Source organism: Peribacillus sp. NPDC060253 (assembly GCF_042727425.1).
GTDB lineage: Bacteria > Bacillota > Bacilli > Bacillales > DSM-1321 > Peribacillus.
Genome location: NZ_JBHXAS010000017.1, coordinates 1 through 57,671, shown reverse-complemented (window position 1 = coordinate 57,671; position 57,671 = coordinate 1). Strand labels below are relative to the sequence as shown.

At 39.5% G+C, this 57,671-nt stretch carries 54 protein-coding genes, 1 other RNA gene and 2 pseudogenes (1 of these 57 running past the window's edge); 44 read left to right on the top strand and 13 right to left on the bottom strand.

Annotated features, from left to right (window positions below; genetic code table 11):
* The 5 genes in view from ACFWE9_RS06990 to ACFWE9_RS06970 are tightly spaced (at most 41 nt apart) and all read left to right on the top strand, a layout consistent with a single transcriptional unit that may run on beyond the window.
* Positions 1-85 carry the 3' portion of an aspartate dehydrogenase gene (locus tag ACFWE9_RS06990; protein ID WP_377356178.1) on the top strand. The gene continues 701 nt to the left of window position 1, outside the view, so the window shows 85 of its 786 coding nt (coding positions 702-786); the start codon falls outside the window, past its left edge; its stop codon occupies positions 83-85.
* A 39-nt stretch (positions 86-124) separates the two neighbouring features.
* The gene (locus ACFWE9_RS06985) at positions 125-1,426 is read left to right on the top strand and encodes an aromatic ring-hydroxylating oxygenase subunit alpha (protein WP_377356176.1); all 1,302 of its coding nucleotides are present in this window, start codon (positions 125-127) and stop codon (positions 1,424-1,426) included.
* 21 nt (positions 1,427-1,447) lie between these two features.
* Entirely contained in the window at positions 1,448-1,957 is a 510-nt protein-coding gene (locus tag ACFWE9_RS06980) for an aromatic-ring-hydroxylating dioxygenase subunit beta (RefSeq protein WP_230156267.1), read from the top strand.
* A gap of 41 nt (positions 1,958-1,998) precedes the next feature.
* Entirely contained in the window at positions 1,999-2,787 is a 789-nt protein-coding gene (locus ACFWE9_RS06975) for an SDR family NAD(P)-dependent oxidoreductase (protein WP_230156265.1), read from the top strand.
* Positions 2,788-2,826: 39 nt separating this feature from the next.
* Positions 2,827-3,786 (top strand): VOC family protein, encoded by a 960-nt coding sequence (locus ACFWE9_RS06970; protein ID WP_230156263.1) that lies wholly within the window; start codon positions 2,827-2,829, stop codon positions 3,784-3,786.
* Between the two features lie 301 nt (positions 3,787-4,087).
* Here ACFWE9_RS06970 and ACFWE9_RS06965 read toward each other — a convergent pair whose 3' ends face one another.
* Entirely contained in the window at positions 4,088-4,990 is a 903-nt protein-coding gene (locus ACFWE9_RS06965) for a LysR family transcriptional regulator (protein WP_230156260.1), read from the bottom strand.
* Positions 4,991-5,331: 341 nt separating this feature from the next.
* Here ACFWE9_RS06965 and ACFWE9_RS06960 point away from each other — a divergent pair, with 341 nt between their 5' ends.
* Complete coding sequence (locus tag ACFWE9_RS06960) at positions 5,332-7,146, top strand: assimilatory sulfite reductase (NADPH) flavoprotein subunit (protein WP_230156259.1); 1,815 nt, start codon at positions 5,332-5,334, stop codon at positions 7,144-7,146.
* A 27-nt stretch (positions 7,147-7,173) separates the two neighbouring features.
* Positions 7,174-8,892 carry an assimilatory sulfite reductase (NADPH) hemoprotein subunit gene (gene cysI, locus ACFWE9_RS06955; protein WP_230156257.1) on the top strand — a complete coding sequence of 573 codons (1,719 nt, stop codon included), beginning with the start codon at positions 7,174-7,176 and terminating at the stop codon, positions 8,890-8,892.
* A 42-nt stretch (positions 8,893-8,934) separates the two neighbouring features.
* Here cysI and ACFWE9_RS06950 read toward each other — a convergent pair whose 3' ends face one another.
* Genes ACFWE9_RS06950 through ACFWE9_RS06940 form a run of 3 tightly spaced genes read right to left on the bottom strand, consistent with a single transcriptional unit; the run spans position 8,935 to position 12,605 of the window.
* Positions 8,935-10,020: a Ger(x)C family spore germination protein gene (locus ACFWE9_RS06950; RefSeq protein WP_230156256.1), complete on the bottom strand. Its 1,086-nt coding sequence runs from the start codon at positions 10,018-10,020 to the stop codon at positions 8,935-8,937.
* Positions 10,017-11,108, bottom strand: a complete 1,092-nt coding sequence (locus ACFWE9_RS06945) for a GerAB/ArcD/ProY family transporter (RefSeq protein WP_377356172.1) — start codon at positions 11,106-11,108, stop codon at positions 10,017-10,019. Before ACFWE9_RS06945 ends, ACFWE9_RS06950 begins: the two co-directional genes overlap by 4 nt.
* Before the next feature lie 18 nt (positions 11,109-11,126).
* Positions 11,127-12,605, bottom strand: a complete 1,479-nt coding sequence (locus ACFWE9_RS06940) for a spore germination protein (protein ID WP_377356188.1) — start codon at positions 12,603-12,605, stop codon at positions 11,127-11,129.
* Between the two features lie 217 nt (positions 12,606-12,822).
* Here ACFWE9_RS06940 and ACFWE9_RS06935 point away from each other — a divergent pair, with 217 nt between their 5' ends.
* Genes ACFWE9_RS06935 through ACFWE9_RS06925 form a run of 3 tightly spaced genes read left to right on the top strand, consistent with a single transcriptional unit; the run spans position 12,823 to position 16,452 of the window.
* Positions 12,823-14,277 carry a spore germination protein gene (locus tag ACFWE9_RS06935; protein WP_377356170.1) on the top strand — a complete coding sequence of 485 codons (1,455 nt, stop codon included), beginning with the start codon at positions 12,823-12,825 and terminating at the stop codon, positions 14,275-14,277.
* Entirely contained in the window at positions 14,249-15,343 is a 1,095-nt protein-coding gene (locus tag ACFWE9_RS06930) for a GerAB/ArcD/ProY family transporter (RefSeq protein WP_230156252.1), read from the top strand. Before ACFWE9_RS06935 ends, ACFWE9_RS06930 begins: the two co-directional genes overlap by 29 nt.
* On the top strand, positions 15,340-16,452 hold the full coding sequence (locus ACFWE9_RS06925) for a Ger(x)C family spore germination protein (RefSeq protein WP_377356168.1): 1,113 nt from the start codon (positions 15,340-15,342) through the stop codon (positions 16,450-16,452). Before ACFWE9_RS06930 ends, ACFWE9_RS06925 begins: the two co-directional genes overlap by 4 nt.
* A 132-nt stretch (positions 16,453-16,584) precedes the next feature.
* On the opposite strand, the gene ACFWE9_RS06920 is transcribed toward ACFWE9_RS06925, so the two are convergent.
* Entirely contained in the window at positions 16,585-18,036 is a 1,452-nt protein-coding gene (locus tag ACFWE9_RS06920) for a flavin monoamine oxidase family protein (protein ID WP_230156710.1), read from the bottom strand.
* A gap of 598 nt (positions 18,037-18,634) precedes the next feature.
* Between ACFWE9_RS06920 and ACFWE9_RS06915 the strand changes: the two genes are divergently transcribed.
* The 18 genes from ACFWE9_RS06915 (at position 18,635) to ACFWE9_RS06825 (ending at position 37,730) form a co-directional block, all read left to right on the top strand.
* On the top strand, positions 18,635-19,141 hold the full coding sequence (locus ACFWE9_RS06915) for an acyl-CoA thioesterase (protein WP_377356186.1): 507 nt from the start codon (positions 18,635-18,637) through the stop codon (positions 19,139-19,141).
* Positions 19,142-20,171: 1,030 nt separating this feature from the next.
* Entirely contained in the window at positions 20,172-21,530 is a 1,359-nt protein-coding gene (locus ACFWE9_RS06905; protein WP_230156246.1) for a cytochrome ubiquinol oxidase subunit I, read from the top strand.
* 15 nt (positions 21,531-21,545) lie between these two features.
* Complete coding sequence (locus tag ACFWE9_RS06900) at positions 21,546-22,592, top strand: cytochrome d ubiquinol oxidase subunit II (RefSeq protein WP_230156244.1); 1,047 nt, start codon at positions 21,546-21,548, stop codon at positions 22,590-22,592.
* A 28-nt stretch (positions 22,593-22,620) separates the two neighbouring features.
* Positions 22,621-23,382, top strand: a complete 762-nt coding sequence (locus ACFWE9_RS06895; protein WP_230156242.1) for a hypothetical protein — start codon at positions 22,621-22,623, stop codon at positions 23,380-23,382.
* A gap of 179 nt (positions 23,383-23,561) precedes the next feature.
* Complete coding sequence (locus ACFWE9_RS06890) at positions 23,562-24,233, top strand: TetR/AcrR family transcriptional regulator (RefSeq protein WP_377356163.1); 672 nt, start codon at positions 23,562-23,564, stop codon at positions 24,231-24,233.
* 61 nt (positions 24,234-24,294) lie between these two features.
* Positions 24,295-25,437, top strand: a complete 1,143-nt coding sequence (locus ACFWE9_RS06885; protein WP_377356161.1) for an acyl-CoA dehydrogenase family protein — start codon at positions 24,295-24,297, stop codon at positions 25,435-25,437.
* A 112-nt stretch (positions 25,438-25,549) separates the two neighbouring features.
* On the top strand, positions 25,550-27,196 hold the full coding sequence (locus tag ACFWE9_RS06880; protein WP_377356159.1) for an AMP-binding protein: 1,647 nt from the start codon (positions 25,550-25,552) through the stop codon (positions 27,194-27,196).
* 12 nt (positions 27,197-27,208) lie between these two features.
* Complete coding sequence (locus tag ACFWE9_RS06875) at positions 27,209-28,558, top strand: acetyl-CoA carboxylase biotin carboxylase subunit (RefSeq protein WP_377356157.1); 1,350 nt, start codon at positions 27,209-27,211, stop codon at positions 28,556-28,558.
* A gap of 39 nt (positions 28,559-28,597) precedes the next feature.
* Positions 28,598-28,810: an acetyl-CoA carboxylase biotin carboxyl carrier protein subunit gene (locus ACFWE9_RS06870; protein WP_101221971.1), complete on the top strand. Its 213-nt coding sequence runs from the start codon at positions 28,598-28,600 to the stop codon at positions 28,808-28,810.
* A gap of 17 nt (positions 28,811-28,827) precedes the next feature.
* The gene (locus ACFWE9_RS06865) at positions 28,828-29,727 is read left to right on the top strand and encodes a hydroxymethylglutaryl-CoA lyase (RefSeq protein ID WP_230156235.1); all 900 of its coding nucleotides are present in this window, start codon (positions 28,828-28,830) and stop codon (positions 29,725-29,727) included.
* Positions 29,728-29,747: 20 nt separating this feature from the next.
* On the top strand, positions 29,748-30,530 hold the full coding sequence (locus ACFWE9_RS06860) for an enoyl-CoA hydratase (RefSeq protein ID WP_230156233.1): 783 nt from the start codon (positions 29,748-29,750) through the stop codon (positions 30,528-30,530).
* Positions 30,531-30,553: 23 nt separating this feature from the next.
* Positions 30,554-32,083 carry an acyl-CoA carboxylase subunit beta gene (locus ACFWE9_RS06855; RefSeq protein ID WP_230156231.1) on the top strand — a complete coding sequence of 510 codons (1,530 nt, stop codon included), beginning with the start codon at positions 30,554-30,556 and terminating at the stop codon, positions 32,081-32,083.
* Between the two features lie 192 nt (positions 32,084-32,275).
* Positions 32,276-33,040: an NUDIX domain-containing protein gene (locus ACFWE9_RS06850; RefSeq protein ID WP_230156229.1), complete on the top strand. Its 765-nt coding sequence runs from the start codon at positions 32,276-32,278 to the stop codon at positions 33,038-33,040.
* 15 nt (positions 33,041-33,055) lie between these two features.
* Positions 33,056-33,607 (top strand): cysteine hydrolase family protein, encoded by a 552-nt coding sequence (locus tag ACFWE9_RS06845; RefSeq protein ID WP_230156227.1) that lies wholly within the window; start codon positions 33,056-33,058, stop codon positions 33,605-33,607.
* Between the two features lie 62 nt (positions 33,608-33,669).
* Complete coding sequence (locus tag ACFWE9_RS06840; RefSeq protein ID WP_230156225.1) at positions 33,670-35,139, top strand: nicotinate phosphoribosyltransferase; 1,470 nt, start codon at positions 33,670-33,672, stop codon at positions 35,137-35,139.
* 34 nt (positions 35,140-35,173) lie between these two features.
* Positions 35,174-36,004, top strand: coding sequence for an ammonia-dependent NAD(+) synthetase (gene nadE / locus ACFWE9_RS06835; RefSeq protein ID WP_230156223.1), 831 nt, complete (start codon positions 35,174-35,176; stop codon positions 36,002-36,004).
* A 119-nt stretch (positions 36,005-36,123) separates the two neighbouring features.
* Complete coding sequence (locus tag ACFWE9_RS06830; RefSeq protein ID WP_230156221.1) at positions 36,124-37,149, top strand: serine hydrolase domain-containing protein; 1,026 nt, start codon at positions 36,124-36,126, stop codon at positions 37,147-37,149.
* A 287-nt stretch (positions 37,150-37,436) separates the two neighbouring features.
* A complete protein-coding gene (locus ACFWE9_RS06825; RefSeq protein WP_230156218.1) occupies positions 37,437-37,730 on the top strand; it encodes a hypothetical protein in 294 nt (97 codons plus the stop codon).
* 154 nt (positions 37,731-37,884) lie between these two features.
* Here the strand turns inward: ACFWE9_RS06825 and ACFWE9_RS06820 are convergent, their stop codons facing one another.
* A complete protein-coding gene (locus ACFWE9_RS06820; RefSeq protein WP_230156216.1) occupies positions 37,885-38,295 on the bottom strand; it encodes a hypothetical protein in 411 nt (136 codons plus the stop codon).
* Between the two features lie 452 nt (positions 38,296-38,747).
* Here ACFWE9_RS06820 and ACFWE9_RS06815 point away from each other — a divergent pair, with 452 nt between their 5' ends.
* From ACFWE9_RS06815 to ACFWE9_RS06795, 5 genes are all read left to right on the top strand, one after another.
* Positions 38,748-38,996 carry a hypothetical protein gene (locus tag ACFWE9_RS06815; RefSeq protein ID WP_230156213.1) on the top strand — a complete coding sequence of 83 codons (249 nt, stop codon included), beginning with the start codon at positions 38,748-38,750 and terminating at the stop codon, positions 38,994-38,996.
* Positions 38,997-39,238: 242 nt separating this feature from the next.
* Positions 39,239-39,667: a DUF5082 family protein gene (locus ACFWE9_RS06810; protein WP_230156211.1), complete on the top strand. Its 429-nt coding sequence runs from the start codon at positions 39,239-39,241 to the stop codon at positions 39,665-39,667.
* On the top strand, positions 39,667-39,957 hold the full coding sequence (locus tag ACFWE9_RS06805) for a YwqI/YxiC family protein (protein ID WP_053344261.1): 291 nt from the start codon (positions 39,667-39,669) through the stop codon (positions 39,955-39,957). The genes ACFWE9_RS06810 and ACFWE9_RS06805 overlap by 1 nt, the downstream gene beginning before the upstream one ends.
* Positions 39,954-41,924 (top strand): T7SS effector LXG polymorphic toxin, encoded by a 1,971-nt coding sequence (locus ACFWE9_RS06800; RefSeq protein WP_230156206.1) that lies wholly within the window; start codon positions 39,954-39,956, stop codon positions 41,922-41,924. The genes ACFWE9_RS06805 and ACFWE9_RS06800 overlap by 4 nt, the downstream gene beginning before the upstream one ends.
* Positions 41,902-42,396 carry an antitoxin YezG family protein gene (locus ACFWE9_RS06795; protein ID WP_230156204.1) on the top strand — a complete coding sequence of 165 codons (495 nt, stop codon included), beginning with the start codon at positions 41,902-41,904 and terminating at the stop codon, positions 42,394-42,396. Before ACFWE9_RS06800 ends, ACFWE9_RS06795 begins: the two co-directional genes overlap by 23 nt.
* A gap of 549 nt (positions 42,397-42,945) precedes the next feature.
* Here ACFWE9_RS06795 and ACFWE9_RS06790 read toward each other — a convergent pair.
* Positions 42,946-43,191 (bottom strand): hypothetical protein, encoded by a 246-nt coding sequence (locus ACFWE9_RS06790; RefSeq protein ID WP_377356150.1) that lies wholly within the window; start codon positions 43,189-43,191, stop codon positions 42,946-42,948.
* A 255-nt stretch (positions 43,192-43,446) separates the two neighbouring features.
* On the opposite strand from ACFWE9_RS06790, the gene ACFWE9_RS06785 reads away from it, so the two are divergent.
* The 3 genes from ACFWE9_RS06785 (at position 43,447) to ACFWE9_RS06775 (ending at position 46,061) form a co-directional block, all read left to right on the top strand.
* Positions 43,447-43,656 carry a hypothetical protein gene (locus tag ACFWE9_RS06785; protein WP_230156199.1) on the top strand — a complete coding sequence of 70 codons (210 nt, stop codon included), beginning with the start codon at positions 43,447-43,449 and terminating at the stop codon, positions 43,654-43,656.
* 186 nt (positions 43,657-43,842) lie between these two features.
* A complete protein-coding gene (locus ACFWE9_RS06780; protein WP_230156197.1) occupies positions 43,843-44,805 on the top strand; it encodes a peptidoglycan-binding protein in 963 nt (320 codons plus the stop codon).
* Positions 44,806-45,641: 836 nt separating this feature from the next.
* A complete protein-coding gene (locus tag ACFWE9_RS06775; protein ID WP_230156195.1) occupies positions 45,642-46,061 on the top strand; it encodes a hypothetical protein in 420 nt (139 codons plus the stop codon).
* 231 nt (positions 46,062-46,292) lie between these two features.
* Here ACFWE9_RS06775 and ACFWE9_RS06770 read toward each other — a convergent pair whose 3' ends face one another.
* Together ACFWE9_RS06770 and ACFWE9_RS06765 are read right to left on the bottom strand one after the other, a co-directional pair.
* On the bottom strand, positions 46,293-46,547 hold the full coding sequence (locus ACFWE9_RS06770) for a DUF3898 domain-containing protein (protein WP_290370536.1): 255 nt from the start codon (positions 46,545-46,547) through the stop codon (positions 46,293-46,295).
* Positions 46,543-47,274, bottom strand: a complete 732-nt coding sequence (locus ACFWE9_RS06765; RefSeq protein WP_230156193.1) for an IclR family transcriptional regulator — start codon at positions 47,272-47,274, stop codon at positions 46,543-46,545. Before ACFWE9_RS06765 ends, ACFWE9_RS06770 begins: the two co-directional genes overlap by 5 nt.
* 384 nt (positions 47,275-47,658) lie before the next feature.
* On the opposite strand from ACFWE9_RS06765, the gene ACFWE9_RS06760 reads away from it, so the two are divergent.
* The 3 genes and pseudogenes from ACFWE9_RS06760 to ACFWE9_RS06750 all read left to right on the top strand — a co-directional run.
* Positions 47,659-48,033, top strand: a complete 375-nt coding sequence (locus ACFWE9_RS06760) for an AMP-binding enzyme (protein ID WP_230156192.1) — start codon at positions 47,659-47,661, stop codon at positions 48,031-48,033.
* A gap of 53 nt (positions 48,034-48,086) precedes the next feature.
* Positions 48,087-48,263: a 3-hydroxyacyl-CoA dehydrogenase NAD-binding domain-containing protein gene (locus tag ACFWE9_RS06755; RefSeq protein WP_356713889.1), complete on the top strand. Its 177-nt coding sequence runs from the start codon at positions 48,087-48,089 to the stop codon at positions 48,261-48,263.
* Positions 48,264-48,401: 138 nt separating this feature from the next.
* Positions 48,402-48,734: pseudogene (locus tag ACFWE9_RS06750) on the top strand (tautomerase family protein); the annotation flags it as partial.
* A gap of 198 nt (positions 48,735-48,932) precedes the next feature.
* Here the strand turns inward: ACFWE9_RS06750 and ACFWE9_RS06745 are convergent.
* A complete protein-coding gene (locus tag ACFWE9_RS06745) occupies positions 48,933-49,847 on the bottom strand; it encodes an iron-hydroxamate ABC transporter substrate-binding protein (protein ID WP_377356146.1) in 915 nt (304 codons plus the stop codon).
* Between the two features lie 689 nt (positions 49,848-50,536).
* Here ACFWE9_RS06745 and ACFWE9_RS06740 point away from each other — a divergent pair.
* On the top strand, positions 50,537-51,049 hold the full coding sequence (locus tag ACFWE9_RS06740; RefSeq protein WP_230156188.1) for a GNAT family N-acetyltransferase: 513 nt from the start codon (positions 50,537-50,539) through the stop codon (positions 51,047-51,049).
* Between the two features lie 306 nt (positions 51,050-51,355).
* On the opposite strand, the pseudogene ACFWE9_RS06735 reads toward ACFWE9_RS06740, so the two are convergent.
* Positions 51,356-51,656 (bottom strand): annotated as a pseudogene (locus ACFWE9_RS06735) (DUF3898 domain-containing protein); the annotation flags it as partial.
* 137 nt (positions 51,657-51,793) lie between these two features.
* Between ACFWE9_RS06735 and ACFWE9_RS06730 the strand changes: the two are divergent.
* Both ACFWE9_RS06730 and ACFWE9_RS06725 read left to right on the top strand, forming a co-directional pair.
* A complete protein-coding gene (locus tag ACFWE9_RS06730; RefSeq protein WP_230156185.1) occupies positions 51,794-52,045 on the top strand; it encodes a hypothetical protein in 252 nt (83 codons plus the stop codon).
* A gap of 286 nt (positions 52,046-52,331) precedes the next feature.
* A complete protein-coding gene (locus ACFWE9_RS06725; RefSeq protein ID WP_230156182.1) occupies positions 52,332-52,763 on the top strand; it encodes a hypothetical protein in 432 nt (143 codons plus the stop codon).
* 575 nt (positions 52,764-53,338) lie between these two features.
* Here ACFWE9_RS06725 and ACFWE9_RS06720 read toward each other — a convergent pair.
* Complete coding sequence (locus tag ACFWE9_RS06720; RefSeq protein ID WP_230156179.1) at positions 53,339-54,397, bottom strand: DUF3900 domain-containing protein; 1,059 nt, start codon at positions 54,395-54,397, stop codon at positions 53,339-53,341.
* Between the two features lie 744 nt (positions 54,398-55,141).
* On the opposite strand from ACFWE9_RS06720, the gene ACFWE9_RS06715 reads away from it, so the two are divergent.
* A complete protein-coding gene (locus ACFWE9_RS06715) occupies positions 55,142-56,440 on the top strand; it encodes a protoglobin domain-containing protein (RefSeq protein WP_377356143.1) in 1,299 nt (432 codons plus the stop codon).
* A gap of 322 nt (positions 56,441-56,762) precedes the next feature.
* On the opposite strand, the gene tatA is transcribed toward ACFWE9_RS06715, so the two are convergent.
* Positions 56,763-56,969: a twin-arginine translocase TatA/TatE family subunit gene (gene tatA, locus ACFWE9_RS06710; protein WP_230156174.1), complete on the bottom strand. Its 207-nt coding sequence runs from the start codon at positions 56,967-56,969 to the stop codon at positions 56,763-56,765.
* A 319-nt stretch (positions 56,970-57,288) separates the two neighbouring features.
* On the opposite strand from tatA, the gene ssrS reads away from it, so the two are divergent.
* Positions 57,289-57,476: non-coding RNA, 6S RNA (gene ssrS, locus ACFWE9_RS06705), on the top strand.
* The last annotated feature ends 195 nt before the right edge of the window (positions 57,477-57,671 follow it).

Sequence of the window (57,671 nt, the reverse complement as noted above, 5' to 3'; positions counted from 1 at the left end):
AAATAATCCAAAAACGAGTTATCTAGCCGCGTTAAGTGTTTTGGCTACGCTGCAAAACAAGGAAAAGTGCCTTCAAATCGGGTAATGAATGATAAATCAAGCTAATGAAGGGGGAGGAAAAAATATGCTTAAAACAGATAAATCATTAGAAGAAATGTCTAAACATCAAGTTGTTAACTATTTGAATGAAACGGTTAAACCAGAGGAAGGCGTCATACCTGCATACCTCCTGGGAGATCAAAAGGTATACGATATCGAACATGAAAAAGTGTTTTTGAAAACATGGGTCTTTGTCGGCCATGAATCTGAAGTTCCAAACAAAGGTGACTTCATGACCCGCGAACTTGCTGGCTACTCGCTCATCATCACGCGTGATGGTGAAGGGGAAATCCGCGCATTTTACAATATGTGCACACATCGTGGAATGAAGCTATGTCGTGCAGATAAGGGGAACAAATCTTTATTTACATGTCCTTATCATGGTTTTAATTTTAAAAACACAGGGGAGCTCGTGGGGGTGCCCCTGCAAAAGGATATTTATGGAGGTACGCTTGACCGTTCAGAAATGGGTCTTCACAAAGTGAAACTGGAATCCTATAAAGGTCTTTTATTTGGAACTTGGAACGAAGAAGCCGAGCCGCTTGAAGATTTTCTTGGCGATATAAAATGGTATTTGGATATACTCGTAGGGCGCGCTGAAATGGAAGTGATCGGGGTCCCTCAAAGATTCATTGTCAATTCCAACTGGAAAGTGGGTTCAGATAACTTTGTTGGTGATTCCTATCACACGATGGTCACACATGGTTCCATTGCAAAACTGGGCATGGTACCCAACGCAACCTACTCGAAGCGTGGTTTTCAAATCCATATGGATAACGGCCATGGATTAAATTTAGGGACACCGAATCCCGACTTCGCATTCCCGGAAGAATTGAAAGAAGAATTTAAAAGTAATTTGTCTGAAGAACAGTATGAAGTGTTATCAAACTTAAAGAATATGATTGGAAACGTTTTCCCGAACTTGTCATTCTTAATTTCCCATACAAAAATCAAAGACCAGTTTATCTCTAACACTTCCATTAGAATGTGGCGCCCAATTGGTCACAATAAAATGGAAGTGATTGCTTGGATGCTTGTGGAAAAAAACGCCTCTCAAGATTGGAAAGACCGGTCAAGAGATTCGTTTATCTTGACCTTTAGCCCATCCGGTATTTTTGAACAGGATGATACGGAAGTATTTACGGACATTACAGAAGCAGCCCAAGGCCCAATGCCTTTTATAAAGAATTTAACCTATAATTATACTATGGGTCTTCATCGTGAACCTGTTGATTTTATAGGGCCGGGGATTGCTTACGATGATAAATTCACAGAAGCGAGCCAACGGAATTTTTACAAATACTGGTTGGAATTGATGACGAAATGATAAACGGGAGGGGGAAGGGAAATGAACGTGGAAAAAATGCTGATTAAATGTGAATTTGAACAGTGGTTGTATGATGAAGCAGAATTGCTGGATGATATTGAATTTGATGGTTGGTTCGATTTAATGCACTCTAGCTTGCGCTATCAAATGCCTGTGCGAGTCAATAAAGAAGGTGTGGAACGTCCGGATTATTCGACAGACATGTTCACATTTAATGATGATATCGAGCTGTTGAGGCTGCGTGTGGATCGATTGAAAACGGATTATGCATGGGCCGAAATCCCGCCATCAAGAACACGGCGTTTTGTCTCTAACGTGAGCGTTAAAGACTACATTGAAGGGGAAAAGGCAATCGTGAAGAGCTATCTGCTTATCTATCGAAGCCGCAGCACCGATATTCAACACGATTTGATTTCGGGGGAAAGAAATGATGAATTCATATTTGAAGATGGTAAATGGAAACTCTCCAAACGAGTATTCATTGTCGACCAAACAACGATAAATACTAGGAATCTTGCTATCTTCGTATAATATTGACTAGCACATAAAAGATCATATGGAGGTTGGTTACAATGGCAACGGGGTTAAAGGATAAAGTGGTGTTGATTACCGGAGGCAATTCGGGTATAGGGGAAGCTGTCACTCGACGTTTTATACAAGAAGGGGCAAAAGTCAGTATCATTGGCCGCTCTTTGGAAACGTTAAAGAAAATGAAAGAGGAATTTGGTGAAGAGATTCTCATTAACCAAGGAGATGTAAGTATTTACGAAGACAATGAAAAGGCTGTACAGGCCACTGTCGAGCAATTTGGAAAGCTTGATGTTTTCATTGCTAATGCAGGAGTCTTCGATGGATTTGCAAAATTTTCTGACGTAACTCCCGATGCACTTTCCGAAGCATATGATTTTCTGCTCAATATTAATGTTAAAGGCTCATTCTTCGGTGCGAAAGCAGCTCTTGATGAACTGCAAAAAACAAATGGCAATATTATTTTCACCGTTTCTGGTGCAAGTTTCTATCCTGATGGAGGCGGCGTATGGTACACAGCCAGCAAGCATGCTCAAATCGGTTTGATGCGGCAACTAGCGTTCGAACTCGCACCGAATATTCGCGTTAATGCTGTAGCACCTGGAGGAACACTGACAGCATTATCGGTCATACCACCTCTAAAACCATTTGTGAAAATCGTGGATAATGAGACGAAGGCCAGCAGCATAAAGAAAAGAAACCCACTTCAGCTTGCCCAGATGCCCGAAGATCATGTTGGTGCTTATGTCCTCCTAGCATCGGACGAAGCGCGCGCAATTACTGGCGAAGTCATTTCCAGTGATGGTGGTTTGTCAGTTCGCGGACTTGGTTGAGTTTATACCTAAATAAACTTAGAAAGAAGGTTTATAAATATGACTGAACCACTTTTGGGCAATAGGAATATTAATCAATTAGCATTCGTTGTAAAAGATATTGAAGCTGCTAATCTAGCTTTTACAAAATTGCTAGGCATTAAGATGACAGATCCATTTCTAACGGGTGATAGTACAGTATCGAAAGTGACCTTTAGAGGTGTACCAACGGAGGCAAGATCTAAACTGGCTTTTCTAAATACACCAACCGTCCAATTTGAACTAATAGAACCCGATAAAAATCCAGGAACGATGCGTGAGTTCCTGGATGAAGTAGGTGAAGGGATCCACCATATTGCTTTTGATGTAGACTCTATTCAAAAGAAGCTGCTAATCATGGAAAAAAGTGGATACCCAGCTTTGCAAACGGGTGAATTCACTTCGAGTGACGGCCGGTATGTATATGTGGATACACTAGATGATCACAAAACGTTAGTTGAACTGCTTGAAAGTGAAGAGACAAGAAAAACGGCATGGGAAAAACCAGAAGATGCAAGTGTTCAGCCGTTATTAGGGACTAACAAAGTGGAACAGCTTGCGTTAGTTGTAAAAGACCTGGATGCGGCTGCAGATGCATATTGTAAGTTGTTGGGTATTGAAAAACCTCCCATCATTCATTCTGGATCAACCGAAATTACAAATGTGATTTACAAAGGGAAGCCCACCGAAGGAAAATCAACATATATGTTCATTGATACTCCGTTCATTCAGATTGAATTGATCGAGCCAGGCGAATCACCTAGTACGTGGAAAGATCATCTTGAAACATATGGTGAGGGTGTTCACCATATCTCTTTTGTCGTTAAAGACATGGAGGCTAAAATGAAGATGTTAGAAGAAATGGGCTATCCGGTCATACAGACAGGAAACTTTTTTAACGGAAAAGGAAGATATGCCTATATGGATACAACATCGACTTATAAAGTGATTATTGAATTGCTAGAACGTTTTGATGGGTAAATCTTGTTCATGTGACCACTAAATGGTGTTCATGCTGCGATTTCATGAACTCATCACACTTACATGGTTAGGTTAAAGTTATCGTACAGCCATTTTTCAGCATTCTCCTACTAGCTGATTCACTAGACATGTGAAATCCCAAAAGCATGTATAAGGCAATGGCATGCAATATTTCCAACCATGACTCGGTATGGATGGAAATATTGCGAAATGTTGTTACATATTTATATAGTTTGATATACACATCATAAGGTCTTTTACATGTAATAGATTAATGAAAGCGTTTTCTCCAATGGTCATCCTATCGGCTTGGCTTCATAGGCCACTTTTTATTTAATTCAGTTATAAAAGTCTTGACATTCTTTTTATCTTCCATAATTGGGGAATAGACGTACGAAAGCGTTCTGTTAAAGGACTCATTTTTCAACTGTATAATCGAAAGTAATTTATTTTGAACATCCCTCTCAATGACACTTCGGGAGAGAAGAGCGAGACCTGCACCATTTTTTATAAGTGTTTCTTTAATTCCTTGGTTACTGCTTATGGTAAGTATCGATTTAATTTTCAAGCCATTTGAACGTATGACGTGATTAAGGTATTCACGTGTACCAGATCCAACTTCCCTAGTTACCCATGCTTGGTTATGTAGGTCAGTAATCGCTACTTCGCGTTTACAAGCGAGCTCATGATCGTTCGAAGAAACGACGAATAACTCATCTTGCATAAAGGGGTGTACGGAAAGCTCTTTTTCATTTGTTTGACCTTCGATTAAACCAATATCCACTTTGTATAACCGAACGGCTTGAACAATTTCTTCGGTGTTTCCAATAACAACTTGAAGCTCAAGTTCCGGATAGTCTTTTTGAAGGTCATTGAGTAATGAAGGTAATATGTATTCTCCTATTGTAAAACTTGCCCCAATCTTTAATTCCCCTTTGATGGACCTATCATGTTCTAATATGTCTTGTCTGGTCTGTTCATAGATGGTGAGCATTTGCTTAGCCCGATCGTACAGGATTTCTCCTGTTAAAGTGACTTTTAAGAATTTAGGGGAGCGTAGAAATAATTTGGTTTGAAACTCTTCCTCTAATTTTTTAATGTGTAAACTTACACTTGGTTGTGACATAAGCAGCATTTCAGCTGTTTTTGTAAAGTTTTTTACTTCTACAAGGGTCACAAATGTTTTTAAAGCATCATAATACATAGGAATCCCGCCTTATTATTAATATTCTTAATAGTTGCAATGAATTATATATATTTTACTAATGATGTGCCTTCTGGTAAAGTTTAATGAGAAACTTATTTTAGGAAGAGTCTAGGCTAGGGAAGGCAATCGTCCTTAATAACCTTATTTTTATTTATAGCGAGCTGTGAAAAAGTGTTCCCTCCTTAAGTGAGCTGAATTTTCTAAATTTTTTTACGGTTAAAACCAACTTGATCTATAGGAGTAAATGAGTTTCATAGATTGAGAAAAAAGTTTAAACCCACTCGTAATACATAAGAATCAACTAACATAAGTTTATATTCCTTTGTGAGGTGGAAAACGTGCAACTTCAAGTAAGTAACAGTCCTTTTAATCATGAACAGGCAGAGCTTCTTAACAATCTACTTCCAAGCTTGACAGAAACACAAAAAGTTTGGCTGAGCGGTTTTCTGGCCGCAACTTTGACAGTGTCCGATACAGGTACAGCCGACGTACGGGTGATGGAAGCTCAATCTAGCGGGAAGACAATATCAAAAGAGGTTACCATCCTTTACGGTTCACAGACGGGAAATGCTCAAGGATTGGCTGATAATGCTAAAAGAACGCTTGAGGGTAATGGATATCAAGTAACCATTTCATCCATGAGTGACTATAAAGTGAACAACTTGAAAAAGGTTCAGAATCTTCTTATTGTGGTAAGTACGCACGGAGAAGGTGATCCACCGGATAATGCGTTGTCATTCCATGAGTTTCTTCATGGCAGAAGGGCGTCAAGACTTGAAGATCTCCGCTTTTCCGTATTGGCGCTTGGGGACAGCTCATATGAGTTTTTCTGTGAAACGGGAAAACAATTCGATAGGCGCCTGGAAGAACTGGGCGGGACGCGGCTTTTCCCGCGGACGGACTGTGACCTTGATTATGATGAGCCTGCTGCAGAATGGCTGGAAGGAGTCATTACTAGCTTAAGTGAGGAGCAAGGGAGTAAAGTTACCGCCGTTCCAACTACGGCAGCTCCAGTAAATGCTCACGCGTATTCCAGGACGAACCCGTTTAAAGCGGAGGTGCTGGAAAATATAAACTTGAACGGCCGTGGCTCCAATAAAGAGACACACCATCTCGAATTATCACTGGAGGGCTCTGGCCTAACATTTGAACCTGGTGACAGCCTTGGTATTTATCCGCAGAATGATGCGGTTTTAGTGGATATGCTTCTTAAGGAACTCAATTGGGAATCAGAAGAGGTCGTGAAGGTCAACAAGCAAGGTGACCTTCGGAAATTTAGGGAATCGCTCATCTCTGATTTTGAAATAACCGTATTAACAAAATCACTCCTTGAGCAAGCAGCACAGCTTTCAGGCAACGAGGATTTAAAGGCACTTCTATCACCTGGAAATGAAGAAAAACTAAAAGAATATCGTGAAGGCCGTGATTTGCTTGATTTTGTCCTTGATTTTGGTTCATGGGGTGAATCGGCGCAAGAGTTCATCTCCATCCTTCGAAAAATGCCAGCCCGTCTTTATTCGATCGCGAATAGCTTATCCGCATATCCGGATGAGGTGCATTTGACAATCGGAGCTGTCCGATATGAAAGCCACGGACGGGAAAGAAAAGGTGTCTGCTCGATATTATGTGCCGACAGTATACTGCAAGGGGATACGCTGCCTGTATACATTCAGCATAACCAGAACTTCAAGCAGCCTAAGAACCCAGACACTCCAATCATCATGGTTGGACCGGGGACAGGAATTGCTCCGTTCAGATCCTTTATCCAGGAGCGGGAAGAAATGAATGGGAAAGGGAAAACATGGCTCTTTTTCGGGGATCAGCATTTCGTGACCGATTTCCTATATCAAACTGAATGGCAAAAGTGGTTGAAAACAGGTGTACTTTCGAAAATGGATGTTGCCTTTTCGCGTGACACGGATGAAAAAGTGTATGTTCAACACCGGATGCAGGAGCAGAGCAGAGAATTATACGAATGGCTTCAAGAAGGAGCGGCGCTATACATTTGCGGTGACGAAAAAAATATGGCACATGACGTCCATAATACGCTCATTGAGATCATTGAAAAAGAAGGTCAAATGAGCCATGCTGATGCGCAAGCTTACCTAGACGAAATGCAACAGAATAAACGCTATCAACGTGATGTGTACTGAAAATAAGGATGAAAAGGAGATTACAACATGGTGAACCTACTATTAAAAGCACCGGAAGGCCCGCCTAGTGATGTTGAGCAAATAAAAGAAAAAAGCAATTATTTGCGAGGAACACTTGGAGAAGTGATGCTCGATCGAATCAGCGCCGGCATTCCAGATGATGACAATCGATTAATGAAACATCACGGCAGCTATTTGCAGGATGACAGGGATCTTCGAAATGAACGCCAAAAACAAAAACTTGAGCCTGCCTATCAGTTCATGCTGCGTGTCCGCATGCCAGGTGGGGTTGCACAGCCATCTCAATGGCTTGTTATGGATGACCTCGCTCAGAAATACGGCAACGGCACTTTGAAATTGACGACAAGACAGACGTTTCAAATGCACGGTATTTTAAAATGGAATATGAAAAAAACCATTCAGGAAATCCATGCGTCCATGCTGGATACCATCGCGGCATGCGGTGATGTAAATCGGAACGTAATGTGCAATTCGATTCCATTTCAATCCAAAATCCATTCTGAAGTATATGAATGGTCGAAAAAATTGAGTGATTATTTATTGCCCCGAACAAGGGCATACCATGAAATCTGGCTTGATGAAGAAAAAGTAGTCGGAACACCTGAATTGGAAGAAGTCGAACCAATGTATGGACCACTTTATTTGCCAAGGAAGTTTAAAATAGGCATTGCGGTTCCTCCATCTAATGACATTGATGTCTACTCTCAGGATCTTGGCTTCATAGCAATTGTTGAAAGTGGAAAACTCGTTGGTTTTAATGTGGCGATCGGGGGCGGTATGGGAATGTCACACGGTGATAAAGCGACATATCCCCAGCTAGCCAAAGTAATCGGATTTTGCCAGCCAGACAAAATAGTGGATGTGGCTGAGAAGATCATTACAATTCAGCGTGATTACGGAAACCGCTCCGTCAGGAAAAATGCACGGTTCAAGTATACGGTTGACAGGCTTGGGCTCGAACCGGTAAAGGCTGAACTTGAAAATCGGTTAGGATGGAAACTGGAGGAAGCGAGAACATATCATTTTGACAATAATGGTGACCGCTATGGCTGGGTAAAAGGCATGCAAGGAAAATGGCATTTTACATTATTTGTCGAGGGTGGCCGAATCGCCGATATCAATGATTACAAGCTGATGACCGGTTTGCGCGAAATCGCAAAAATTCATACGGGTGATTTCCGTTTGACCGCCAATCAAAACCTGATCATTGCCGATGTATCAAGTCAGAAAAAGAAGAAGATCATAGAATTGCTTGAAACATACGGTTTGACGGATGGTGCACATCATTCAGCGATCCGCCGTAGCTCGATTGCATGCGTGGCCCTTCCAACATGCGGATTGGCAATGGCAGAAGCAGAGCGTTATTTGCCGGTGCTGCTTGATAAAATTGAGACCATCGTTGATGAAAACGGACTGCGGAACGAGGAAATTACGATCCGCATGACCGGTTGCCCGAATGGCTGTGCCCGGCATGCACTTGGAGAAATTGGTTTTATCGGTAAAGCACCTGGGAAATATAATATGTATCTCGGTGCTGCATTCGATGGAAGCAGACTAAGCAAAATGTACCGTGAAAACATTGGTGAGGAAGAAATTTTAAAAGAGTTGCGTGTACTTCTTTCCCGTTATGCGAAAGAACGTCAGGAAGGAGAGCATTTCGGGGACTTTGTCATCAAGGCTGGCATCGTAAAAGAAGTGACGGACGGAACGAATTTTCATGATTGACTAAAACGAAAGAGAGGCAGGAATGCATTCCTGCCTCTCTTTTCATTCCGATACGCCAGTTTGAATAATGTTAACTTTAGTTTTTACTTTAATATCCATCGTGGGATATATCTTTTTCCATTGTTCATAGGTCATTTTTTTATTTTTGGCGCGGTATTTTTCCTTTAAGCCAATGGGGTCAATGTTTTTTTTCTGAAATTCTGCAATAAGGCGGTTAGCCTGTCTGGTTAAATCATCTTCCATATCGTGTTCTATCTTTTTAACCATCTCTCTATTAGTAAGGTTATCACTCCTCATTGATTCCTTGATTTGACCATTAATTTTGATGTTAATGGTAATGGAGGGCTGACTCTCTGAGCCGGATATATTATAATTTGACCCGCTTCGGATACTTTCCACTACAATATAGCTTTTTTTCTTGTCTTTTAATTTGAATTTGTAAATTCCCCGTCTATGAAATTGAACTAATGTCTTGAAAACAAACATATCTCCAGTTTTCACTTTACTGACCATCTTATTTTCATGAAACAAGGCATTACCGGAAACAGCTACATGATTACCACGTTTTATTATTATAGGAAGATACGAATCACCTCCACTTTCTAAAGAATGTCTTAAAAAAAGATGAAGGTTAGTATCCGGTCCGTTCCCGGTTATATTTTGTTGTTTAATTAAATCCGATAAAAAAATTCCAATATTCACATTCGAATTTGGTGGTTTCGTATTAACGACGTCCTTTACCTTTCCTTCGACGATGCCCAAGATAATCCTGTTGCCAAGTTGGGGATCACGATAAAGATAATCGGTCAGTTCTGTAATTCCGATTTTATGAACGATTTCCTCACTGAATAAAATGATGCGAGTCTGTCCAAGCAACACCGGCTTATCCGCTTTTTTGGAAACGACAGCCTGGACATCACTCGCCGTCGTGGATTTTCCGCTTAAGATTTGATATTTACCCATCGTATCTTGTTGGAAAATGGGGATGACGAATATTCCTTCGATCATATCATCCTTGATTAAATCGTAGCCTATGGCTTGGGACATATTAACCTCGTCAACCACTCTTGGCTGTGCACAGCTGCAAAGAAGGGAAAGAGCCAAGATAGCAGGAAGTAATTTTCTCATAAACGATTCCTCATTTTCTTTATATAGATGATGACCAATAAAAGAGGCAAGTATACAACAATGAAGAGCACCCCATATGGGTTGATTATTTTATTCAATACATAAATGGAATCGATATCAAAAACAAAAATATTGATAAGGAGAATAAAAATTGATATCCCCCATAACGGATACTTTTGCTGGACATTGAATAAGCGCTTGATACCCCTGCTGGCAGCCCACAAGGAAATGGTCATGTTTGGAATGATAACTATGGCCCACCATGAAATATCTATATATTCAAACCGTTGAATAAAGGGAAATTCGACAATGCTGGTCATTGTCAGTGTAGGCCATATATTTAAGACCAACTGTTTTTGTGAATAAAAGACCAGTGAAACTACATAAACGAACACGGTTATTAACGTTGTTATTAAAGCTCCGGCGTGAGCATATTTTTGAGAAGTTTCTGCATCTTTGATGAACGGATAAAACATCAGGATCAACTCAAAGCCAATCAGAGTTAAGGAAGTTTCTCTAGTTCCTTTCATAATATCCAATAGGCTGTGGGTGAACATAGGAAGCAAATTGGTGAACTCAGAATATTTCAAGGCATAAAAAAGAACAAATAAAAGCCAGTATGTTAATATATTGCTTAAAAAGGTAATCCCCGTAATCGTCCGGAACCCTCCCGTATTTATATAGTAAATCAGAATCAAGAAAACCAAAGAAAAAGCCCAAGAACCTACCTCTTCAAACATCCATACATGTATGATATTTATATAGCTGATCATGACTGTCATCCCAAGAATCAAAAAGTAAAAAACGAATAATAGACTGAAGAAATTCCCAATCCATTTCCCGAATGCTTGATTATTGGCGGTAATGATATCACCAGGTACAATACTGAAGATTTTATAGATAATCCAAATAAAAATATGAACGATCAGTCCGGCTAGGAGTATCGACATCCAGCCATCCGTCCCCGTTGACTTCGCTAAAACTCTTTGAAAACTTAACACACCTATTCCTGTTTGCATCGAATGCACTAAAAAAAACACATAGAACGGTGAAACCTTATATTTTTCATTAACACCTGCTTGGTTCATATAGGACCCTCATTCAAATCATTCATTAAAATCATTTTTTTTGTTTGGTGATTTTTTGGTCTGTGCCTGTCTTTCTGTATTTTTTGTGCGTAAATTTACAGGTCGCGACTTAAAAAGATTAAACGGAAGCCGAACAAAGCTGTCTTTCCAATCTTTCATGCGGAAGGGATATATGGGCTCCAGGTATGGGTGTCCCATCGAAGTTAGCTTGATAAGATGTGTCATCAAAAAAACGGACAATATGGAAATTCCAAGAAGCCCCCAAACTTGAGCCCCCAATAAAAAGGGGAACCGCAGTAACCGAATGGCATTGCCCATTTTATAAATAGGCGTTACAAATGATGCCAGTGCCGATAGGGCAACGATGATCAACAAGATGTTACTGGTCAGGCCTGCTACAACAGCAGCTTGTCCGATAACGATACCGCCGACGATACCTAATGTCTGACCAACTTTCGTTGGCAGCCTGGCGGCTGCTTCACGTAATAACTCAATGGAAATTTCTAGAAATAAAGCTTCAATCAATGGCTGAAAAGGAATCAAGTTCCTTGATGTGACAATCGTTTCCAAAAGGTCTTTTGGAATGAGTTCATAATGATAAGTCAGCACAGCTACATAAATGGGGGTAGCGAATATGGAAAAAGCGACCGCGAATATTCGTAATAAACGGAATGCCGACGCTGGAATCCAGGGCATATTATAATCTTCCATCGTAATAAAGTATTCCAAAAAAATGGTTGGGGTAATTAAAACGGAAGAGGATCTATCTACGATCAGGGCTACTTTACCTTCAGCTAATGCACTTGTGATGCGATCAGGTCTTTCCGTATATAGAAAAAGAGGAAACAAGGTATTTGAATCATCATAAAGCATTTGTGCGAGGTGAGATCCATCCAATATTTCATCAAAATCTACGTCATTGATCCTTTGTATAACGGTATCAACATTTTTCTGATCAACAATTCCTTCTATAGATAAAACGGCGACTTTTGTTTTAGTTAAGGTGCCCGCAGTCGTTTCATTCACCTGCAACTCTGGGATAGGCAGCCTTTTTCTGATTAGATTCAGATTGATATCAATATCCTCGACAAAAGCTTCTTGAGGACTTATGATTCCAAATTCAAGTTCGGGTTTATCAACTTGTCGACCACGGCTGGCGGCAATATTTATCAACAAACACTCATCAAGATTCGAATCCAACCGAATCGCAATGGCCCCTCGCATGATCCTTTCCTCAATAACAACCTTTGTGCTGGTGATGAGGGTGTCTTCTATAGGAATGCTATCTTTCATTTGTTCCAAATTGATCGTTTCCAGAGATGGTATGACAGATAGAACATTTTTGTGTAGCTCCTGCGCGTCAATTAATGAGCGGTAAAAAGAAACCCAATAACCTACGCCATTATATGTTCCTTGATGGTTCATGAAATCATTGGATAAAGAAAGGGCATTAAATAGATCCCTTACATCGGAAATTTTAGTTAATTCGTTATTTATATCGTTTTTTTGTTGGTTTGTTTTATTGAACTTTCTGCGGTTAAACAATGTTGTCACCTCTAAACTCAAGCTTATTATCCTATCATTTGCAATTAAATTACATATTAACCATTTTTGAATAGGGTTGTTATTTTTAATCTCGTTTTCCTTAATCGAATATAAAGTTGAAAAAAGGAGGATAGTAAGAATAAAACGCATTTGATTAAAGGAGTTCATCATGCAAACCAAGACCTTGCATAAAAGATTGGATCAAAAACAGGAAAATTTGAAATCTCTATTGGATATGCAAGATGATGTAGTTTTTAAAGAGGTGTTCATTCCCGGTTATGATTCCACCGGTTTATTTGTTTTTGTCAATGGAACGATGGATTATCCTGCATTTAATGAAATAGTTCTGGATTTATCAGCAGCACAGGTCGAAACCAATCACCCGATTTCGATCGAGCAGCTGGTCATATCCAAAATCTGTCCTGTCAGAGAACAAGATATAGAAACCTATGAAAAAGCCAAGGAGTACATTTTTGATGGAAAAACGCTTTTGTTTATAGATGGAATCGTGACAGGTTATGTCTTGAATCTTGAAAAAGAAAAAATTCGCGCTCTTAGTGAGCCATCGACAGAGAGGGTTGTCCGTGGACCAAAGATCGGGTTTATCGAAAGCCTACAGGAAAATATCGGCTTAATTAGGCAGTATTCAAGTCATCCGAGCCTAATCGTTAAACAGCATAAGATTGGGACGATGGAAAAGCGAGAAGTTGCATTGATCTATTACGAGGGCAAAGCAAGCGATTCCTTGATAAAAGAAGTCAACCAGCGGGTCAATGAAGTAAAAGCAATCGATCTTCAAGACTCGGGTATGCTTGAGGAGCTAATTGAAGATACGGCGTTTTCACCATTCCCGCAAATCCAGAACACGGAGCGTCCGGATAAAGTACTGGCAGCACTGCAGGAGGGCAGGGTGGTCATCATGATGGACGGTTCGCCATTTGCATTGATGGCACCGACGACAATCACAATGTTGCTGCAGTCTCCGGATGATTATTATGAAAGATGGGTAGCAGGCTCTTTTTTGCGTGCCCTCCGCTACTTTTCATTATTTGTCACCGTGTTTCTTTCAGGAATATATATTTCATTAGTTTCGTTCAACCCGGGATTGCTGCCGACAGAGCTTGCTATGACCATAGCAGGTACAAGGGAAAACGTTCCTTTTCCGCCTTTTGTTGAAGCGATCATCATGGAATTGACGATTGAACTGCTTCGCGAAGCAGGTATTCGTCTTCCATCTCCCATTGGGCAGACGGTTGGATTGGTTGGTGGGGTCATTATCGGCCAAGCAGCTGTTCAAGCGAATATTGTGAGTTCCCTCATGGTCATCATCGTTTCGATTACGACGATTACCTCATTTACCGTCCCGCAATATAGCTTCGGTCTTGCTTTCAGGGCATTAAGGTTTGGCGCGATGATTTTTTCCGCCGTACTAGGTCTATACGGAACCACTTTATTCTTTATCATCGTGATCAGCCATTTGTCAAAATTGACTAGCTTTCAAGAACCTTATTTTCAACCAATGGATTTCATTGGTAAAAAGACTTGGAAGGACGCGTTCTTCAGGTTACCGAAGCGGAAAAAAGGAGGTAACATCCTTGAGCCAAGCGGACGGCAAAATTCTTAGTGGAGAATTGGCTGCAATCATTTCATGCAGCATGTTAGGTGTTGGGATGCTGACGCTGCCAAGGACGATAACTGAAAAAATTAATTCGTCCGATGGATGGATTGTCTTAATTTTTAATGGGGTCTTAATTAGCCTTTTCATATGTTTATTGATTGTCATGTTAAAGAAACATCAAGTTACTAACTATTACGCATACATGGAGGAGGCATTTGGAAAGTGGCTCTATAAAATGGTTGGATTGATCGTTGTGGTGTACTTTACTGGTGTGGCAAGTTTTGAAGTGCTTGCAATGGGTGAAATGGTTCGTTTTTATTTATTGGAGGAAACGCCGGTTGAAATCGTGATACTTACCATGATTTTAGCGACTGTGCATCTTTTGACAGGCAAAATAAAAGCCATAGCAAAAGTGTGCGTCTTCTTTCTTCCACTGACAATTGTCATCGTTTTACTTATTTACTTGCTTAGTATAAAGGTAATCGATATAAAAAATCTGCAGCCTGTCCTTGGCAAAGGATTCCTCCCTGTGATGAAGGGAATGGGCTCTGGGACTTTATCTTTTTTTGGGATTGAACTGTTCATCTTTATGTTTGGCACAGTTAAAAATAAAAATAAGGTAAAGAGTGGAGTTTTAATCGGGTTTTTCATTCCTGTCATTTTATATGTGATTACATATGTTCTGGTTGTGGCTACACTGACTGTGCCCGAAGTTAAATCTGTTACTTGGCCGACGATTTCTTTTGTTCAGTCGTATGAAGTAAAAGGGATATTTATAGAGCGTTTAGAGCTATTTCTCTTAATCACATGGATTCTTCAGTTTTTTTGTACACATGCGATTTACTATTACTTCGCAGCAGAAGGTCTGACTGAAATTTTCAACAATTCCTATACAACGAACCTTATTGTTCTGGTTCCGCTCGTTTTTTTTCTAGCCAAAATCCCTAAAAATACAATCGAGATTTTTACATTTAGCGATATACTGGGTTATATTTTTCCCTTTATATTAATCGGGTTGCCAATTATTACCTTCATCATTGTTCAATTGAAAAGGAGTAGAAGAAGCGGATGAAAAGACTATGGTTGATTTTGCTTATTCCATTGCTTTCAAGCTGTTGGGACAGTCATAATATTGAAGAATTATCCCTTGTGGTGGGAATGGGAATCGATAAAAGTAAAAAGAAAAACGAAATCATGTTAACAGAGCAAATTCTCGTACCTCCAGGAAATAGCTTGCAGGAAAACCAAGCTCAATTAAAATATAAAAATGTCACCGTCAGTGCCAAAACTCTGCACGAGGCAATAAGGGATTCCTTGCTCATCACCAATACAGTTTTAACCAATCACCAGCGTATATTACTCATTAATGAAGATGTATTAAGGAAAATCCCCATGGAAGCAATCATAAATCAATCTATACGCGATAACAATACAAGAAGAAGTTGTCTTGTTTATTTAACAAAGAGGCCGACAAGGGAGATTTTGGGGTTAGCCGACTATGGGGAGATCCCTTCGAATGTAATATATGAATTGAAAGATAATGTGAAGCGAACGAATAAAATCCTTCCTCCTTTAACACTGGGCAATGCTTCATCAAGTTTGCAGTCAGATGGAAGCTTTGCCATTCAGGGCGTTGAAATTAAAGGTAAGAAATTAATATTGGAGGGCGCAGGAGTGATTAACAATTCAAAATTGGTCGGAGTCATGAATAATGAGGATATAGCTTCTTTAAATTGGTTGAACGGAGAGGTGAAAGGAGGAATAATCGAAGCGGTACATCACGGTAATCCTTTCAGTGTCGAAGTGATTAAACGGACAAAGAGAAAAGTCACGACAGAATTGAATGGCGATCATTTGACGATCAACGTCAAAGTCGGTTACACAACAAGGCTTTCGGAAGATTGGTATGGTAAAGAAAATTCATTCAAAAAAAGCTATTTAAAAGATGCTGAGCGTGTTGCCGAGGATAAAGTGGAGGAGGACGTTGAGGAAATCGTTTGGAAATTACAGCATAAATATAAAACGGGAGTAGCAGGATTGTATCGTTATGTGGAAAATCAGCATCCAAAGTTTTGGGAGAAAAATAAGAACAATTGGGACGAAATTTTCAGTAATGCCGATATAAATTATCAGGTGGACCTAAGGATCATAGACTTTGGCTCAAAAGGAGGGGTAAAGTGAATAGGCATGTTCAAAAAATTACATTCCAAATGATGAGATAAATCTTCTGAATGAAAAACCTTCCGAATGGGAAGGTTTTTTTGTCACGGTTCTTTAATTGATTTAAAACTTCAAAGAAAAGGTACCTTCATTTTATCCATGCTCATCGAATGTTCTTGGAAGATTCGTCACTTCATGTGCAACCCTGATGCCGGATTGAATGGCTCCTTCAATCCATGCTGGTACGGTTGAAGTATGCTCGCCAGCGAAGTGGACCCTTCCTTCAGGGGTTGGGATGTATGGAAACAGGTCCGTTTCCTGACCAGGTTTAAACATGGAGAAAGCGCCATATGCATACTGATTCAGTGTCCAGCTATAAGAAGCTCCTGATAAAAAGTGATCATACACTTGTTTTCCATGGACCTTTGCCAAATTTTTCAACGCGTGTTGTAAACGATCATTTTCTGGAAGTATATCCCATAAAGTGGCGTCATCTTCCCATGTATAACTTGCTAAGATGAGACCGGATTCACTCTGGTTGCTCGTTTGGCTGGGATAATAAGAAAATCTAATGGGTAAATCGGTCGTCAATTTACCTCCGAAGATTCCTTCCTTTTCCCAAAACCTATGTGTGAACTGAAGTCCAATTTTTGTGGACGCAGCATAATGGAGTTCTCTTATTGCCTTCCACTTATTATGGGAAAAGGAATTCCGGGGTTCAATATCTATAAATTGCAGCAATTGAAGAGGGATAGTCACGATGGCAAGGTCACCGGTGACCGTTAAGGGTCTTCTGCTTTGAGTATGTTTGGAATGGATGGTTACTTGATTATCATGTTGAATGATCTTTGTCACTTCATATCTGAAGTTTAGATGATCCTTCAATTCAGGTAGAAAAGCATATGGAAGCCTGTCGTTGCCTCCTTCGATTGAGTAAAAATTTGTCTCTGGATTAAAGATTGGCATTAGCTCCCGAAGTAAGGCAGGAAAAGAAAGTTCAGGGAATCCTTCTATACCCAATAAAACTTTAATGCTTTCAAGCGCGCCCGATGATAGACTCACCCCTACTGGATTGTACTGCAAAAAGAAACTCATGGAGTATTTGTCAAATTCATTAATGACGATCTTCCAATTATTAATGGGGTCTTGATTGATAAAGTCAGTTACAGGCTTAATTGCCATGTTGAGTAATTCCTCAGCTGTTTTTCCTCTTTCATGGGGAGCTACAGGGTACCTCAGTATATCCGGGTTCCGTTGATAGATGGCAGCGGTCGTCTTGATTCCATTGGCATAAATGGGATCATTAGGAGTGGTGTTCACAAAAGTGTTGACTCGTAAACCATACTTCTTGATATATTCAGCCACTAAGTAATGATAATTCGGAATGCGCATGGCACCGGCTTCAAGGTAGGAACCTTCTGAAAATGGCTCCCGTATGGTCAATACACGTCCTCCGACCCTCCCGGTTGCTTCCAATATCGTTACATCGTGCCCCGCTTGTTTTAAAAGGGATGCTGCAACCAACCCAGACATGCCGGCACCAATGATTATGATTTTTTTGGGGATTTGGGAAGGTCCAAGGCCGTATCTGATCGCAGTCAGCATTTGATCGGGTGAAAGCGAATTTCTGAAAAAGGACAAAGTGTTTTCTCCTCTCTGGGTTACACTTTCCTATTTGGGATTTACGCTATCATATTCCTAATGGGTCTCCATTTATGAAGGATCTTCAATAAATTGTCATGATTGATTATGGCTATCATATTCCACTATGTTTATCCTTTATGTGGAATACTCAGTTATTAGATAATTTAAAAGTGCAGGAAATGAATAATCTGATTCGTGGTTAAAAGATGATCAAGCATTAAAGAAAGTGGATATTAAATACCTGTGGCATCAAGCGTTGCAAGGAAGTTTTTCAAAAATGATTAAATTCATTGTTTCGAATTTCAATAATGTATTTTCAATCTTTGTCTTTTGAAACCAAAAGCTAATCGGCATAACAATGGGTGAAGTTTTCACAGAAAGTTATTTATTTTACGTTTAGAGTTCGAAACTGGGAAAGCAAGCTGTACATTATCGGAACACTAGGCTAATTGGCCGATCGTGTTTTAAGGATAAAAAGCTCAAAATTTTATCATAATATAACCATATATAAAAGTTTACAAGGGTGATTTCAGGTCCCATGTTTTAGGAGGACGGGTTTATAGAAGCAAAATATTGCAGAGAATCAAGGGTGATAAGAACAAGTCGTATATTTCCAAATGATGTGAACAATCATAATACATTATTTGGCGGCCGATTAATGAGTGACGTCGATCAAGTAGCATCGATTTCTGCAGCACGTCATAGTCGCAGCGAATTTGTAACTGCTTCAACAGATTCAGTTGACTTTTTACATCCCATTCGGACAACAGATTCAGTTTGTTTTATATCTTATGTCGCATGGACAGGCACATCTTCAATGGAGGTATTTGTGAAAATTATTGCTGAAGATTTAAAAAGCAGTGAACGCAGAATTGCAGCGACTGCTCTATTAACATTTGTTGCACTTGATGAACATAAACGTCCAACACGTGTTCCAAAAGTTATTCCGGAGACAGAAGAAGAAAAAAAATTACATGAAACGGCATTAGATCGAGCCAGGATGCGTAGTCAGAGAAAACAAAAAAGCAAAGATGTGGCTACGTTTTTAAATGTAGATTATCCTTAACTTTCATATAGAAACTTATAACCTATGAGTGCAAAGAAGGCAAGAGGCAATCCTTATCAATATCGATCAAGTCAAAAACCGTACAATAAGCAAAGGACATATTAAATTTACTAAGTTAGAACCAGTCTATTATAAAAAAAGTAATTCAAAAGTTAGGATATAACATTGAAATGTACAGTTACTGAAATAACTTTTTCGAATCCATACTGTACGAATTCTTGTTCGAATGGGTGATGGTTCAGTAACAGTGTTCACCGGCTATCGTTCTCAACAAAATGAATAGTTGGACCTACAAGGGACGAGTTCGTTTTCATCCAGAAGTAACTGCTTTATCCATGTGGATGAGTATAAAATGTGGGATTTTTGATCTTCCTTCTGGTAGAGAAAAAGGCGTAAATAGGAAAATTATTCTTGAAATTGGGCAAAAGTCAATGCAGGCCGGAATACACACATAGACTACTATATAGTAGGGTATGTGTGTATTTTTATGTGAAGGAAATATAAACTGAATAAACAGTTCTTTAGAGAATTTTGAAGAATTCGCAGTTTAGCAGCAGTGGTACAAGAATCAAGAATTGTTCAACAGTGCGAAAGTTATCGCTGGTGGTTCAGGCAAGCCAAAAGGTTTGGACGGAGACTTCTATGTGAAATCTACTATTTTTGCTGATGTAATGAACGAAATGACGATCTAACAAGAAGGAATCTTTCGACCGGTCTTCGTTACGATGTAGTTTGACAGTGTCAAAGAAGCAATTAAGATTGCAATCGGCACACCGTATTAATTGGTAGCCTAGGCGGGGAAATATAGAAGGTACAAGCAGTTAACTCGGTTAAGAAGCATCAACCGAAGTAAAATTATCCTAATAATAACCTCGATAGAATACTCAATAAACAAACATCAAAAAAAATCAATAAGTAAAATTCTGACCTTCTGTAAAACCTATGAAAACTTAGATTGTGGAATATTATTAAATATTTTCCTTTCCAGCGGAGATACTACCAAGAGACAAAGCTTAGAAAGGAAGACAGTATGGATCATATACAAATGGCCCGTGCGATGTTCGGGACGAATATGGCTGTACATATCATATTTGCAACGATTGGCGTCGGATTGCCGATGATGATGTTGGCTGCGGAATTGATGTATCAAAGGACTAAGGATTTACAGTATGTGGTCATGGCCAAACGCTGGACCAAAACATTAGGAGTGTTACTTGGGGTTGGTATCCCGACTGGTACGATTGCGGGTGTGCAACTTTCCCTATTATGGCCTGGATTCATGGAAGTGATTGGACGTGTCATGGCGCTTCCGTTCCAAATCGAGATTTATGCATTCATGGTTGAAGCATTGTTCATGTCCATCTACGTGTACGCTGCTGAAAAAATCAAGCCATGGGCCCGTATCGTGAGTTTATTTTTTGTTGCATTCGGAGCGATGGCTTCAGCTGTTTTGATATCAAATGTCCATGCTTTCGAGGGTACACCTGCTGGGTTCAGGTTTGAAAATGGGGAAATAGTCGATGTTGATCCTTGGGCGGCATTCTTTAACCCTAGCTTCTTAGTGACAGCAGGACATACGGCACTGACTGCTTATACAACAGGCGCATTTGTCGTAGCGGCAGTTGCAGCCTATAAGATGTTAAAGAACAAATATGGCACTACTGAATATAATTTTCACCAAAAAGCACTGAAGCTCAGTATCGTTTTAGGTTTGGTTTTTTCTTTTTTGACGGCACTCAACGGCCATGCGACAACCCAGCATTTATATAGGGAACAGCCCGAGAAATTGGCGGCCGCTGAAGGCTTGTTCGAAACGAAGGATCATGCAGGTCTGACCTTATTCGGTTATACAGATAGGGAAGCCCAGGAAGTGAAGTATGGGATTGAATTTCCATGGGTTTTAAGCTTCTTATCAGGTAACAGTTTCGATACGGTCGTAACCGGTTTGAACGATTTTCCAGAAGAGTATTGGCCGCCGCTTTATGTCCATATCTTATTCAACGCCATGGTCATCATTGGTTCAGGTTTAATTGCATTAGCCTTGTTTGCATTGGTATGGAATAAGTGGCTGAAGAAGGAGTACCCGAGATGGGTTCTCTGGCTGTTTGTTGCTGCAGGTCCGCTTTCGGTGATATCGATTGAATGCGGTTGGATTTTTGCTTGTACAGGCAGGCAGCCATGGACGATATACAGGATGCTTTCCACAGCGGATTCAGTAACTTCGTATGAAAATCTTGGTTTTTTATTCTCGATGTTCATTCTTGTCTATTTCATTTTATGCGTATCTGTCGTGTTTACACTTTTATATTATTTTAAACGTCATTCTGTGATGGATGATATTTATAAAGCCGAACAGAAAGATGTGAGGCTTTTCGATTCGAACTCATAAAAGGGGGGAAGGTCAATGAGTGATGCTCTTCTTGCAATAACACTGGTCTGGGGCTTTATTTTTCTTTATGCCATCATGGCTTCTATGGATTTTGGCGCTGGCTTCTGGGCCATGACTTACATTAAGAAGGAAGAAACGAATGCTACGAAGATAGCGAACAGCTATTTATCACCAACGTGGGAAGTGACTAATACCTTTGTCGTTGGTCTTGTTATTGCGATTTATAGTTTATTCCCAGGTGCAGTTTTTCCGATTGGAGTAGCCTTGATCGTTCCAGCGAGCCTTATTTTGGTGCTTCTTTGCATTAGGAGTGCGTTCTTGGTTTTTTCACATAGCGTAGATAAATATGAAAAAGTGCTAACGTATATATCAGGATTAACGGGATTGATCATACCCGGGCTATTAATCAGCGTATTGCCAATCACACACCTTGGATTTGTCGAAGGCGTGAGAGGAAATGAAGAATTGAATCTTTCTAAACTATTCACGAGTCCTAATGAGTATGCATTTGTGGGGTTCGGAATTATGAGCACGCTTTTTTTATCATCATTGCTACTGTCTGATTACTCCAAACAGGCTGATGAAATGAAAGCATACAAAATATACCGCAGGGATGCGATGATAACCGGACCGCTCATGTTAGTCATGGCACTGATGGTGATGTTCACATTAAAAAATGAAGCGAATTGGCTCTACGAAGGGATGATGAAAAACTCAGCATTGTTACTCGTTTCGCTAATCTTTTTTATCATTAGCGGGGTAGCTTTGTATCTTCCCTATTTTTCTAAGCGGGAGGTCAAAGGAATGCCTCGCCTCGCCGTAATCGCGATCATCATTCAGTATTTAATCGGCAGCTATGTTTACGGACTCGCTCATTTACCCTATATCATTTATCCAAATGTCACGATCCTTTCAGGGTTTACCGACCCGACATCATTCCGGGCAGTTTTTGCCACATATATCGTCGGTTTTGCGATATTAGTTCCAGGTTTCTATTATTTCTGGTCCATATTCATGAAAGATCAGCGTCGAAAGTTCAAACGGCGGCAAATGACAAATTAGTCCATCTTGGAAAAGAGAGGTTATCATTATGAAAAAGTTAGATCTGCTAAAATATGCGGTTTTAGTCATCTCACTCTTTTTGAGCTATCAAGCAGTTGAGGCACATGATAAAAATTTTCAAGTTGATGGCACATATATTTCCACAAAAAGAGATGTAACAGGTGATCAGAAAATAGACATCATCCAGGTTCAAGGACTGCCATATGAGATAGGAAGCAAGTTTCTGAAAAAAATTGAATTGAGCGTTGAAAGCAATCGCCGTACAATCAGCGTCCCGCTGGATGCAGGTTATAATCCTGATTTAAAGGTTGCGGACTTGAATAAGGATGGGATTCAGGACGTATTGGTCACGGTTTTGATGGCAGGCAAGGATCGTTTGATTACCAGTTACGCCTATACGTTCAAAGATGGGAAAGTGCAGGAACTGGAAGTACCGCCACCTGTCCCTGTAATGGCCCAATTTCTTGACGGTTACAAAGCAGAAATCATAATTGAAGGACAAAATCCTGTGGTGATAGATGTCAGGTCTAGAAAACAAACGTATGATGAATTGGGCATTTACCACGATGGAAAGCTAAATGAACCAACCGAGCTTTTGGTTGATCCATACTCAACGCTTGACATCAAGTCCATTTTGGGCAAAGGAAAGGGGCTCATGGGGATCCAACATGTAAAAGGATCCGATGAACGTGATCCGATATTGGAGATTAAATCGGTATGGACTTATGACAAGGGCTGGCAGCTAGTAAAAGCCAATGTCATGCCAGTCAAGGCAAAAAAGAATGAATAGGCAATGAGCATGGTAAAAAGGATAGGACTTTAGTTTAACCCATTGCCTATCCTTCCGTTCTATTGTGGTGACAGCTCTTGGTCATGGGGGCTGTTTTTCTTTTGTATTTAAAAATTGACAATTTTTAAATATTTGGTAAAATTTAAATAAATCCAGTTAACTACATAACCATACTCTTTATGTCGTTAAATGTAAGCGGATACAAAAGGGGGTGCAGTCTTACGGAGTTAAAAGAAAAAATAATTGAAACATCGTTGACGCTCTTCGATCAGCATGGTTTTCATGGTGTCTCCGTTAACGAAATCGTTAAGGCATGCGGAACTAGCAAGGGTGGTTTTTATCACCATTTCTCTTCCAAAGATGAACTCTTATTTGTCATCCATGATTATTTTATTACATATGTTTTAATAAAAGCACAGGAAGCCATTTCTGAAAGTACCCATCCGACAGAAAAAATGCAAAAAATCATTCAATCATTCGTTAAAGTTTTTGACCTCTATAAACCACACATCTCAGTTTTCTATCAAGAAAGCATTTACTTAAAACCACCTTATGTTGAAGCAATCAAAAAAAAGCGTCAAATGTATAAAGAAATCATTTTTTCCGTCATCAAAGAAGGCATTGACAAGGGAATATTCCGCAGCGAATTGCCGGTGGAAATTACCGGCATGTCCATTCTGGGCATGGTGAACTGGTCCTACAAATGGTACAAAAGGGACGGTGGAAAAACGATCGATGAAATCGGTGATATATACGTAGATTTAATTCTGAATGCCCTATTGACAGATAAACAAAAAGAAGCGGAAATCACCCAGCCATTTTTACTGAAGAACCAATTGGCTGTGGATTAAACAGTAAAACTTGGTTTGTACAGACCAACTAGTCGGTCTCAATCGAAAGGGGAATGAACATATGGATTTTTCACTTACTAAAGAACAGCAGATGATTAAAGAAATGGTTAGGGAATTTGCCGAAAAGGAAATTAAACCCATTGCGATAGAGTTAGATGCAAAGTCGATGTTTGCGGAGGATGTATTCAAAAAAATGGGGAAACTCGGATTGCTAGGAATTCCGTTTCCTGAAGAATATGGCGGTTCGGGCGGAGATACGATATCGTATGCAATTGCCGTTGAAGAGGTTGGCAAAGCGTGCGGGGGAACCGGCTTAAGTTATGCAGCAGCCGTTTCGCTCGGAGCAAGTCCCATTTACTATTTCGGAACCGAGGAACAGAAACAAAAATATTTGGTTCCCATCACGACCGGTGAAACACTGGCAGCTTTCGGATTGACAGAACCTAATGCGGGTTCGGATGCGGGCGGTACGAAAACGAGTGCGGTATTAGAAGGTGATGAATATGTGATAAATGGTGAGAAAACATGGATAACCAATGCCAGCTATTCAAGAACCATCACTGTTACTGCTGTTTCGGGTAAAGATTCCAATGGCAAGAACATTATCTCGGCATTCATCGTGCCAACGGATACCAAAGGGCTGACCATCAATAGCAATTATGAAAAAATGGGTGTTCGCGCTTCCAATACGTGTGAAATCATCCTTGATAATGTCCGAGTGCCAAAGGGAAATTTATTGGGTGATCCAGACAAAGGATTTAAACAGTTTTTATTCACGTTGGATGGTGGAAGGATATCAATTGCCGCTTTGGCCGTCGGCATAGCACAGGCAGCCTTTGATAAGGCTTTAGCTTTTTCAAAAGAGCGCGTTCAATTTGGTAAATCCATTTCAAGTTTCCAGGCGATTCAATTCAAACTTGCTGACATGGCCATGGAAATTGAATTGGCAAGGAATATGGTATATAAGGCTGCATGGTTAAAAGACAATAAAAAACCCTTTGCAAAGGAAGCGGCATACGCCAAGCTTTTTGCAAGTGAGACCGCGTTCCGCGCAAGCAATCAAGCGATTCAAATACATGGCGGTTCTGGTTATATGCGGGAATATGAAGTGGAACGCTATTTAAGAGATGCAAAGTTATTGGAAATTGGGGAAGGCACATCCGAGATTCAAAGAATCGTGATCGCCAGACAATTAGGCTGTTAATTTTTTGGAACGCAAATGAACAATAATACATTGTTTCATTTACTGGAAAGGCAGATGTTATCTATACAGCAAAAAGCGTTCACTCTTACTTTTATTTGATAGGAGGAGTTTGATGTCTGATTTGCTAGATGTTACGATCGGAAAACTGCTTGAAAAGACTGCTGAACAATACGGGGATAATGAAGCGGTGGTTTACCATGAACTTGGACTTCGCCATACGTACAGCGAATTTGAAAAGATTTGCCGACAGGCGGCCCGGGGGTTCATGTCACTTGATATTAAAAAAGGGGAACATATCGCTATTTGGGCGTCCAATAAACCTGAATGGCTTATATCCCAATTTTCCACCGCGAAAATGGGCGGGGTTCTGGTTACGGTCAATACTAATTACCGTTCAAGTGAACTGGAATATCTGCTTAAGCAGTCGGATTCGACGACGATCATCCTGATGGAACAATACAAGGATCATTCCTATATAGATACGCTGTATGAAATTGTCCCTGAATTGAAAACTGCAAAACCTGGAAAATTACAATCTGAGAAACTGCCAAAATTGAAAAATATCATCGTTTTAGGCAAAACACGTTACCCTGGCACGTTTTCGTGGGATGAAGTCATTAGCGGAAGCGCATCCGTTTCGGAGGAGTCATTGGACATGAGGATGGGGGAATTAGCTTCCGGTGATGTGATTAATATGCAATACACATCAGGGACGACAGGATTTCCAAAAGGAGTGATGTTGACTCATTCCAACTTGGTCAACAACGGATTGAACGTCGCTGAATGCATGAAGCTTACGAAGGATGATCGGCTTTGCATCCCCGTTCCCATGTTTCATTGTTTCGGCTGTTCCCTTGGTACGATGGCCTCTGTTTCCGTTGGGGCCACAATGGTGCCCATCGTGGAATTTAATCCTCGTACTGTCCTTCAGGCCGTTGAAGCAGAAAGATGTACGGCGCTACATGGTGTACCGACGATGTTCATCGCAGAACTTAATCTCGATGACTTCGACCAATATGATTTACGGTCATTGAGGACAGGAATCATGGCAGGCTCCACATGTCCGATCGAAGTCATGAAAAGCGTGGTGAATAAAATGGGAATCTCTGAAATTACGATTACTTATGGTCAAACCGAATCTTCTCCGGGAATTACGATGACTAAAACGGATGACCCGATCGAGCTTCGGGTTTCCTCAGTGGGAAGGTCCCTGCCGAAGGTGGAAGTGAAAATTATCGATCCAGCTACTGGAGAAGAAGTTCCGCGCGGCAAACAGGGGGAACTCTGTTCAAGAGGTTACCATGTAATGAAGGGATATTATAATAACCCTGAAGCTACGGAGCAGGCGATCGATCCTGAAGGCTGGCTACACACGGGAGATTTGGCCGTGATGGATGAAAATGGCTATTGCAAGATTACAGGCCGGCTGAAAGATATGATCATACGTGGAGGGGAAAACATTTATCCGCGCGAAATAGAAGAATTCCTCTATCAGCATCCTGCAATTCTCGATGTCCAGGTACTTGGGGTTCCAGATCAGAAGTATGGGGAAGCGGTAGCGGCATGGATCATATTGAAAGCAGGAGAAGCCCTGACGGAGAAAGAATTGATAGAGTATTGCAAAGGAAAAATATCTTTTCATAAAATTCCCCGATACATTCAATTTACCGATGCTTATCCAATGACGGCATCGGGAAAAATTCAAAAGTATAAGCTGCGGGAACAAACGCTTGACCTACTGACGGAACGTACTAAATAAGGAGGATATCGAATGATTCGAAAAATTCTTATCGCAAACAGAGGAGAAATAGCATCACGTATTATCCGAACATGTAAGAAGTTGGGAATACTTACGGTCGCCGTCCATTCCGAAGCAGATTCGGATTCGCCATTTGTGGGATTAGCAGATGAGGCATATTTATTGGGAGGACCGAGAGTTCAGGAAAGCTATTTAAACGTCGAGAAGATTTTAGAAATTGCTAAAGAAACAGGCGTGGAGGCCATTCATCCTGGATACGGATTTCTTAGTGAAAATGCAGATTTCGCGCGTTCATGCGAAGAAGCCGGCTTGATATTCATTGGACCCAAACCAGAAGTCATCCAGCAGATGGGCAATAAAGTCGAGGCAAGGAAAAAGATGGAGCAAGCGGGACTTCCATTGGTTCCAGGATTTTCACGTCCATTAATCGATAGTGCAGAAGCGGCAGCCGTTGCCGAGAAGATTGGCTATCCAGTCATGTTGAAAGCAGCAGCCGGCGGCGGAGGGATCGGCATGCAGGCCGCGACTAATGAAGAAGAACTTTCCAAAGCCTTCGAAGGGAACCAAAAACGGGCCCAGCTGTTTTTTGGCAATGGAGATATGTTCATTGAAAAATTGATAGAAAAGCCTCGTCATATTGAAATACAGGTTTTAGCGGATTCCTTTGGGAACACTGTTTACTTATGGGAACGGGAATGCTCCGTTCAAAGGCGCCACCAAAAGGTCGTGGAAGAGGCTCCCTCTTCATTCCTGGACGAAGAAACAAGAAACAAAATGGGGTTGGCTGCCATCAAAGCAGTTAAGTCCATCGGATATAGCAATGCGGGTACACTTGAATTTTTAGTGGATGCGGATAAAAACTTTTATTTTCTTGAAATGAATACTCGCCTTCAGGTTGAGCATCCTGTCACCGAAGAAATTACAGGATTCGATTTGGTCGAACAGCAAATTAAAATTGCCTCGGGTAACAAACTGGAATTCACTCAAGCAGAGATCAATAGGGATGGACATTCGATAGAAGTACGAATATATGCTGAAGACCCGAAAACCTTTTATCCAGCACCGGGGAAAATCACCAGCATGAAACTTCCGGAAGGGGATGGGATCCGCCATGAATTGGCTGTTCATGGAACATCCGTCGTATCCCATTTTTATGACCCGATGATCGCCAAATTGGTAGTGAGCGGCGATTCGAGGGAAAAAGCAATCGAGAGGTTAAGAGAAGCGTTGGACAACTATATTATAGAAGGAATAAAAACTAACATTCCGCTTCTCAAGGAAATCATCTCACATGAAGCTTTTTCCCAAGGTGATACGACCACGGATTTCATTGACAAATATATTAAAAAATTGACTGTATAGACCTTGTTTAAAAACATTAATGATCAGGAGGAATATAAGATGACAGAATTAAAGGCAAGCATGGCAGGAAGCGTATGGAAAATCGTAGCAAATGAAGGGCAAAGTGTAACCGACGGACAGGATATCATTATTTTGGAATCGATGAAAATGGAAATCCCCATTGCCGCAGAGGAAGCGGGTACTATTAAAGAACTTAAAGTAAATGAGGGGGATTTTGTAAATGAGGGCGACGTATTGGCGGTCATTGAATAAAAGAACGGAGTGGTAAGATGATTTGGCCTGAAAATGTGACAATTAAGGAAGTGGGTCCGCGTGACGGGCTGCAAAATGAAAAGGTCATGATACCGGCACACAGCAAAATCGATTGGATCAATCAGCTCTCTGAAACAGGCCTATCTTATATAGAAGTGACTTCTTTTGTACATCCAAAGTGGATTCCACAATTGAGTGATTCCATAGAGGTGGCTAAGGGAATTAAGCGCAACCCCGATATCACTTATGCCGCACTAGTTCCCAATCAAAGGGGACTTGAGTCGGCTCTTGAGGCCAATATCGATGAAGTTTCAGTTTTCATGTCATCCAGTGAAACCCATAATCTTAAAAACATCAATAAATCGATTTCCGATACTCTTCCAGTAATGAAGGATGTCATCGGCTCAGCAGCAAAAAGCGGGAAAACGGTTAGGGGGTATGTTTCAACCGTTTTTGGCTGTCCCTATGAAGGGGAGGTTTCACCCGAACAGGTCTTCCGTGTTTGTGACCAACTTTTTGAATACGGAATCAATGAGGTCTCATTGGGTGATACCATAGGTGTTGCATCACCGAGACAGGTTGCCTTGTTCCTTGAACGGGCTGTTAAAAGATATGATATAAGCAAAATGGCCCTCCATTTTCATGATACAAGGGGCATGGCACTCGCCAATGTTCTCCAATCACTGGATTATGGAGTGGAGACTTTCGACTCTTCGCTCGGTGGTTTGGGAGGATGCCCATATGCTCCAGGTGCGAGCGGAAATGTGGCTACAGATGACCTGGTTCATATGCTTCATAATATGGGGATTCACACAGGCATCAATCAAGAAAAACTAATAAAGGCAGCATCAATGATACAAAGCTTTTTAGAGAAACCTTTGCCTAGCCATCAGATGGCTGTATATAACGCCCACTAATAGGAATGGAGGGGGAAGCTATGACTTCATTAGTTGAGATCAGTCATGATGAAAAGGGAATTGCCATCGTGACTTTGAATCGTCCGGATGCTGCTAATGCATTATCCACAGAATTGCTTCATTGCTTATTCGAAGGGCTGGATGAACTGAAGAATGAATCCAATTTGCGAACCGTCATTTTAACAGGGGCTGGGGAAAAGGCCTTTTGTGCTGGTGCGGATCTTAAGGAACGAGCAGGGATGAATGATGATAAGGTCAAGGAGACAGTCAAGCTGATTGGTGACACGATTACCGCTGTAGAAAACCTTCCAGTCCCAGTCATCGCAGCAATTAACGGCTCGGCTTTTGGCGGAGGATTGGAGTTGGCACTAGCTTGTGATATACGCATTGCATCGGAAACGGCAAAGGTGGGGCTGACAGAAACGGCATTAGGAATCATCCCAGGTGCAGGCGGTACTCAGCGCCTGCCGCGGATCGTCGGAGTTCCAACAGCGAAAGAACTGATTTTTACGGCTAGGAGACTGGAAGCAAAAACCGCACAGGCCTTGAATATCATCAGTCATGTGTATCCACCCCAACATTTACTTGAGGAAGCGAAAAAACTGGCTGGGGAAATTGCAGTCAATGCCCCATTAGCACTTAGGGCAGCAAAAGCTGCGATCAACCAAGGGGCAGATACGAACCTGAAAACCGGACTGCAAATTGAAAAAGACTGTTACCAGACAACGTTGCAAACCCGGGACCGACTAGAGGGTCTGTCAGCATTCAAGGAAAAGCGCAAGCCAGTATTTACGGGTCAATGATTTCAATTGAAGGAGGAACATGAATGGTAACGACGGATAAACTAACCGAAACGGTTGAAACGATTAAAAAAGGCGGTTTAGAAAAATACCATCAAAAAAATGCTGAAAAAGGAAAGCTCTTCGTACGTGAACGGCTAGAGCTGCTTTTTGATGAAGGGGTTGAAATTGAGGACGCTTTCTTTGCCAATTGTGCCAGTGATGGGCTTCCAGCAGATGGTGTCGTTACAGGCATCGGAAAAATCAACGGACAGAGAGTTTGTGTCATGGCCAATGATTCGACTGTAAAAGCTGGATCCTGGGGAGCAAGGACCGTCGAGAAAATCATTCGGATTCAGGAAACAGCTGATAAGCTACAGTTGCCACTTCTATATTTAGTCGATTCTGCAGGTGCTCGAATTACGGACCAAGTTGAGATGTTTCCAGGACGCCGTGGTGCAGGACGGATCTTCTACAACCAAGTGAAGTTATCTGGAAAAGTCCCGCAAATCTGTCTATTGTTCGGTCCGTCGGCAGCGGGAGGGGCATATATCCCTGCTTTTTGTGATATTGTCGTAATGGTTGATGGTAATGCATCCATGTATTTAGGTTCACCGAGAATGGCAGAAATGGTCATTGGCGAAAAGGTGACCGAAGAGGAAATGGGCGGGGCGAAAATGCATTGTTCTGTTTCGGGATGCGGAGATGTGCTTGTTAAGTCGGAAGAAGAATCCATCGCTTTTGCCCGCAGATACTTAAGCTATTTTCCAGGAAATTATCAAGAAAAGCCTAAAGCCACAAAACCTGAGCTGCCTGCTGAATTTGAAAAAACATTGGAAGAACTGATCCCGAAAAATCAGAATGCAGCCTTTAATATGTATGACCTGATCGACAGGATCATTGACAGGCAATCGTTTTGTGAGATCAAGAAGTTATTTGCCCCCGAATTAATTACCGGGCTTGCCCGGTTAAATGGACAAACGATAGGGATCATTGCCAATCAGCCGCGTGTCAAAGGCGGCGTCCTGTTCCATGATTCAGCTGATAAGGCAGCTAAGTTCATCAATTTATGTGATGCTTTCCATATACCGCTGTTGTTCCTAGTGGATATACCAGGATTCATGATTGGGACGAAGGTCGAACAGGCAGGGATCATTCGCCATGGTGCGAAAATGATTTCGGCGATGAGTGAAGCCACTGTTCCCAAGATTTCTGTCATTGTCCGAAAGGCTTATGGTGCTGGACTATACGCGATGGCTGGTCCCGCTTTTGAACCGGACTGCGTCCTTGCCTTACCGACGGCATTGATTGCGGTCATGGGGGCAGAAGCTGCGGTCAATGCAGTCTATGCCAATAAAATCAATGCAATGGAACCAGAGGAACGCCCTGCCTTCATCGAACAGAAACGTAATGAATATAATGAAGACATTGATATTTACCGGTTGGCCTCCGAAATGATAATTGATGGAATCATTCAGCCAAATGACCTGCGTGATGAATTATGCGCCCGATTTGAAGCTTATGGCAGTAAACAATTGACATTTACCGATCGTAAACACGGTGTCTATCCCGTCTAAAAATTCTAGAAACAAGCCCGGTCATCCTGACCGGGCTGTTTATCATGCGTAAAATAAATGATTTTTCTAATAATGAGAAAATTTTATTACTTTTAGAGTTGCTAAATCTTACAAGGAAGGGTACTATAATTAGTAATTAAAGATTTACTAATTACTCATTCCCATACTTAGTGAAAGAAAGTGAGCGTTGCCATGGTTCAGCAGGAAAAAAAGAAATATATTACTCCAGATGGATACACAGCAGACATTGCGATCTTTACTATTACTTCGCAGAAAACGGCAGAGAAAGCCCCACCTGAAATGTTTTTAAAGCTATTGTTAATCAAACGTGCGACGAATGATAAGGAAGGACGCCCAAATGTTGAAGGAGATAAATGGGCTTTGCCTGGAGGCTTTGTAAACGCCAGGGAGACTGCGTATGAAGCAGCTAAACGAGAATTAAAAGAAGAAACGGGTGTAGCTGGGTTCCATGTCAAACATTTTGGTGTTTATGACCGCCCAGGACGCGATCCCAGGGGTTGGATCATATCCAATGCTTTTTACGCCATTGTCCAGGAAGATTTTCTCAATCAAAGAAAAGCGAATGACGATGCAGCTGAGGTTGAATTGTTCACGATACAGGAAGCGTTACAATTAGAGCTTGCATTTGATCATTATACAATCATTAATGACGCGATGAACTTAATGAAAAAAGAAATGGTGCAAACGACGATAGCCCAAAAATTCCTGCCAGATGAGTTTACTCTTTCTGAACTGCAACGCGTATTGCTGACAGCTAGAGATGATGCGAAAATAAGCGCAGATTCACTTTTTTATGCAAAAGCCCCTAAACTTCCGTTCTTGGAGAAAGTCTTGGATGAAAAAGGGATGCAGAAGAAAACCAAACGTAATTCATATCGGCCTTCACAACTTTACCGGTTTAATGCAGAAGTTGTCATGGACTCTATTTATTATTAAGGGGGAATAGGTGAAATGGGTAAAAAGGCATTGATCAATATTGATTATACGTATGACTTCGTGGCAGACGGGGGTTCATTGTCCTGCGGGAAGCCAGGCCAGGATATTGAGAAGGCACTTGTCGGGATCACCAAGGAATTTATCAAGCAAGGGGATTATACTGTATTCGCCATTGATTTACATGAAAAAGGAGACCACCTTCATCCTGAATCGAATTTATTTCCTCCGCATAATATTAACGGTACTATGGGTAGGGACCTATATGGGATGTTAAAAGAAGAATATGAAACAAATAAAAATCAGAAGAATGTTCATTATATAGATAAAACGCGTTATTCGGCATTTGCAGGAACGGACCTTGATCTCCGACTAAGGGAACGTCACATTACCGATGTATATTTAGTCGGGGTTTGTACAGATATCTGTATTTTACATACGGCAATTGACGCCTACAATTTAGGCTATACTATTTTTATATATGAAAATGCGGTGGCCTCATTCAATGAAACCGGCCACGAATGGGCGCTTGGGCATTTTAAAGGATCTCTTGGAGCAACCATTCTATAAATATCCATACACGCAACAGAATAGAAGGGAGGCGAATGCTTCTCTTTTGGGAGGAACTATCCATGGAAAAAAAGTACAACGACGACAGTTACGCCTTACACACGGACCTATACCAAATCAATATGGCCCAAACTTATTGGCAAGATAAAACACATGACCGAAAGGCCGTTTTCGAGATATTTTTCAGAAAACTTCCATTTAACAGCGGATATGCGATTTTTGCGGGACTTGAAAAAATTGTCCATTACCTACAGAACTTTTGCTTCTCGGAAAGTGATATCGACTATTTAAAAACGGAATTGCATTACGATGAAGAATTTTTGGATTATTTGAAGAACATCCGTTTCACGGGAGCGATTCGCTGCATGAAAGAGGGGGAGCTTGTCTTTGGCAATGAACCGATATTACGGGTGGAGGCACCGCTGGGTGAGGCCCAACTAATAGAAACGGCATTGCTTAACATTGTGAACTATCACACACTCGTGGCAACGAAGGCTTCGCGCATCAAACAAGTCATCGGCGACGAATCAGCCCTTGAATTCGGTTCAAGACGAGCACAAGAAATGGATGCTGCAATTTGGGGAGCGAGGGCAGCCTATCTTGCAGGTTTTGATTCTACTAGTAATGTACGAGCTGGAAAGCTGTTCGGCATTCCGGTTTCAGGAACGCATGCCCATTCCATGATCCAAGCTTATAAAGATGAATATACGGCATTTCATAAATACGCAGTTTCACACAAAGAATGTGTCTTCTTAGTCGATACTTATGATACATTGCGTTCTGGCATTCCGAATGCAATCCGTGTTGCGAAGGAACTCGGCGATAAAATCAATTTCATTGGCGTCCGCCTTGATAGCGGCGACTTAGCTTACCTTTCGAAAGAAGCACGACGTATGCTGGATGCTGCAGGTTTCCATGATGCAAAGATTGTTGCCTCCAATGACCTAGATGAATATACGATCATCAACCTGAAGCAGCAAGGAGCAAGAATAGACATTTGGGGTATCGGAACAAAATTGATTACGGCTTATGATCAGCCAGCGCTAGGTGCTGTTTATAAAATGGTTTCAATCGAAGGTGAAGATGGGAATATGAGAGATACCATCAAAATTTCTTCTAATCCTGAAAAGGTTACGACACCTGGCTTAAAACGGGTATACCGAATCATCAATAAAGTGAACCACCATGCTGAAGGCGATTATTTAGCCATGGAATATGAAAAACCGCAGGAACAGGAAAAATTAAAAATGTTTCATCCTGTCCATACCTTTCTAAGTAAATTTGTCACGGATTTCGATGCGGTTGATTTGCATGAGAATATTTTCGAGGATGGCCGTTTAATCTATGAATTACCATCCATTGACGAAATCAAGGCCTTCACGAAAAAAAACCTTCAAGTATTATGGCCTGAATACCTTCGTGCACTTAATCCTGAAGAATATCCGGTAGACCTGAGCCAGGATTGTTGGGATAATAAAATGAGGAATATAGATGAAGTTAAAGCCAATGTAGAGAGAATGCTTACGAAATGACGAAGCTATTTCATTAGAAAGAGGGGCTATGCCAATGCGTCCATTACAAAAAGAAATCGTAAAAAAATTACTTGTCCAACCAACGATCGATCCTGAAATCGAATTCAGGAAAAGTGTCGATCTTTTAAAAGGGTATTTGAAGAAAAATACGTTTCTGAAAAGTTTTGTACTTGGAATATCTGGGGGGCAAGATTCAACACTGGCGGGTTATATTGCCCAAACGGCTGTCAATGAATTGAATGAAGAAACGAATGGCAGCGACTATAAGTTTGTGGCTGTAAGCTTGCCATATGGAGTACAGGCTGATGAAGAAGACAGGCAACTGGCTTTGAAATTCATCAAGCCAAGCCAAACGGTAACAGTCAACATCAAGGGTGCAGTGGATGCCTCAGTAAAGGCAGTGGAAGAAGCTGTGCCTGAAAAGCTATCGGATTTCTTAAAAGGAAATGTCAAAGCACGTGAGCGGATGAAGGTGCAATACGATTTAGCCGGACTATACAAAGGAGTCGTGCTTGGAACAGACCATGCAGCTGAAGCAATCACAGGTTTCTTTACGAAACATGGTGATGGTGCAGCGGATATCATCCCATTATACAGATTAAACAAAAGGCAAGGAAAGGAAATCCTGAAATTCGTCGGTGCTCCTGAGCGTCTTTATACGAAAATTCCAACTGCCGATTTAGAAGATGACAAACCTTTAATCCCTGATGAAGTTGCTTTAGGTGTTAGCTACGATGAAATCGATGATTACCTTGAAAGTAAGGAAATCAGAACGGAAGCTGCCGAAATCATCGAGGGTTGGTATACCAAAACCGAACATAAACGGAATGAAGCCATTAATGTTTATGATACTTGGTGGAAATAAAAGAAGCTGAGATAAGTAATCCCGCATCACAATAAGATGCGGGATTTTTTCAGGACCATAACTAGCACCATGACCAACGCATCATAAATGAAAATTTTTCCGGCAAAGGGGAAAACTAAATGTCTACTTTACATATGGATTTATCCAGGTGTATTAACGAAACCAGCAAGCAAATTGAATTCTCGGGAGTAATTGGTGTGAAAACGGGAGATGATCTGATCCATTGCTCAGCCCATGGCTATTCTAATCGCTCGGATGAAATGATGAATACGACTGAAACAAGGTTCGGAATTGCTTCTGGGTGTAAACTGTTTACCGCGATTGCGATTTGCCAGTTAATACAAAAAGGGAAACTTAGGTTTGATTCTCAGCTAAAAGACTGTCTTTCGATCGTGTTTCCTGATTTCCATCAAAATGTAACGATACATCACCTCTTAACACATACATCGGGTATTCCTGATTACTTTGATGAAAACGTGATGGAGGATTTTGAAGAGCTATGGCAGAAAAATCCGATGTACCATATAAAAAGATTAAAAGACTTCCTGCCGATGTTTCAAAATGACATGATGATGTTCGAACCCGGGGAACGATTCCATTATAATAATGCCGGCTATATTTTATTAGGATTGATTGTTGAGGAACTAACAGGACATGAATTTTCCGAATATATCAATAAGAATATTTTTCTGCCTTGTGAAATGAAAGATTCCGGTTACTTCTCCATGGACAAGCTTCCTAAAAACACGGCGCTGGGATACATTGACGATGAAAACGGAACATGGAGAACAAATGTTTATTCCCTTCCAATCAAAGGCGGTGCGGATGGAGGGGCATATATTACTGCATCAGATATGTTCAGGTTTTGGGAAGGGTTATTTTCCAATCAGTTACTGAATCAAGAATATACCAATCTTTTATTGAAACCCCATATTTCTACGGAAGATGAAGGGGAATACTACGGGTATGGTGTATGGATAAGTAAAAAAAATGACGAGATTTTCAAATATCATCTCATGGGGTATGACCCGGGTGTAAGCTTCAATTCTGCGGTATATCCGGAAAATCGTATCAAAACCGTCATTACTTCAAATGAAAGCATGGGTCCATACGATATTACCTGTGTGATAGAGAAAGAACTATAACAAAAAGGAATCTTTCAATAAGGAAAGGTTCCTTAATATGAGCATTTCTTGAACTCCGAGTTATCAGCTATCCTAATGGACATCGGTTCCAAAACCAGTCATGAAGACCGGATTGTCACAAAGCATGTTAAAGACTTGAAACCTCATTCCATATATATCGGGATTGATGCTTTTTTTGGTTCTAAAGTAGTAAACAAAGGATTTGTATATTTAAATATCTTAAAGTAGAGTATATTTAATATACATAATTCTAACGGGTATGATCCGATGGAGGTTCTTTTTACGTTATGAAAGCAAGATATGAACTCGCAAACATGAATTTAACACTAAGTAATGTAACTTTACGAAATGCAGCGGATAGCTATGTTCTCTTGAAAGCTGCAGATGATCAAAATAATGAAATCACAATTAAGCTTTCCCACGGTCAAGCAGAATTTCTAGAAGAGGAATTGCGGGAAGTGAATCGCCGTCGTAAGGAAAATAGTTCTGAAATATCCGGATATGATCAGGAACGTAATCATGACGACGATTCTTTTAATCTGTTTAGCATCGATTTATTTAATGAAAATGAACAGAAGTAATTAATATTTGGTGTTCAGTTACATCGCCTCGAAACTTAATTCCCTGTAACCTTACCTTTCGATTTTAGATGGTGCTACAGAGAGTTTTTCCTCATTCCCGTCAATAAAAAATTCGAACGGCTATAAGGAATATCTTAAGCAAGGTGACCTATCGTTACCTTTTTTTTGATGGCCTGAAAAAATTCTTCACCAAAAGGAAGATGGATGATAGTACAGCAAAAACGATGAAAAATACGATGAACCCCCAAAGGCCTACCGCAGCATCTTGAAATTCCATATTCCCTCTGCTGGTAAGGGCTTGTTGTATTTCAATGGCAAATACTAAAACAACCATGACAGTAAAGGTATAAAGGAAAGAGAGTATCGTAATCCCAAAACGCATTCGGGAAATTAAATTAGATATAAATAACACGAACAAAAATATGATGATACCGATGATTCCCATTATCCAAAAATGCAGATCTTTGTCCGTTGCATTTGAATTTAATGTGTCACTCACAAAGAATAAAATGAAATCGTGAAGATTATTGACGACTTCCGCTAATATCTGGATGATTTCTTTCATTTTTCACACCTCCAATCCTTAGATTATAGCAGGTTATAAATCTATATAGAAGAGGGCTGGTTTTCAGGGGTGTAAAAGCTGACCTTACATTAACGTAATATGCGATCATAAACATGCTAAGGCGAGTATATCTTCTACTATGTAAGTGTTTCATTCTTTCGCGTTTTATTGGGAAACATAAGAAAAGCATAAGTGATGTCTTGGAAAGTCAAGACATGCAATAACAGCTAAATAAAGGTATAGTTAATGGTGAATAGATCAATCAAAATACATAGAAAAATAAAGAATAAGTTTTTTCATGGAAAGTAGGTGTACCTATTTCCAATATTTTAATGCCTATAGCGATCTTAGCGATGATTGTTTTGATCGGTTTCTTTATTTATAAGGTTAGTAAAGAATAATTTGTATGATCTTATCCTTACTCAATGTTTTCATGGTTGGAGGAAAAAAGAATGAATGATGTACATAATCATGTGTTAACGGTAATTGATTTTATGAAAACCGGACACAAAACTTGCTTTGTGAAAGTAATCGGTTTTGATGCTGAATCCGGACAGAGTTTTGAAGGCGAAGTTAAATTTGTCGGTGATTTGCCTTTTGGAGATTTGATTCATCCCGAACGGTCACATCTATCTTCTACTTGCAGGGAGTTTGTTCAGGGTGATTTGATGAACAGATATAGTCTGGGGCAGTTTGAATAAAGTGGTTGAAATTTTTATAGGGGATCTAACGAGGTGACATTTTTTACTTATTGTTTAAAATTGGTAAAATTCAGGGTATAAAGAATATGGTATGTATGAAACTTTTGTATGCCAAACTTCTCTTTTAACTGATAAAATAGCATATTTTTCCCTATTTAACTCTCGGACTATAATCCTTATAATGATAAATAAGAAAAATATGACAGTTAGTGTAGGAATATACTGTTTTTGAGGTGAGTTTCATGGTATATGCAGATATATTGAGTAATATACACTCTGCTATCTCCGGTAAAAAAGCTGATTTAAATGTGAAAATTGAACGTTTGGTAGATGCGAAAAACGATATTATAAGAGAACAGAGTATGTGCCTTAACGAGATCAGGAAAATAAAAGACCCTGAGCTAGGTGGCAGCTGGACAGGGCAGCGCTCAGATCATTTTCAGGAAGCCCGTCATGATGCCTATAATGTGATGTTCAGTATCATTCATGACGATTATGACGATTACCAATGGAAAATCGAAGCGATGATTACAAAGTTAAATGCCGAGAATACGCTTCTGAGCATAGCGGGGAATATAGCCCAAGAAGCCGACCACCTTTTAAGTAAAGGCGAAGAGGCATTTGAGCAGCTGGAAAGCAAAATATCAGATTTAAAAAGGCGGTTGTTTTAATGACGACAATCAAACTGAATCATCCTGCCGTAACGAAGCAAGTCGATCAGGTGAAGACGGCACTTGGTACAGTCACGCTCGGAAATCTGCCGGCAGGCGAACTTGGCAACAATAAATTGGAATTCACCTCGAAATGGATCGATCGGGAAACGAACCTGGAGAAGGTCTTTGAGCAATATATCAAAATCGTCCAGAAAAATGTTGAAGATACCCGTGCCAACATTGACTTATTAAAAGAACAGGATGAAGCCATCGCCCATACGTCTTCACATGGGTACCAGCCGCGATGAAAATATATGAAGCCAAGACATTGACGGCTGCAACTAAGTCGCGTGCCAAGCAATATGAAGAATTAAAGAAAGAAGTCGCAGCCCTGAAAAAGGAATTTCAGGGCATCGTTGGCTTGGATAATGAGTTTCAAGGGGCTGGTGCCACCGCCATCAAAAGCTTCTATGAAGCGCAAATCGAGGTGGCGGACGCCTGGATGGAACTTTTCACTACCCAGATCAGTTTTTTGGAAGGCATCCCGGCCAGCCTGGAAGAGGCGGATCTATCCGGAAATACGGTGGTCGAGGTTCCCTTTTTAGATGGCGAAGTCTCGACCGGCATTAACCAAGCGAAGTCGCTTGTCGATGAACAAGCGAGCGATCTTCAAAGGATCCTGAACAGCATTGACGATATCCTTCCTCTTGATATGTTCAACCAAAATGACTTTAATGAAAAAATCACGCTGGCCGGACAGAGACTGGATGACACCGTGACAAAGGTCGAGAATGTCGACCGGCAATTGGTCGAGGAATATGATGTGTCCGTCGGGCAGGAAAACGTGGCCGTTGGCTTATTCCGCGCCTTGCTTGATGCCACCAAACAGGACGGCAACGTTTCGCCGATGACGTTCAACCAATCGGCATTTAAGAATAGTGACGTCTATCAAGTGAAGGATGAAGTCGCCGGTCAGATGAAAGACTATCAGACCTTCAAAAAGGAACAAGCCGAAGCCCGGAAAATCGAACGCGAAATGGAAGAACTTGAAAACCGCCCATGGTATGAAAAAGCCTGGGATACCACAAAAACCTTTACAGGGGAATTCACGGGATATTATGATTCAATCAGGGCCTCAACCGGAGTCGATCCAGTAACGGGCCGTAAGCTGTCCGATGCCGAACGAATCGCCGCCGGCGCCATGGCAGCCGCTGGATTCATCCCCGTCGTCGGCTGGGCCGGCAGGGCCATCAAAGGCGGCAGCGCCCTATACAAAACGGCCAAAGGACTCAACGCAGCGAACCACGCACTCGATGCCTATAAAACGACAAAAGGCTTTAGCCTCCTCCAGAAAACCGAATACGGAATCTACGGACTCCTCGCAGCCAATGGCCTCGGCGAAGCGGTCACCGGCAAAGACATGTTCGGCAACCAGCTAACCGAGGAACAGCGCCAAAACGGCCTGTTGATGGCACTCGGAATCGGCGGTGTGGCAGGTGCTGCCAAGATCGCAGATAAAGTAGCGAGTGGTACAAAGTTCGTCCCTTACAGCAAGGAATTTGCGCAAAAGCAGGTTCAGAAGGCAAAAGTATTCGGCCGGCAAATCGGCAATGTGGAAGTACCTCTTCGTATCAGAGTCGAAGAGTTAGCCACGGCGTATGGAAACAACTTCAAGCATGTGACTTTTGATAAAACGACTATTAAGGATATTGTACAGAAGTTTGCGGTGAAGAGTGATGGTGGTAAGGGTACAGGCAAAGTAGTGCTAGCAAAAGGATCCATTGAAATTACAAAAGTGGAGTATGGAAAGCATTATACAAGAGAGCGAATGAAGAAAGTTTTAAAACCCAATATTGAATATACATCCCCTGGTGGTCATCTATATAAAACAGACGAAAAGGGTCGGATAACAAGTGTGGAAGGTTCTCTCGACTTAGGCAGTGGTAAACGAAACAATTATGCACAGCGGATTGCTGGAAGGGAAGATCGCTTGCCAGATGATCAAGGGGGCCACTTAATCGCTAGCATATTTAAAGGGTCTGGTCATCTAGACAACCTTGTTCCTATGAATGCCAACCTGAATATGGGAGAATGGAAAAAACTCGAAATATCTTGGGCAAAAGCTTTAGACAATATTCCTCCTAAAACAGTTGAAGTGAAAATTTATCCTGTGTATGAGGGAAGTTCAACTCGACCTACAAGTTTCGACATAGAGTATAAAATTGACGATGGTCGTTGGGAGTTAAGAACATTTGAAAATAGAGCAGGGGGATAAAAAATTGAATGAATCAAAACTAAATGATTATTATCAGAATATAGCTCAAACTGTAAATGAGATGATTCCAGAAGAATGGAGTAAAGTAATTTTGTATGGAGAAATTACTGAGGGGACAGGGACTGCGTTCTTTTTCTATCAGTCTAATATTAATGATACACTCATATATAGCCATGATATCCCTGAATTACATAGTATTAGTAGAAGGGAGTATAGAGATACATGGCGGAGGTTAATAAAGGCCTTAAAAGAATTATCAGATGAATTTAAAAATAATAATCAAGAACAATGGACCAATTTAACTTTTATTTTAGAAAGTAACGGTAAATTTAAGGTTGACTATGATTATGAAGATCTTTCAGATGCAGATGATCACGAAAGAAGGGTTATTTGGGAATATAGTCGATTAGGCCTTTTACCTGAATCTGAATATGATAAGAGTATTTTAGAAGAATACCTTAAGAAAGAATAATGGAGGATAAGAAAAGCATGTTCTTTTGTATGACCTTAACGGTAAAGTTAAGGTCTTTTGTCTTTTCATTGTTGAAATATGAATATGTATTATCTCACGTCATATCAAGTTCTTCAGATAATAGGTCATGAGGACTTAAATTCATTTAGATTTACTTCAAAAAAGTGGCTTAGAAAAAAGTAGCATGGGAAATTGTCCAGAATCACGTAAAATGAAGTAACTTACGTTCACGTCGAAAATTTTAGCTACTTGTCCACACCTTCCATCAGACCTTGCATATACAATAGTAAGGAGGGTGTTAGCATGGAGATAAATTGTTGTTTTGTAGAAAAATGTTTTGAGAACAATGACCCGAGTAAAGTATGGTACCCTGGAAAGCGTTGTAAATGTAAAAAATGCAAAAAAAGGGATCATCATTAATCTGTATGCCATTACACTACAGGGGCAGTCCTAGTGACTGTCCTTTTTTATTTAGTACGCATTACGAAATTGTGAGAGGGATAATAATTCATAAAAAACACTCAACCGAGATGGATGAGTGTTATTGAGCTAATATTTATTAAGGATTTGTCGACTTTGCTGAATGATTTCATTATTTTTATTTATGGCTTCAACATTGTTTAACTTAACATGGTCATTGATCAATTCGTTATCTTCCATATATTCAAGTAACAATTCGACGGATTTATCCAACAATCTTTCTAATTTGATATCCCTTTCTTCTGCTAAACGAGTGAGCCTTTTATTTAAATGAGAAGCGAGTGATGATACAAATGGATCTCTTCCTTCGTTCATTTGCATTCCCCCTTCAGCTTTAATAGCTCCATTATATGATGGCAAGGTTTGGAAGGCAAAACTTAAGTGATTGAGATAGAGTTAATTTTACGGATTTACGTAATAAATAAAGAAGATTCTTTATAGAGTATATAATGGAGAGAATTAAATGAATGGGCGTGTGCTGATAGCTGTGGATGATTTTTGTGTAGTTCTCCTTCTAATTCTGTTTTTACTGTATAATAATAGTATATTTTACTTTTAGGAGAAATTTTCATGGACCATGCCAGTAGTTTAATCGGTCTTTTTGCAATCATACCAATTTTGTTTTATCTAGGACTTCTTGTTTTAAGTATTTATTTTGTCATTAAAGTGATAAAATTCATTAATGCTAAGACAAAATTAGATCAGGAAAGAAATGAAAAGCTGGATGAGTTGATAAGAGTTATTGGTAAGGGGAAAGAAGATCAAAATAGACCTCTATAAAAGTAAAAAGCACATTCCCTAAGGGTCGTGCTTTTTTTTTACCTCATACTTAGATTTTCATAAATTTGAAATATAAAGGGATTTTATGATATGAAAAATAAGAAATTCGGGCGTTTTTTTGTAACGTCAAGGTAGTTGTACAAGCATTTCCTAATATGTGCCATAACATATTAGGAGGTGATTATATTGACAGTTAAATTAGAAACTTTAATGGATCGATCAGAAAAGAATATGGGGAGCGGGATACACCCAGTCGTTAAAGAAGCAGCATTGGAAATGGTTAAACGGGCATATCAAGAGGGAATTTTCGTGCAAATCAGTGCAGGTTATCGTTCTATGGAAGAGCAAGCTAAGTTGTATGGTCAAGGTCGCCTAGGTTATAGCTACAATGGAATAAACTATAGTGATTTATCGAAACCGGTCGTGACCAACGCGATGCCAGGTCAATCTTATCATAACTATGGACTAGCCATTGATTATTTCATAGTCAGTGATGATGGAAAGAATGCCATATGGACAGTTGATGCAAAATGGAGAAGGGCAGCGGCTATTGGTAAATCCTTGGGCTTTACTTGGGGCGGGGATTGGTCAAATTTTAAAGATTACCCGCACTTGGATATGACGGGCGGACTTTCTTATTCTCAGTTAAAAGCAGGAATAAAGCCTATTTTAATATCAAAAGTGAATGCAACCCCTCCACCGGTAACACAAGTTGAATCGGAAGTCATTGATAAAGACACACCTCCTAAGGACAGTGGCAATCCAACAATCAAGTCCATTCAAAAGACATTGAATAGCCGCTATAATGTGAAAATAGATGTGGATGGTTATTATGGTCAGAATACTAAAAAAGCGCTGATAAAGGGTTTCCAAACCGAATTGAATAAGCAATATGGTTCAAAGCTTATTGTTGATGGAATATGGGGACCTCAAACAAAAGCGGCTTCACCTAATGTGAGGGAAGGGGCAAAAGGGAATATCACCTATATCCTTCAAGCAGTACTTTATATGGAAGGGTATAATCCACATGGCATGGATGGTATCTTTGGGAGTGGAACGGAAACGGCGGTGAAGGCATTCCAACGGGCTGCAAGATTATCTGCCGATGGTATTGCTGGTGAAGATACATTTGCAAAACTATTCGGATGATATGAAATTGAGTTGAACCAAGATTGCCAAAATGATTTCAGATGACTGAAAGGGTCCATCATTTAAGAGGGGGCTTTTTTTGTTGGTCCTAAGAAAGATTGATTTGGATGGGTTATTTTTCACTATGAACTTGTTCATTTAATATCCCTATTTGTAAATCCTTGCTACCCTATTAAAAAGGAAGAAGTCACCTCTTATCTTGACTTTCAAACAATAAAATGAACGGATTCCTTTTTCATTGAAGAGCATTCAACATACTGTGTCGAACTACTCATATACAAAGGAAGCGCTTTCATTTATAATAATTTCAAGAATATGAAGCCGAAAGGTGTGTTCAATAAGTTGAGTAAACGCGAAGGTAATTTCTTGAAAGGTCTTTTGTTTGGTACATCTTTGAGCATACCGTTATGGATATCTTTTTTTGGATGGATAAAATTATTAATTAAGACTTTATTTTAAGAGCCTATATGGGGCTCTTTTTTAGTCGGACAATAGAGCAACCACACTAAGTGGGGTATGCTAATCTATTGTGAGGCAAAAGGAGTTCATGTTTATAACCGATGACACCACACGTACTCGATTAAATAATCGCGCGGTCATCTAATATAACATGGGCACTAGGCTACTTTAATATCGGACTGCTGATCGTTTTGACAGCGGCCTTTTTTGTGTTAATTGCCGGTGAGCAGAGGTGACTTAATATCGGCGCGCTCATCCGGGAGCATCCTTGCCGAAGAGAGTGAGGGGGGTAAAGGATACAAACGTGGCAAGATGAACCAATTCGTGGGCGGATGCGTATATATAATATAATATATTGGAAAAGGGGCGGTGCTTTTATGCGATTTTGGAAACAGGTTTTTAGACCTCAGGTTTCAGTCGGTGTATTGGCAGGCGGTCACGTATTAACCGATCATGTAGAAGGCAAAAAACTCGTTAATAAAATGTCGATAATGAAGGGTAGAGAGCCAGGCCAGGTTAAGGTCACAACGGCATTTGGACAGAAGCACTTCACACTTTCACGGATTGAGTGGGAACAAAGTCAAAATCGTAACGGTGCTAAAACTAAAAGCAACACAATTCTAAGTACAGCACTTGTAGGGTCAGTCGGTGCAATCACAGATGTAGCTGTCCGAGCAATGAAAAAAGACACTTCGAATGCGTATATTTATTTGATCGACGAAGACGGCGAGGAGAATGAAACCCTCATTCAGTGCACAAAGGATCAATTTAAGCAAGTATCCCGCATAGCTTACTAACTTCGGCCAATAAGGCGAAAGTTGGAAAGAAGGAAGACAATATGAAAAAAAAAATTATTAACTATTAAAAGCAAGGGTATGTAGTTTCATCAAAAGAATATTTGGATTTGTAGTACAAACAGACAGAGAGAATGCTTTTATTATTCCCTCTGTCTGTTAAGAATGCTCTAGAAACCTTTTGTATGACTGTTATTGGTAACAGAATGCTCAAATACACGTTTTAATTTCCTTTCAAACCTTTCTGTTAATCCGCTCCACGATCTCCATCAAATCTTTAAGCCTATCGAATTTCATCGGCGGAACACCTTTATCGAAGTGGATCATATCGGCTTCAATCATCAATATATACTTCCCGAGAATTTTCCCTGAAAGGTTGCTATCGCCGAAATCTGCCAAGAGTCCTTTGGCGGACATACTCCAAAGCTTCATACGGTGTTCGGCTTGCTGATAACATTCTCCATCGGTATGCTGTAATCTTACTTTAATATAATGATTTTGAAATACTTTCAGTCGTTTTTAACAATAAAGAGATATGTTGTTCCATCGATTCTTTATTCCATCGAAAGACTGGCCCTGAAATAGAAATAGCCCCAATGACTTTCCCTTTTGCACCGAATATAGGTGCTGATAATGCAGCTACGTTCTTCGTGATTTCTTCCTCATTTATTGAATAACGGTTATTTACAATCGTTTCCAGTTTCTGTTTAAGTATTTTTCTTTCTTCCTCTGGAAGAATGCTTAATACCTGTGCTTGTAAACCTTCACTAAGGAATGCCAAAATTACACGTCCGCTTGAGCCAAGATGTAGGGGAATCCTATTACCCACCCCTGCTCTTCTACTTATTTCCTGATTACTTACATGTTCAATTACACACATCCTGATCATGCTCGTTAACATATAAAAGCCTACCGTTTCCTGAGTTTCGTCTCTTAATTTAATTAATTGCGGATCAATTATAGAGATAAAAGGTACATCGGTCATTATTTTATTTGCATAATCAATAAACACCGTACCAAGTGAGTATTTTTTTGATTCTATATCTTGGAATACCATACCGTCCATTTTCAACGTAGTAAGCAGACGATGGGTGATAGGGGGAGAAATATTAAGGTTTTCGCTGATATTTTTAACTCCTTGTGGACCAGGTGTTTCATTTAAAAAATTGATAATTTTGATTGCGCGCTGCACCGTAGACGAAATCTTCGTGTTCATAAATAAAATCCTCCAAGTAAAATTCCATAATAAAATGATTATTAAAAATATTATATCATAGCAAGGAAATGGGCCAGTTATTGAGATGGATTAGTTTCCTTTGTCCCTGCAATCATTAAAGGGGATGCTCCAAAAAGACAACGAAAAGTGAAGTGTTGTGCACTTTATTCTTCTATTAAAATGTAGTATGAACTGTCGGAAGTATCGGGATACAGGTGCCTGGTACTGGTTGTATTATCGTCGATGATAACAAACAAAAACTGCCACCGAAGTGCATTGGGGAATTATTAATAAAAGTCCACAAGTAATGAAAGGTTATTGGAACAATGAGCAAGAAACATACAACTCATTACAAAATGGACGGCTTACACTGGTGATTTAGCCATGATGGACGAAGACGGTTATTTTTACATCGTCGGACGAAAAAAAGAAATGATTATTGTTGGCGGCTTTAATATTTATCCTCAGGGAGTTGAGGGTGTCCTATATGAGCATCCAGATGTGAAAGAGGCAGCAGTAGTCGGTATTCCAAACCAAGAAAATGGAGAAACCGTAAAAGCTTATGTTGTTCCAAAAGATGGATGCCAAATCGATTTAGACGGATTAAGAGATCAATGCTATCTTAAGCTAACACGTTACAAAGTGCCAAAGGAGTTTGAAATTCGTGATTCATTACCCCGGAACACAGTGGGGAAGTTACTAAAAAGATTACTAGTTCAAGAGGAACAAGAGAAAGAAGCGAGAGAGAATGCAAATTGAAAATCTCAAAAATAGCGGTAATGGGCTAAGAAACAAATGTATCGCAAATCGCCATGATATGTGCAATGAGGGGATATTCGGTTGTTGTATATGATATAAACGATGAAAATCTAAAAAAGACAAAGGAGTCGCTCCAACATCATATGGATGGAAGAATACGAAAAGGAGGATTAATTGATGAAGAAGTAAATGATGTATGTTGGCAGAATGACTTTTTCTTCATCGTTTGAGGAGATGAAAGATATAGAGGAGTCAAATAATGTAAAACAAAAGAGCAGGGGCGGATCGTGCAAGAAGTATAAAAAGAGGCGTTTGAAATAAAGCCTTCTGACATTTTGTAATTAAAAGGTGGCTGAAAATATTTAAATCTATTAGATGCTGCTCACAGGGCAGTTGTTAAAGCTTTCGATGTACCCGAAAAAGATCGATATCAAATTGTTCATCAGCATCCTGTACATGAATTAATAATTGAAGATACCGGGTTAGGTTTTGAGAGAAGTAAGAACATAGTAGTAATAAGTGTAACTAGTAAGCAAAGAAGGGAAGATCAGAAGCAAAATTTTTATAAAGTTTTGGTTCAAGAGTTGGGAGAAAATTGTGGAATAGAACCAAAGGATATTATGGTTTCAATTGTTACCAATGTGGATGCTGATTGGAGCTTTGGACTAGGAGAAGCCCAATTTTTAAATGGTAAATTATAAATGAAATTCTCTTAAATCCTTTGTATGTTAATGAAACGGTTGTTCTAGGTTATGGATGGGTGAGGGAGGACGAATAAAAAAAGCCCACGAATAACGTGGACTAACACGGACCGATACTATCAATCCTTACGAAAACAGCCCTATTAAAAATAGTAAATAAAGAAGGAATTCTATTAATAAGAATTCCTTCTTTATTTACTAATTGTTAAGAAATGATTTTTCGAAAAATTCCAGAAGGTACTCTAGAGTGATTGGATCACTGTAGGTGGATGCTTTACTATTTATTTCAAATATACGATCGTTCTTAACTGCAGGTATATTTTTCCACGTGTCGGTCTCCACAAACGAATTAACAACATCTGGATTTTTACTAAAGATAATATAATCTCCAGTATACTCATGAAGCACTTCCGATGAGAGGACATAAATGCCGGATTTAAGTGCCTTTTCTTTTACTTTTTCAGGCATTTTTAAATGCATTGCTTGATACAATAATTCTGTTCCCCGTGCATAATTATTTCCAAAAACATAAAACTCCTTAGCATCATTTTCAATTACAGAAACGGTTGCATCTTCACCAATTTTTGCTCGTATGGCTTCTCCTGCGGATTCTGCACGCTCTTTGAAATCATTAACCCAGTCTTTTGCTTCCTTTTCTTTGTTTAAGAGTTTACCGATTTCTACTTGCTGTGATAAATAATCTAATTTTCCCCAAGTGTATACTACAGTAGGGGCAATTTCATTTAGTTTATCAATATTTTTCATCTCAGATCCCGCTATGATTAGGTCCGGTTCCAGTTCAATGATTTTCTCCAAGTTATCTTCTGATACGACTTCCACTCCCTTTAGTCTTTCTTTAAAAAGGGGATTCATATTAGTCCATTGATCAATGCCAACGATATTACCCTCTAAAGCCAAAACATTAGGTCCATTGGAGAGAGCAATTATTCTTTTTGGATTTTTAGGAATCTCAATTGGGCCATTTTCAGATTGATACATAACTGTTTCTTTTTTAGTCTTGGATGCATTATTTTCGTTCCCTGTCTCGTTGTTCCCACAAGCACTAAGAATAAGTATGAACAAGAGTAGGAATGGAATGAATAGCTTTTTCATATTGATTTTCTCCTTGCTAATTTTAGTATGTAATTAATAATGATAGTCATTTTCAATGACTACTTCAAATATTAATGGTAATGATAATCATTGTCAATGATTATCGTTAGATTGGTGAACTATATGAAGTAAGGACTTTTAAGTAGGTATATGGATAAAGGTGATTATTCAAAATTCAACGAAAGAGTCGAGGGATAATTCCTCGGCTTTTTGTTGAATAAAGTAGGCAAATTTCAGTGGTTTATAACGGTGTTCTTTTAATTTTATTTCAGATCAATTGCTTAAAATCAAAATTATGAGTGGATAGTTGAGGAAACTATAAAGTGAAAATTAAGGCACAAAAGAAGGGTTCAACATTTAAGGTATACGCCCAAGACAAATGAAGCAAGAGTAAGAGCAAAACAATGAAGGTAAGCTACGTTTAATTGGGATTATATTTGGATCTGAGTAGGGAAGAAAACGTTTTACTCCTAAAGTATTACTTTGTATTAACTCTCTTTTTTAGCTTTGTTTTTAACTACCATAATCGTACTAGATACTGACTCTTTCTTTATGCAAATCTTATAGAACAAATATGAATTTTTATAATTTGATCTTATTAGACTAATTTGCATGTATATTCTATTGGATTAATAAACAAAGAGAGTATACTTTAAAGGTGTAGCTGAATAAGAGGAGTGGTGGATTAAATGGTGAAAATTCGTAAGGCTTTATTTTATGAAGTAGAAATGATTCGTGAACAGAGAGTGAAGGCCTATGAAGAACATGCTCAAAGCATTCCTGAAGGGCACTGGGATGCTCTGAAGAAATCTATATCGTCAGTTGCCGATGAACAGAGTGATGTTGAACTTCTAGTTGCTGATTTAGATGGGGAAGTGGTAGGTAGTGTTGCTTTGTTTCCTGCGAAATCAGATGCCTACAAAGGACTTGTTGACATGTTAGATTATCCTGAGATAAGAATGCTTGCAGTCACACCACAGGCACGACACAAAGGTGTTGCAGAGGCATTAATTAAAGAATGTATTCGTCGAACAAAAGTAAACGGTTCACAGTACATTGGCTTACATACCGCAGATTTTATGAAGACGGCTATGCGATTGTATGAACGTATGGGCTTTGTACGATTGCCGCAATTCGATTTCCAACCTGCTGATGATGGTATCATTGTGAAGGCGTATCGACTTTATCTATCGAATGAATAGGGGCAAAAAACAATCACCTTATAATAAGGTGATTGTTTTTTGATTGTAGAATAACAAATGAATGACATGCCAAGAGTTAATCATCTAAGCGAGAAAACGACAATGAAGAAAGAATGTGTTTCATAACATAATGTTTAGTCATAAACGAAAAGACAGTAAGCAAAATATAATCTCACTGTCTTTTTTGATTTAATATATTAGGTGTCCTTAATCATAAGAGCATAAAATGATAACAATTTTGATCATACAAACGATTACATACTCTTAAATGGCTCTGTTTTAATGATCACAATTCATCACCAGTCCTTAAACCTTCCTACTAATCCGCTCCACAATCTCCATCAAATCATCCGGCCTGTGAAATTCAATAGAAGAAACACCTTTATCGAACTCTATTGTATCGGATTCAATCATTAATACATACTTCCCATTAATCTTACCTAAATGGATACTATCCCCGAAATCGGCTAATAGTCCTTTGATAGATGTACTGGCCAAGCTTCATTCGCAGCTCGGCTTCAGGTGTATGTTCGACAATCTGGGCTGTGGCTTCGACGACTTGGGGGGGTTCAAGGCGTTCCTGGATTTCCCTTTTGTCGCTCGTTTCCTTTTGAATAAGTTGCTAGAATTTTTCTTGAATAATCAGATAATAAATCGCCTTTTTTTTGTGTAGCATGACAAAAGAATGAACCAAGCTGTCTGAAATTGCATTAAATATATTAACAATGAAAAGAGGTGAATTATATGTCTGGTTCTAGTTCTAAATCTGTTGATGTAGTTACGATTCTTTGGGAAAGAGCTTCGATAATACCTTTAGCTCAGCGTACAATTGTACAAGCTACAGTGATTGGAAGTGCTGCTCCTTGTGCTAACAATTTAGATCCTGGTGATTCCTACAGAGCTGCTGTACGTTGTTTACTTGGAAATAGATTTGTACAAGTATTGAACCTTGACTTCGGGCTAACCGGAGTTGCCGTGTTCATCCGTTTATTCTAGGATATTAATTGGGGGACAAAGTATTTTTGATTTAAAATACTTTGTCTTTTTTATAAATACACAAAAACCACCAGTCATTAAGATTGGTGGTTTTATTAATTTTACTAATACATGAATGTTAAGAAGGAAGCGGAACATTATCTTAGTGAATTTCTAGCTGGTGTTGATCCGATTAAATTACCTTTTGATCAATTTATTCAAGACTTGTCGATTCAAATGAAATTGAATGTAGCGGTAGTACATATCAAAACTTATATTAGCTTTAATAATTCGGAGGTGGAGGTTTGTGGCAAGTGTTGATGAAGTTATTTATCGTTCTGATACTAATGAAGTGAAAGTCAATGTAGAATCTATGTCAGCAAAAGATTACGAGGAGAAGTACAGAGAGAATTTGTATTGCGCTTTTACAGGGTGTGAGGCAAAAATGAGTTATGTATATGATAGTAAATTAAATCGTGGCTATTTTAGGAACTGGAGGCATGAACAGCATTCAGCCGATTGTGATTATTTTACTGCTAATGTAAAAAGCAAATCTGGGTCGTATAAAGAGGGAGAAGTATTTGGTATTTTAACAAAGAAGCAAAAGTATGCATCTTTGGATAGAGCATTTGACTTGTTATCGATGACAGAGGAAGAAAAAAATGAGAGAAGAAAAGAAGAAAAAAACCAAAAAAAGAGAAAACTGTCGATACTAGTCCGAAGCCTGATACAAAAGTAGTACTTGATTTAAGTGATGAAAGTACAGTTTCGAAGGTTGACGATGAAGTCAAACCAAGATTGGGGAGCAGTAAAACAGCTGATAGATTAAACGATACAGATTTAAGAAAAACCAAAACTGTTTTAGAGTATATGATAGTGAGAGCTTAAAAATAGATAGAATGATTTTGTTATCCAGCTGCATTTTATTCTCTAGGTAGGTCTTCTTAAACTATTCCACTATAAATATTAAAAGGAAATGCTTTTATTGAGCGTTTCCTTTTTTGAATTTTTATATTTTGCTTGTATAGAACTTTAATAGGAAAAACCACTCTGCTTTTTTGTAAGCTGAGCGGCAAAAATAATAATTTCATTAAATGGAAGCCTTAAAACAAAACCACTAAGACCTTGATTTTTTATTTTTTATGGTCACAACCGTGGTCACATTTTTGGTCACAAACCCTCTTTTTAACGTTAATTTCGTGGTCACAAATGTGGTCACATAAACCCTTGCAATCGTATATATTTCAATACTTCTAGCATTGACAAAGCATACAAAAGCCAATATAAAACTCTTCAAAATTCTCCAAAACCAATCTACTTCCTACTAATCCGTTCCACAATCTCCATCAAATCATCCGGCCTGTGAAATTCAATAGGAGAAACACCTTTATCGAACTGTATCGTATCGGCTTCTATCATCAATACATACTTCCCATTAATCTTCCCTAAATGAATGCTTTCGCCGAAATCGGCTAGAAGTCCTTTGACAGACGTACTGCCAAGCTTCATTCGCAGTTCGGCTTCAGGTGTATGCTCGACAATCTGGGCTGTGGCTTCGACGACCTGGTGCGTTTCAAGGCGTTCTTGAATTTCACGCTTATCGCTTGTTTCCCAGATTTCCAGGTCCTGTTCGAATTTGTGCAGTTCGTCACTGTTTTCTTCGAATTGTGCGGATACATGTTCATGAACCATGTGGATGACCTGGTTTTTCATGATTTCAGGCATCGATTCACCATATTCGACGAATTTCAAGAAGTCCTCGAAGTAGCGGGCATGTGAGGCCTGGTGGATTTTCAGTTCGGCTTCTTCGACCATTCCTTCTTCGGGCATGTAGGGGTATTGAATCGATTTCATATTTTTTGTGGTTATCGCCATTTCAACGTGCCTGATCAAAGTCCGTTCATCCGAGATGGAAGCAACCTTTGGTTCGAAATCACATTTTAACAAGAATACGAATGGCTCATCAAAATACTTTGTTAATTTTGCAGATGCAATGAGGAATACACCGCCACGGACGGCACTTGTGTCAATATAAGACCTTGTGAATTGTTCATTTTCCTGCTGGAACTCTTCTTTCGATTTAGCATAGCGAACACGGTTAAATACATTGTAATTAGGGTTGGAATCAAGTGCATGTCCTCCTTCGACAATAAAAGAACCGATTTTCGTCGGTATTTGTTCCGTTTTTGGATGACGGTCCACTTTTCTTTTGGAAATCTTCATCAATTCCCCATCCAAAAAATCCTTTAGAGGACTTTCTTCGTATTCTACAGCATCTAGAGTTTGAAAATGTTTAAATCGCTTATCAGCCTGTTCGCCTTTTCCTTCGACTTGAATTAAATAAAAAGACAGATAGTCAATCGTAAAATCCATGAATGTCACCTTCTCTAATTATTAAGCATATTTCCCGTACTTTTTTTAAGACTTAATAAGTATAGAGATGTACTTTGATTCCGTCAAACTATTGGTGTGTGAAGGATTAGATAAATATTGGTTTATTATTTCGTGAAAATAAAGATAGAGAAATAAATATTCATTGTAAATAGTGTTAGAAATTTTCAAAGCTCACCAAACCGATCTATTGAACGCATGGGAAAGATTCCAAAGTATCAAATGGAATAGTCAAGGCCTGCGTATTTGATTGTAATGACAATTAACTCATTGATCTCTAGAGGTACGAAATAAACGACTAGAATCAATAACATAATGGTCGTTATTAAAGTGTGGGTTGTTTCAGACTATGGACAAACTCGATAATAATTGAGTTTGTTTACAGTTTTTTTAGGTTTTTACAATTTGACCGTTTGTGTTTGTAGACAAAAAGGGTTCTACCAAATGTTAAAACAAGTTGATGGAACGGAAGGTACGAGACTCCTGCGGAAAAGCGCGTCCAAGGGAGACCCCGCAGGCGCATCCCGGACCGCCCGCGGAAAGCGAGTGCCTGGAGCGGAATTCAACACCTCTCAGGAGTGTTGTTTTTTGTTTGAGCGTATTTGGTTCAAAACAATTGTGTGAAATCATCTGCATTAGAGGGAAATTTATCAAATTAGATTAAGATTAACAGGTAGTATGTCGAAATATTATATATGGATAGAAAAATTGGAGGGCATTTCAATAATGAAAAGTATATGGAGAAATAAAAAAAATATAGATTTAATAGACTATATGCAATTTAAGGAACAAGTCGGGATAAACATCATGGATTATCCGAGCGTATTATTTCAAGTCGATATGATCCATTTAACGATTGGGGATTTATGTATCATTCGTTCTTTGCAAGACAAAGTAAAAGAACATTTAACCCAAATCGTTGATAATTTTTATAAAAATCTAGAAAATGAATCCTCGTTAATGAAAATCATATCAGATAACAGTTCCGTTGACAGGTTGAAAAAGAAGTTGCATCGTCATATGTTCGAAATGTTTAGCGGAAACATTAATGATGCGTATATTAAACAGCGTTACGTTATCGCACATGGACATGTGCGAATTGAACTGCAGCCAAAATGGTATATGAGTGCTTTTCAAGATTTACTGCAATCAATAATCATTTATGTGATTTCCAATATAAAGGATATTGAGCAATATCAGAATCACATTCTGGCCGTCACAAAAATTTTCAATTTAGAGCAGCAAATAGTTTTAGAGGCGTATGAGCTTGAAAATGAAAGGATTCGTCAAAAAAACTTAGAAGAAAAAGAAACGATAAAACTGCAGGTGAATCATAATGCAGAAGAATTGGCAGCAATCAGTCATGAAACAAGTTCAGCTACTCAATTAATGGCGAATAAGGTAGTAGAAATTCACGACTTTACTCAAAAGGGGTCAGAGATTGCCATAGTTGCAGAGGGAAAATCAATAGAAGGAGTAAAGCTATTACAAGGATTAGAGCAGAGATTGGTTAAAACGCAAGAGCAAATGACGATCATTTCCAAGGATATGGAACAGCTGGCCAAGACCTCAAAGGAAATTGAGCGAATCGTAACGATTATCACATCAATTGCAGATCAAACTAATTTGTTGGCATTGAACGCAGCGATTGAAGCGGCGAGAGCAGGGGAAAATGGTAAAGGCTTTGCGGTTGTTGCGGGAGAGGTAAGAAAGCTTTCCGAAAATACCAAGGAATCAGTTTCAGAAGTAGTGAAACTGGTTAGTGGCATTGCTCATTTTACCAATGTTATGAATTCATCAATCTCTGTGGTTAGCGGGGAGATTACTAAAGGCACGCAACAAGGAAAAGAAACGGGCATATTTTTTACCGATATAGCACATGCCATGCTTTCAGTAAAAGAGCAGAATATAAATATCACCAAAGAAATGACAGAACTGAATGATATATTCGATGAAATTAACGAAGCGTTCAATCAAGTGGCCATTTCCTCGGATCAACTGACTCAAACGACGATGAACTTGTAGGGTAGAAAGGGGTTTCGTGATATTTAATATTTTATTAAACAACTCGATAGAATATTTTGTTGAAAAATCCTCAAAAAGGTTTTTAGAACAAAACCAAGCTCTTTTTAAATAGCGCTTTGCAATTTGAGTTGTGATGTCGAAATCAACCATTTTAATAATTCTCTTGAAATTACAAAGGGGAAATGTTATATTAATAAAGCGATGAGCTAATTTGTGTAAGTCGAAGAACATGCTTTTAGCTAAACGTCGGGATGTGGCCTGACGGTTCTATGCCTCAAACGCATCAAAGACGCCTGCTGCGTGCAGGCGTCTTTTTCATGCTTTATTTTATCGATTCTTTTCTTGCCGCTTGAACGTCATCCTTGAATTCCTCTTGAATTTCTTCTGTTATTCCCTTGGTTGCATCCTTAAACTCCCTAAGTGAGTTGCCGACTGCGCGTCCGATTTGTGGTAGCTTATTCGGTCCAAAAACGATTAAAGCTACAAGAAGGATTAAAATTAAACCGGGAAAACCAATGTTTGAAAGCATAACTAGTCACTCCAATCAAATCTGTTAGTTCATATTATAGACTCCTGACAAGTATTTGCAAATGTTATTTACTATTTATTGTAAGGTTTAACAGCTGAAATTATACTTCGGTTTAAGCGGATCTCTACTAGCTAATTTTGTACATTGATTTAGGGAGAGAAAGTGAGCACTTGCAGAGAGCCACACGATTGGATTGAACCATTTAATAGAGAGATTCGCCATATGTAAAGATTGGGCATCCAACTATTTTCCTTAACAAGCATATAGAATAACATGAAAAAAAACTTGCAAGATTGAAGGAAGTTAGGTATTATAACTATACAAGCTGCGTTGTTCGTAATGATAATTAAGTTTTAACCTTTAAGCTGTAATAGGGAGTTTTACATTGAAAGAGGAATGTTATGCCTCGTCACTGACTTGGACAACAGGATTTTTTCTGCAAACACCCACTTTGAGGAGTGGTGGTTTAAAACTTTCTTACTTGAATACGGCAATGGCGGCTTACATATTTAGAATTAGAAACCAATTCCGATAAGGAATTGGTTTTTTGTTTTTTCAAAGAAAATGGATATATATAAGGATGTTATCGAAAATCATGATTCCTTGTAATAATCCTGGATTCAGTATATCTTTCAAACGGGTTATTGTAAGGCTTTATGATTTATGAAAAAATTTTGAAAGTTTTTATTGATATATCTGATA

Excerpts from the sequence above, each read along its gene's own strand:
- ACFWE9_RS06810 (WP_230156211.1), top strand. The coding sequence starts at position 39,239 with ATGGTATATGCAGATATATTGAGTAATATACACTCTGCTATCTCCGGT.
- ACFWE9_RS06885 (WP_377356161.1), top strand. The coding sequence starts at position 24,295 with ATGGATTTTTCACTTACTAAAGAACAGCAGATGATTAAAGAAATGGTT.
- ACFWE9_RS06825 (WP_230156218.1), top strand. The coding sequence starts at position 37,437 with ATGAAAGCAAGATATGAACTCGCAAACATGAATTTAACACTAAGTAAT.
- ACFWE9_RS06865 (WP_230156235.1), top strand. The coding sequence starts at position 28,828 with ATGATTTGGCCTGAAAATGTGACAATTAAGGAAGTGGGTCCGCGTGAC.
- ACFWE9_RS06760 (WP_230156192.1), top strand. The coding sequence starts at position 47,659 with ATGATGGACGAAGACGGTTATTTTTACATCGTCGGACGAAAAAAAGAA.
- ACFWE9_RS06880 (WP_377356159.1), top strand. The coding sequence starts at position 25,550 with ATGTCTGATTTGCTAGATGTTACGATCGGAAAACTGCTTGAAAAGACT.
- tatA (WP_230156174.1), bottom strand. The coding sequence starts at position 56,969 with ATGCTTTCAAACATTGGTTTTCCCGGTTTAATTTTAATCCTTCTTGTA.
- ACFWE9_RS06805 (WP_053344261.1), top strand. The coding sequence starts at position 39,667 with ATGACGACAATCAAACTGAATCATCCTGCCGTAACGAAGCAAGTCGAT.
- ACFWE9_RS06905 (WP_230156246.1), top strand. The coding sequence starts at position 20,172 with ATGGATCATATACAAATGGCCCGTGCGATGTTCGGGACGAATATGGCT.
- ACFWE9_RS06975 (WP_230156265.1), top strand. The coding sequence starts at position 1,999 with ATGGCAACGGGGTTAAAGGATAAAGTGGTGTTGATTACCGGAGGCAAT.
- ACFWE9_RS06775 (WP_230156195.1), top strand. The coding sequence starts at position 45,642 with ATGCGATTTTGGAAACAGGTTTTTAGACCTCAGGTTTCAGTCGGTGTA.
- ACFWE9_RS06945 (WP_377356172.1), bottom strand. The coding sequence starts at position 11,108 with ATGAACCAAGCAGGTGTTAATGAAAAATATAAGGTTTCACCGTTCTAT.
- ACFWE9_RS06730 (WP_230156185.1), top strand. The coding sequence starts at position 51,794 with ATGTCTGGTTCTAGTTCTAAATCTGTTGATGTAGTTACGATTCTTTGG.
- ACFWE9_RS06715 (WP_377356143.1), top strand. The coding sequence starts at position 55,142 with ATGAAAAGTATATGGAGAAATAAAAAAAATATAGATTTAATAGACTAT.
- ACFWE9_RS06950 (WP_230156256.1), bottom strand. The coding sequence starts at position 10,020 with ATGAGAAAATTACTTCCTGCTATCTTGGCTCTTTCCCTTCTTTGCAGC.
- ACFWE9_RS06860 (WP_230156233.1), top strand. The coding sequence starts at position 29,748 with ATGACTTCATTAGTTGAGATCAGTCATGATGAAAAGGGAATTGCCATC.
- ACFWE9_RS06830 (WP_230156221.1), top strand. The coding sequence starts at position 36,124 with ATGTCTACTTTACATATGGATTTATCCAGGTGTATTAACGAAACCAGC.
- ACFWE9_RS06765 (WP_230156193.1), bottom strand. The coding sequence starts at position 47,274 with ATGAACACGAAGATTTCGTCTACGGTGCAGCGCGCAATCAAAATTATC.
- ACFWE9_RS06935 (WP_377356170.1), top strand. The coding sequence starts at position 12,823 with ATGCAAACCAAGACCTTGCATAAAAGATTGGATCAAAAACAGGAAAAT.
- ACFWE9_RS06820 (WP_230156216.1), bottom strand. The coding sequence starts at position 38,295 with ATGAAAGAAATCATCCAGATATTAGCGGAAGTCGTCAATAATCTTCAC.
- ACFWE9_RS06745 (WP_377356146.1), bottom strand. The coding sequence starts at position 49,847 with ATGAAAAAGCTATTCATTCCATTCCTACTCTTGTTCATACTTATTCTT.
- nadE (WP_230156223.1), top strand. The coding sequence starts at position 35,174 with ATGCGTCCATTACAAAAAGAAATCGTAAAAAAATTACTTGTCCAACCA.
- ACFWE9_RS06890 (WP_377356163.1), top strand. The coding sequence starts at position 23,562 with ATGTCGTTAAATGTAAGCGGATACAAAAGGGGGTGCAGTCTTACGGAG.
- cysI (WP_230156257.1), top strand. The coding sequence starts at position 7,174 with ATGGTGAACCTACTATTAAAAGCACCGGAAGGCCCGCCTAGTGATGTT.
- ACFWE9_RS06925 (WP_377356168.1), top strand. The coding sequence starts at position 15,340 with ATGAAAAGACTATGGTTGATTTTGCTTATTCCATTGCTTTCAAGCTGT.
- ACFWE9_RS06855 (WP_230156231.1), top strand. The coding sequence starts at position 30,554 with ATGGTAACGACGGATAAACTAACCGAAACGGTTGAAACGATTAAAAAA.
- ACFWE9_RS06895 (WP_230156242.1), top strand. The coding sequence starts at position 22,621 with ATGAAAAAGTTAGATCTGCTAAAATATGCGGTTTTAGTCATCTCACTC.
- ACFWE9_RS06980 (WP_230156267.1), top strand. The coding sequence starts at position 1,448 with ATGAACGTGGAAAAAATGCTGATTAAATGTGAATTTGAACAGTGGTTG.
- ACFWE9_RS06800 (WP_230156206.1), top strand. The coding sequence starts at position 39,954 with ATGAAAATATATGAAGCCAAGACATTGACGGCTGCAACTAAGTCGCGT.
- ACFWE9_RS06790 (WP_377356150.1), bottom strand. The coding sequence starts at position 43,191 with ATGAACGAAGGAAGAGATCCATTTGTATCATCACTCGCTTCTCATTTA.
- ACFWE9_RS06740 (WP_230156188.1), top strand. The coding sequence starts at position 50,537 with ATGGTGAAAATTCGTAAGGCTTTATTTTATGAAGTAGAAATGATTCGT.
- ACFWE9_RS06875 (WP_377356157.1), top strand. The coding sequence starts at position 27,209 with ATGATTCGAAAAATTCTTATCGCAAACAGAGGAGAAATAGCATCACGT.
- ACFWE9_RS06815 (WP_230156213.1), top strand. The coding sequence starts at position 38,748 with ATGAATGATGTACATAATCATGTGTTAACGGTAATTGATTTTATGAAA.
- ACFWE9_RS06870 (WP_101221971.1), top strand. The coding sequence starts at position 28,598 with ATGACAGAATTAAAGGCAAGCATGGCAGGAAGCGTATGGAAAATCGTA.
- ACFWE9_RS06785 (WP_230156199.1), top strand. The coding sequence starts at position 43,447 with ATGGACCATGCCAGTAGTTTAATCGGTCTTTTTGCAATCATACCAATT.
- ACFWE9_RS06985 (WP_377356176.1), top strand. The coding sequence starts at position 125 with ATGCTTAAAACAGATAAATCATTAGAAGAAATGTCTAAACATCAAGTT.
- ACFWE9_RS06920 (WP_230156710.1), bottom strand. The coding sequence starts at position 18,036 with ATGCTGACTGCGATCAGATACGGCCTTGGACCTTCCCAAATCCCCAAA.
- ACFWE9_RS06720 (WP_230156179.1), bottom strand. The coding sequence starts at position 54,397 with ATGGATTTTACGATTGACTATCTGTCTTTTTATTTAATTCAAGTCGAA.
- ACFWE9_RS06850 (WP_230156229.1), top strand. The coding sequence starts at position 32,276 with ATGGTTCAGCAGGAAAAAAAGAAATATATTACTCCAGATGGATACACA.
- ACFWE9_RS06845 (WP_230156227.1), top strand. The coding sequence starts at position 33,056 with ATGGGTAAAAAGGCATTGATCAATATTGATTATACGTATGACTTCGTG.
- ACFWE9_RS06965 (WP_230156260.1), bottom strand. The coding sequence starts at position 4,990 with ATGTATTATGATGCTTTAAAAACATTTGTGACCCTTGTAGAAGTAAAA.
- ACFWE9_RS06840 (WP_230156225.1), top strand. The coding sequence starts at position 33,670 with ATGGAAAAAAAGTACAACGACGACAGTTACGCCTTACACACGGACCTA.
- ACFWE9_RS06755 (WP_356713889.1), top strand. The coding sequence starts at position 48,087 with ATGATATGTGCAATGAGGGGATATTCGGTTGTTGTATATGATATAAAC.
- ACFWE9_RS06900 (WP_230156244.1), top strand. The coding sequence starts at position 21,546 with ATGAGTGATGCTCTTCTTGCAATAACACTGGTCTGGGGCTTTATTTTT.
- ACFWE9_RS06970 (WP_230156263.1), top strand. The coding sequence starts at position 2,827 with ATGACTGAACCACTTTTGGGCAATAGGAATATTAATCAATTAGCATTC.